Genomic DNA, 57671 nt, shown 5'->3' with positions numbered 1-57671 from the left:
CCGGAACTGCCGTCCGGCGGGCGGCAGTCGGTGCTGTCGTCAGGAAAGGGTGGTCGCGTCCGTGCGGAGCCGGCCCCGAGCGTCCGTCCGACGCGGGCCGACCGCGGTGTGCCGGCGCGCGGGGTTCAGGCCCTGCGGCGCGCCGGGGCGGATTCCACCCACTGCGGCTCGCGCAATGGTGCCAGAACCTTTGCGTGGAGCACCAGCAGCCACGCCACCACGATCATGCCGACGATCGGGAGGCCGAACAGCAGCGCGATGAACAGGAGTCCGTGATCGCGGCTGAAGCCCTTGTCGTTGATGCACATGACCGTCACCGGGCCGAGGATGACGACCGGCACGACCACCCAGCAGAACAGATAGGTCCGGAGGATCTCGCTGCCGCGCAGTTCGGCCTGGCCGAGGAACGCGTACTCCGTGGTGCTGGAGGAGGCGCCGCGCCGTCCGTCGACGTGGACGGTCTCGCCCTCCTTGAGGTAGTACCGGCCGAGCGGCCAGATCGGCAGCATCACCATGGTGAACCAGCGGGTGGCGAAACACGCCCCGTCGGCGTCCACGCGGGTCTTGCCCAGCATGGTCCGGCCGAACCCGTTGAACGTGCCCAGGCGCGGCGCCGTGCGCAGCGGCGTGACCTTGTCCGGCATCTTTCCTCCCACCCCGTTGCCTCTTCGGTCACCCCAGGATGCCAGCGGTTTCCGCTCAAGATCCAGGCAGATGGCGGAGGTTGACACATTGATGGACGAGGTGTGGCGGGGGTGTGTCCGCGCCGGCGGACATCCGGCCGGGACCGGACGCCCGTCGGCGCGACGGGGCTCAGCGGGCGCCGAGGAGGTGCTCCATGGCGAGCTGGTCGAGGTGTTCGAACGCCATGCCGCGTTCGGCGGCGGCGGTGACGTCGAAGTCCTCGAACGCGGTGCGGTCGGCGAGCAGGGCGGCGAGGCCGTCCGCGGCGGTGGGCTGCGCGAGCCGGTCGAGGCGGGCGGCGCGCAGGGCGGCCTGGACCTCCGGGTCGGCGCGGAACGCGCGGGCGCGCTCCTTCAGCAGCAGGTAGTTGCGCATGCAGCCGGCCGCGGACGTCCACACGCCGTCGAAGTCCTCGGTGCGCGGCGGCTTGAAGTCGAAGTGGCGCGGGCCCTGGTAGCCGGCCGACTCCAGCAGGTCGACCAGCCAGAACGCCTGGCGCAGGTCGCCCGCGCCGAACCGGAAGTCCTGGTCGTACTTGATGCCGGACTGGCCGTTCAGGTCGATGTGGAACAGCTTGCCCGCCCACAGCGCCTGCGCGATGCCGTGCGGGAAGTTGAGGCCCGCCATCTGCTCGTGGCCGACCTCCGGGTTGACGCCGACCAGTTCGGGCCGCTCCAGCCGCTCGATGAACGCCAGCGCGTGGCCGATGGTGGGCAGCAGGATGTCGCCGCGCGGCTCGTTCGGCTTCGGCTCGATCGCGAAGCGCAGGTCGTAGCCCTGCTCGACGACGTACTCGCCGAGCAGGTCGAACGCCTCCTTCAGCCGGTCCAGCGCGGTGCGGACGTCCTTGGACGCGCCGTGCTCCGCGCCCTCGCGGCCGCCCCAGGCGACGTACACGGTGGCGCCCAGTTCGACGGCCAGGTCGATGTTGCGGACGGTCTTGCGCAGCGCGTAGCGGCGCACGTCGCGGTCGTTGGCGGTGAACGCGCCGTCCTTGAACACCGGGTGGGTGAACAGGTTGGTGGTGGCCATCGGCACCCGCAGGCCGGTGGACTCCAGGGCGGCCGCGAACCGCTTGACGATCGCCTCGCGTTCGGCGTCCGAGGAGCCGAACGGAATCAGGTCGTCGTCGTGGAACGTCACGCCGTACGCGCCCAGCGCCGCCAGCCGCTCCACCGTCTCGACCGGGTCCAGCGCCGGGCGGGTGGCGTCGCCGAACGGGTCGCGGCCCTGCCAGCCGACCGTCCACAGGCCGAAGGTGAACTTGTCGGCGGGGGTGGGGGAGAGTCGGCTCATCGCGTACTCCAAACGCTGGGGATCGACCGAGGGCCATCGACCGGGAACGACGTGAGTCTATTCGTCAGGCCGGAAGACAAATTAATATGGGTCGGCCCGCGAGGGAAGCCCCCGCGCAGGACCCGCCGCCCGCCGGACCCGCCAGGACCCCGGTCGGACCCGTCGGGACCTGCCCGGATCCGCCCGGATCCGCCCGGAAATGACAGGAGGACGCGCCCATGGCACACCCGCAGGTGGTGATCGGCGTCGACAGCTCGACCCAGTCCACCAAGGCCCTCGCCGTCGACGCCGGGACCGGACGCGTCCTCGGCGAAGGCCGCGCCCCGCACCGGGTCGACTCCCGGCACGGTCAGCAGAGCGACCCCGAACAGTGGTGGGACGCCCTCAACACCGCCGTCGCCGCCACCGGTTGGGCCGACCGCGCCCAGGCACTGGCGATCGGCGGACAGCAGCACGGGCTGGTCGCCCTGGACGCCGCCGGGCACCCCGTCCGGCCCGCACTGCTCTGGAACGACGTCCGCTCCGCACCCCAAGCCGCCGAACTCGTAAGGGAGTTCGGCGCCGACTGGTGGGCCGCCGAACTCGGCAGCGTCCCCGGCGCGTCCTTCACCGCCACCAAATGGGCCTGGCTGCGCACCCACGAACCCGCGAACGCCGACCGCACCGCCGCCGTCCGGCTCCCGCACGACTACCTCACCGAACGCCTCACCGGACACGCCGTCACCGACCGCGGCGACGCGTCCGGCACCGGCTGGTGGACCCCCGACGGCCCGCACCCCGCCGTCCTCGCCCGGATCGGCCTCGACGCGGCCCTGCTCCCCGCCGTCGCCCCCACCGGCACCGCCGCCGGCCCGGCCCGCCCCGGCGGACCGCTGCGCCCCGGCACCCCGATCGCCACCGGCACCGGCGACAACATGGCCGCCGCCCTCGGACTCGGCCTCACCGCCGGCACCCCCGTGCTCAGCCTCGGCACCTCCGGCACCGTCTACACCGTCGCCCGCACCCGCCCCGCCGACCCCACCGGCACCGTCGCCGGCTTCGCCGACGCCCTCGACAACTGGCTGCCCCTCGCCTGCACCCTCAACTGCACGCTCGCCGTGGACCGGATCGCCGCCCTGCTCGGCCGCGACCGGGAAGCCGTCGAACCCGGCGGCACCGCCGTCCTGCTGCCCTACCTCGACGGCGAACGCACCCCCGCCCTCCCGCACGCCAGCGGCCTGCTGCACGGCCTGCGCCACGACACCACCGCAGGCCAACTCCTCCAGGCCGCCTACGACGGCGCCGCGCACTCGCTGCTCGCCGCCCTCGACGACGTCCTCGCCGTCGACGCCCCGACCCGCCCGGACCCCGCACAGCCACTGCTGCTGATCGGCGGCGGCGCCCGAGGCCGCGCCTGGCAGGACACGGTGCGCCGGCTGTCCGGCCGCCCCGTCCAACTGCCCGCCGCCCGCGAGCCGGTGGCCCTCGGCGCCGCCGCCCAGGCCGCCGCGCTGCTCACCGGCGAGCCCGCCGACGCCGTCGCCCGCCGCTGGGGCACCGCCGACGGGCCGGTGCTGCCCGCGCTCGAACGCGACGACGCGGCGCTCGAACGGATCGCGACTACCATTTCGCAGGCGGCGGCCCTGCAAGGCGGCGGCGCGCAGCAGTGACGGCGGCCCGGGCGGCAGCGGAGCGGAGACGAGAGAACGTGGCAGCGGACGGGCAGCAGCCGGCCGACGGCGAACGCGCGCCGCGGCGCGGCCCCGCCTCCCAACAGGACATGCGACGGCAGAACCTCGCGCTGGTGATGCGCACCGTCGCCGCCGAGCACCCGCTGTCGCGCGCCGACGTGGCCGGCCGCACCGGACTGACCCGCACTGCGGTGTCCAGCCTGGTCGACGAACTCATCGGCGGCGGACTGCTGGTGGAGGGCGAACTCGAACGCAGCGGCCGGGTCGGCCGCCCCGGCCGGGCACTGATGCTGAACGACAGCGGTCCGGCCGGACTCGGCCTGGAGGTCGGCGTCGAGCACCTCGGCGCCTGCGTCCTCGACCTGCGCGGCGACGTCCGGGTCGAACTCCACCGACCCGCCCCGAACACCGCCCGGTCCGCCGAGCAGACCCTCGCCGAACTGGCCGAACTCGCCGCGCAGGCCGAGGCGGAGGCCGTCGCCCTCGGCCTGCGGGTGGTCGGCCGGGTGCTCGCCGTGCCGGGCAGCGTCCGCGTCCCGCCCGACGGCTCCGGCCACTACCTCGAACACGCCCCGAACCTCGACTGGCACCACCTCGACCTCGCCACCGAATGGCCCGGCCCGGGCACCGCCCCCGCCGTCGAGAACGAGGCCAACCTCGGTGCGCTGGCCGAACTCTGGCAGGGCGTCGGCTCCGGCACCTTCGTCCACATCTCGGCCGGCGAGGGCATCGGCGGCGCACTCGTCCTCGACGGGCGCCTGTTCCGGGGTGTCCAGGGCTTCGCCGGCGAACTCGGCCACCTCACCGTCCGCCCCGATGGCCGCCCCTGCTCCTGCGGCGCCCGCGGCTGCCTCGAACCGTACGCGGGCCTCGCCGCCGTCCTGCGCGCAGCCGACCTGACGATCCCGCACACTGCGGACGCCGTAGCGGAGTTGGCGAGCGCCGCAACGGCCGGGAACCCCGCCGCGCTGCGCGCCCTCCGGCATGCGGGAACCGCCCTCGGCACCGCCCTCGCCGCCGCCGTCAACCTGATCGACCCCACCACCCTGGTCCTCGGCGGCGCGTACGCCGACCTGGCGCACTGGCTGCTGCCCGCCATGCGCACCGAACTCGCCGCCCTGATCCGCGTCCGCCCCTGGCCCGAAGACGCCCTCCGCGCCTCCCCCCTGGCCCGCCGAGGCCCCGTCCGCGGAGCCGCCCTGACCACCGTCCACCGCCTCCGCACCGACCCGGCGTCCCTCTGGCAGCCCGAGACCACCTGACCCCAACCCCCGGGCCGATCGGTCCTCCAACAGCCGCACCGCAGCGGCCCCGCCACAGCCCATCGGGGCCGGCACCGGGAAAGCCCGCGAACTCCGGGTCCTGCACCCCTCCCGTCAACGGGAGTTGCAGGAACCGGAGTTCGCGGGCTGCGCGGCCAGGAGCAGCCGAATCGGCTACATCTGGGGGGAGTTGACGTTCGGGTCGGTGGTGAGGTCGTAGGTGTGCCACTGCGGGTCGCCCGGGGCCTTGAAGGTGGAGACGAGGTGCCCGTTGGCGTTGGTGAGCACGTCGACGCCGCCGTTGGGCTCGATCAGTGTTGCCGGAGTTCCGGTGAATTGCGGGGAGTTGACGTTCGGGTCGGTGGTGAGGTCGTAGGTGTGCCACTGCGGGTCGCCCGGGGCCTTGAAGGTGGAGACGAGGTGCCCGTTGGTGGTGCGGGTGAGGACGTCGACGCCGCCGTTGGGTTCGATCAGTGTTGCCGGAGTTCCGGTGAATTGCGGGGAGTTGACGTTCGGGTCGGTGGTGAGGTCGTAGGTGTGCCACTGCGGGTCGTTCGGGGCCTTGAAGGTGGAGACGAGGTGCCCGTTGGCGTTGGTGAGGACGTCGACGCCGCCGTTGGGCTCGATCAACGTCGCCGGAGTCCCGGTGAACTGGGGGGAGTTGACGTTCGGGTCGGTCGACAGGTCGTAGGTGTGCCACTGCGGGTCGCCCGGGGCCTTGAAAGTGGAGACGAGGTGCCCGTTGGCCGCGTGGGTGAAGATGTCCACACCGCCGTTGGGCTCGATCAGGGGTGTCGGGTGGTAGCCGTTCGACACCTGGAAGCCGGTGCCCGCAGAAGCGGCGGAGGCGGCCGAGCCGTTGGAGGCGACCGCGGTGACGGTGTGGTTCCCGTCGGCGACCTGAGTGCTGTCCCAGGTGAGCGAGAAGTTGGGGCCGGCGGTGGAGGTGCCCACGGCGGTGCCGTCGACGCTGTACGTGACCGAGGTGGCGCCGGGCGCCGATGCCGTGAACGTGGTGGTGCCGTAGAGAACCCCGCTGGACGTGGCCGCCGCAGGGGCCCCGGGGGCGTTGGGGGCGGACGCGGCGAGGTTCTTGTAGCGCAGGCCGACGTAGCCGGAGGTGGGCCAGCCTTCGATTGTCGAGCTGTGGATGTTCGCCGAGGTCGGGCCGTGGGTGGGGTGGCTCGGGTTGGACTCGGCGTAGTAAGTGAAGTCGCCGGTGGCCTTGTTGGTCCAGCCGGCGAACAGGAAGATGTGCTGGCCCGGGTAGGCGACGGCGTCGCCGGGCTGGAGGCCGGTGAGATCGCCGACCGAACCGGTGGGGGTGTCGTAGAGCGGATTGCCCTTGCCGTCGGCGGTGGTGAAGTAGGGGCCGCCGGTCGTCACGATCAGGCTCTGGTCCAGGTGCCAGGCCATCGACACGAAGCCGGAGCAGTCCTCGCGGTAGGTGCCGTTGGCATCCGTCTTGAACGCGCCCTGGTTGTACGGCACGGCTTCGTTGACCCAGGACTGGGCGCGGGAGAGGATCTCGGCGGCCGAGATCGGGCCGTTGACGGTGGACGACGCGAAGGCCGGGGGCGCAAAGCGGGTACCGAGCCCCGTCAGGGCCACGCTGCCGAGGGCAGCCGCGGTGAGGCCGGCCAGGCTTCGGACGGTGGCGCGCTTGGACAGGAACGAGAGTGGCACGACTGTGCTCCGAATCGTCGTAAGTGGGCGCGCCGGAGTCGGTGGCGCGAGGAACGAGGCGGGGGTGCGGCGCGGCAGGCGCGTGGTCGGTCCTGCTCTGTCGCAGGCTCTGACGCAGACTCTGATGCGGTCCCTGACGTGGGATCCGACGAAGGTTCTGACGAAGGTTCTGACGCATGTGGAAGGAGAGATCAAAACCGGTCGCACGCCCCGCGGTTGGCGTCTCGCTCGGCTGCCGGTCCGGGGGCTCGCCCTGGCCGGCGATGAACAGCTTCGCCGCTGTTCGGGGTCGCACGAAAGGGCTCTCGGGTGTCAGGAAGCGGCCTCGACAGCATCAGGACGCGGCGGCCATTGCGTGCCAATGGCCGCCATTCCGGACGCGTCCTGTGCCGCGTGTGCAGGCCACCGGGAGGGGCCGTGGCCAGCGGAGACGATCCGTCAGGAGGCCGTTCCTACCCGCTCCGGACTGGGGCTCTCCGCCGGCGGCACCGCCCTGGTGCGACGGAGGTCGGGCAGCAGCGACACCAGCCCCAGTAGGGCCAGCCCGACGCCCAGCCAGAGCGGGGCCCGCAGCCCGAAGCTGTCGATGGCCAGCCCGCCGACCGCTGAACCGATGATCACCCCGAGGGTGATGAAGGACGCGTGGACGGTGTTGACCAGCGGCCCGGGATTGCCGGCGCGCTGGATGCGGACGGTCATCGCCGGGTTCATGGTCACCCCCACCAGCCCGACGCCCAGCATCGCGACCACCGCGGGGACGGGGAGGTGGGCGAACAGTGCGAAGCCGGTCAGGAAGGCGGCGTTGAGCACCAGTCCGGCCAGCAGAACGCCGGTGGTGTGCCGGTCGGCGAGGCGGCCCACGACGGAATTGCCGACCACGGTGGCCGCGCCGTACGCGACCAGCAGCAGGGGAACGGTCCCCGGGGAGAACCCCGTGACCCGGGTGAGGATCGGGCTGAGGTAGCTGAACGCGGCGAAGGTCGCGCCGATGATGAGGGTGCTGGTCGGCAGCGCCAGCCACAGCCGGCGGTTCCGGAACACCGCCACCTCCTGCCGGAAGCCGCCGTTGCCGTCGCCGCCGTCGGCGCGCCCGAGCGCGGGAACGCCCGCCGTGGTGGCGAGAGCAGCAAGGACGGTCAGCACGCCGACGGCCCAGAACGCGGCGCGCCAGCCGAACTGTCCGCCGATCAGGGTGGACAGCGGCAGGCCCAGCAGGGTACCCAGCATCAAACCGTTCAGGACGACGGCGACGGCACGTCCGCGCACCTCCGGGCGGCTCAGCTGGACGGCAACCGAGATGGCGATCCCGAAGAACGCCTGCGAGGCGACGCCGGTGACCACGCGCGCGACCATCATGACCGGGTAGGAGGGCGCGACAGCCGCGAGCACATTGCCCACCAGGAACACGGCGAACAACAGCAGGAGTGCCGGCTTCGGGCGTATCCGCACCAAGGCGACGGTCATCAGCGGACCGCCCACCGACATCGCCACCGCGAACGCGGTGATCAGATAGCCGACTTGAGGGATGGTCACGCCGAGACCGGCTGCCATCTCGGGCATCAGGCCGCCGACCGCGAACTCGCTGGTCACCATGGCGAAGATGCCGATCGCCAGGACGTAGATGGCTCGGGGCACGGAAACTCCTTTTTGCATCGAACGGTGCAGAATGCGGGCAGGGAAGTGCGCGCAGGCGCGAGAAAGCGTCCGGCGTGAGGGCGGAGGTCAGATCAGGTCGGGCCTCGGGCCGGATCGATCGGGTCGGATCGGGTCGTGCCGGCTCGGGCGGTCGGGTCAGGTCAGGGCGTCCACGGCCGTGGCGGCGATGGCCGCGACGGTGGCGTCGTCCGCGCCGCCCTGGGCGGACACCCGGATTCCGGCGATCACGGCATTGACGAACCTGGCGAGCTCGGCGGCCGGGCGGGCGGAGCCGATGTCGCCGTTGCGCTGCCCGCTCGCGATGACGGCGCTCAGGTCGGCGAGCCGCCGCTCGTTGTCCCGGTCGAGCAGCAGGGCGATCTCCGGGTCGCGCGCGGCGAGTTCCATCGTGGTGTTGACGACCAGGCAGCCGAGGCCGTGGCCGTCGCGCCGGTTGTCCGCCTCCGACCGGAGGATTTTCGCGAACACCGCGCGGATCCGCTCGATCGCCGGCAGTTCGGGATCGTCGAGGATCCGCAGCTGCTCGGCGGTGGTGGTGTCCATGTACCGGATCAGCGCGCGCTTGAACAGCTCGCGCTTGTTGGTGAAGGCGTTGTACACGCTGCTGCGGTCCAGGCCGAGCGCCTCGCACAGATCCCGGGTCGAGGTCGACTCGTAGCCGTTCGCCCAGAACGTGCGCATCGCCGTGTCCAGGACCTGGTTCTCGTCGAACGATCGCGGTCTCGCCATACGAGTACGCTAACCGTTCTGCACCGGCCGGTGCAATACGGGGCGGCGCAGCGGGCATGCGGCGGAGGCGGGGACGGAGGCGGAGGCAGAGGAGGAGACGGGAGATGGCGGCGGAGGCGGAGGCCGAGGGGCGGCGATCCCGGTCCATCGAGCCCCGGGCTCTCCAGGCTTCGCCGTCCGGCCGGGCGCACCGGCCGAACGTCTTCGTGCTGCGCCCGACCCGGTCCGGACGTGCCTAAAGGAACTCGACGAAGAACGGGCCGCCGTTGGTGGGGTAGCTCTTCGTTGTGTGGGGCTCCATCGAGTCGAAGAGGTCGTGGCAGCCCGGCGTGCGGTACAGGAAGGCGGGCGTGTCCGTCTCGTTGTCGATGAATGCGGCGCCGTCGAACAGGGGCAGGCAGCGGCCGTTGGGCGGGTCGTCGATCTCGAAGTTGTCCCCGTCCTGCGAGACGTAGGTGAACGACCCGGTGGCGGCATGGGCGCTGGTGGAGACGCCGGCGAACAGGAGGAAGGCCATCGCGACGGTCGTCGTCGCCCGGCCCGCGCGGGTGAGTGCGCGCATCGGGAACTTCTCCTCTCCCGCATCGGGTCCCCGGGGTTTCGGGGGCGCAGGGCCGAAGCGGTCACCCCATGCTGGCGGTGGCCGGGGGTAGGGGATCGTCGGAAACCGGGTGGGTCGGCAAGAACCGCCTGAACAGCCGTGGCCGGTCGCCCCGGCGGCCCATCGAGCTCGGAGGGCATCGGCCGGCGGCGGAATGCCGACCGGGGCCGGCGGGGCGGCGGGTCCGATGGTGGATCCGCTGATGCTCCGTCGGCCCCGGCCGGGGCGTGAACTCCGCTGCGAGCGGCGGGACTCAGCTGTGGGTGCCCTTGCGGCGGCGCATCGCCAGCGCGCTGCCCGCGCCGATCAGCCCGAGGCCGACCAGGGTGGTGCCGAGGACGTCCGTGCCGGTGAAGGCGAGGCTGTCACCCTGCGGGGCGGTCGCGGCGGGCGCCGCTCCGTCCGAGGCACCGACGGGCGGAGCGGGCGTGGCCGAGGCCGCGTCGGACGGTGCGCCGCTGTCGCTCGGCGACTCGGCCGGGGACTCCGAGGGACGGTCCGAGGGGTTGTCGGTCGGCGACTCGGAGGGGCTGTCGGACGGGGCGGCCGAGGGGGAGGGGCTGTCGGACGGGGCGGCGGACTCGGCCGGGGACTCCGACGGCGCGTTGCTGGACGAAGGCGAAGGCGAAGGCGACGGGAGCGGCGACTCGGCAGGGCTCTCGCTCGGGCCGGTCGACGGCGCGGGGCTCTCGTTCGGACCGGTGGCGGGGCTCTCGCTCGGGGCGGCGGACTCGGACGGCTGCGCGGACGGCTGTGCGGACGGCGAGTCGCTCGCGGACGGCTCCGGCGAGGGGGAGTTGCTCGGGGACGGCGACTCGGCGGGGCCTTCGCTCGCACCGGCCGACGGCGAGGCGCTCTCGCTCGGGCTCGCCGACGCGGACGGGCTCGGGTTCGCCGACGCCGACGCCGACGCCGACGCCGAGGGGCTGGGGCCGGTGGACGGCGACGGGCTCGGGGAGCCCGAGGGAGTGGGGACGCTCTCGGTCGCGGGGCAGGTGTCGCCGAGGTTGAAGTTGACCTTGTTGACGTCGCCGCGGACCTCGGCGACCGCCGAGGTGAGCTTGGCGCCCTTGGGCGATCCGACGTAGGCGTGCTTGGTGCTCGGCGGGCCGAAGTCGGTGACGACCTGGCGGCCGCCCGGCTCGAAGGTGACGGTGAGGGTGACGAAGTCGGTGCTGTTGCCGGAGAGGACGAAGTGCCAGCCGTCCTGGCTCTTCGGAATGGTGTTGCAGGTGCCGTGGCCGCTGAACCCGACTGCGGTGATCGGCAGATCCTTGGCCTGGTGCAGGTTCACGGTGGAGGTGGAGCCGGTGGCCGCGAACGCCGTGTAGACGGCGGGGGCGGAGACCAGGCCGACGGTGGCCGTCACGGCGGCGGCGCGGAAGCCTCTGGGGCGACGCATGGGCAACTCACTCACTGGCGCATGGAATCGAATTCACGCCACGGAAGGCCCGGGGCCGCACCAATTTCTCCACACCACTCACACAAGTCAACTCGCGTACCGGGCAGAGTGGTTGGATTTGCGGCAGGTTGTCGGGATTCGCCGCCGTGCAACGATTTGGCCAAATCGACGGAAGGTGGCGCGACGCTGACTCCCCGTCAGCGTACGGAGCGGTCCCACCGGTGGCCGGGCGTGGTGCAGGGCGGGTGCCCGGCCACCGGAGGCGGTGGGGTGCGCGTCCGCGCCGAGGGGTGCGAAAGTTTCGGGGTGGGGGCGAATGTTCCGGCGGGCTGCGGACGACGGTAGGGGAGCCGGGCGGGCGGCGTCAACGGGTCGGTGGGCGGGCGGCGTCAACGGGTGGGCGGGCGCGGGGAGTCGACCGGCGGCGGCGCGGTGGAGGCGCGGACCACCAGGCTGGTGGCGAGGTCGACGCGGGTGGCGGCGGGGTGTTCGCCGCGGCCGAGTTCGACGGCCAGCCGGGCGGCGGTCTCGGCCATCTCGACCAGCGGCTGCCGGACGGTGGTCAACGGCGGGCCGACCCAGCGGGCCAGTGGCAGGTCGTCGAAGCCGATCACGGACAGGTCCTGCGGTACCCGCAGGCCGAGTTCACGGGCGGCCTCGTAGACGCCGAGCGCCTGCAGGTCGTTGCCGGCGAAGATCGCGGTGGGCCGGTCGGCGCGGGTCAGCAGGGTGCGGGCGGCGGCGTACCCGGCCTCGTGGTGGAAGTCGCCCTCGTGGATCAGGTCCGGGTCGACCGGCAGCCGGGCGGTCTCCAGCGCGGTGCGGTAGCCGTCCACCCGGGCGCGGCTGCACATCATGCCGGACGGCCCGGAGATCATCGCGATCCGCCGGTGCCCGAGGTCGAGCAGGTGGCGGGTGGCGGCGAGGCCGCCCTGCCAGTTGCCGGTGCCGACGGCGGGCACCCCGTCGGCGGGGTCGCCGGCCGGGTCGAGGACGACGAACGGGATGTCGCGGCTGGTGAGTTGGTCGCGCTGGGCGGCGTCCAGGTCGGACAGCACGAGCACCACTCCGGCGGGTCGACGGGCGAGGACGCCGTCCACCCAGGTCTGGCCGGGGGTGAGCCGGCCGGCGGACTCGGAGAGCACGACGCTCAGCCCCTCGTCCCGGGCGACGGTCTCCACGCCGCGGATCACCTCCACCGCCCAGGCGCTGTCGAGTTGGTGGAAGACCAGGTCGAGCAGCCGGGACGGCGGCGCGGTGGTGCGGCGGCGCTGGTAGCCGGTGCGGCGCAGGATCTCCTCGACCTTGGCGCGGGTGGCGGGGGCGACGTCGGCCCGTCCGTTCAGGACTTTCGAAACTGTCGGCGCCGAAACGCCGGCCGCCCGGGCGATCTCCGACAGGGTCGGCGCGGGGTCGGGTTCGAGTTCAGCGGCGCTCATGGCACGGATAGTAGCGCTCCTGCCCGACCGGGAGGGGCGGTGCACGAACGGCGGTCCGGTTCGGTCGGAGGCCTTGACGCGCCTGCCGGGCCGCCGTAGCTTCCTCGCAATATTCGAACGTTGGACGAAACATTCGGGACGTTCGAGCGCTCCGGCCCGTGCTGCCGCGTACGGGTGTTTCTCGCAGCTCAGCAGTGCCGCACCTGCGCCGACCCCGCGATGTCCGGGGCCGCCCACCTTGCCGTCGCCGAAACTTTCGAGCCGCTCCCTGCCCCAGGAGGCCCGCACCATGTTCGTTCGCAGACGTCTGCCCGTCGCCGCGCTGGCCGCCGCCACCGCGCTCGCCCTGCTCACCGCCTGCGGCAGCGGCGGCTCGGGCAGCGGCGGCGGCGCGCTGACCTGGTGGCACAACGGCACCCAGGACCCGCTGAAGACCGTCTGGGACCATGCGGCCGCCAACTACCAGCAGGCCCACGCCGGTTCGAAGTTCGACGTGGTGCCGATCCAGAACGAGCAGTTCCCCACCAAGGTCCCGCTGGCGCTCCAGTCGAACAACCCGCCGGACATCTACTTCAACCAGGGCGGCGGCCTGCTCGCCACCCAGGCGCAGTCCGGCCGGGTCGCCGACCTGACCTCGCTCACCGCCGACTGGATCAAGGACATCGGCCCCGCCGCCCAGGGCTGGGCCGCCGACGGCAAGCAGCTCGGCGTCCCGTACGACTCGCACGTGGTCGGCTTCTGGTACCGCAAGGACCTGTTCGCCCACGCCGGAATCACCCAACCGCCCGCCACCGTCGACGAGTTGAAGGCCGACATCGGCAAGCTGAAGGCCGCCGGCAGCACCCCGATCGCGCTCGGCGGCAAGGACCGCTGGCCGGACGCCTTCTACTACGACTACTTCGCCGTCCGCGAGTGCGCCGTCGACACCCTCAAGTCCTCGGTGAAAGCAGCCAAGTTCACCGACCCGTGCTTCACCAGGGCCGGACAGGACGTGCTCGACCTGATCGCCCTGAAGCCGTTCCAGGAGGGCTTCAACGGCACCCCCGCCCAGCAGGGCAGCGGCAGTTCGGCCGGCCTGGTCGCCGCCGGGCAGGCCGCGATGGAACTCCAGGGCGACTGGAACCCCAGCGTCATGCAGGGCCTGGCCGCCGACCCGTCCTACAAGGACCAGTTGGGCTGGTTCCCGTTCCCGGCGGTCACCGGCGCGGCCGGCGACCCGAGCGTGGCACTGGGCGGCGGCGACGGCTTCTCGTGCACCGTCAAACGCGCCGCCGACTGCGCACAGGTGCTCAAGTACCTGACCGGCGCCGAGGTGCAGACCGAACTGGTCACCTCGGGTGCGGCGACCATCCCGGTCAACCCGGCGGCCGTCGCCGCCATCAAGGACCCCGTGGTCAAGCAGATCTTCGACTACAACGCCAAGGCGAGCTACATCCAGGTGTACTTCGACGTCGCGCTGCCCACCGCCGTCGGACAGGCCCTCAACGACGCGGCCGCGGACCTGTTCGCGGGCAAGGGCGACGCCGGCTCGGTGGCCCGCGCGGTGAACGCGGCGGGGTGAGGATGAGCACCGTCGAGGAGCGGGCCGCCGCCCCGGCCCGCTCCGCCACCCCGACCCGCCGCCGCCCCGCCCGGCGGCGCACCAGCGGCCGCACCCGGGCCGAACTCGCCCTGCTGCTCGGCCCCGCACTCGCCCTGTTCGCGCTGTTCGTGCTGGTGTCGATCGCCGCGGCCGTCTACTACAGCTTCTTCGACTGGAACGGCTTCGGCCCGCCCAGCAAGGTCGTCGGCCTCGCCAACTACCGCAAGGCACTGGCCGATCCGGTGTTCCAGGGGGCCATCGGGCACAACGTGGTGTTCGCGCTGCTGTCGGTGGCGGTCCAACTGCCGCTCACCGTCGCCCTCGCGCTTCTGCTGAACGGCCGCCTGCGCGGCCGGGCCCTGCTGCGGCTGATCGCCTTCACCCCGTACGTGCTCTCCGAGGCGATCACCGCCGTCGCCTGGCTGGTGATGCTCCAACCCGGCGGCGCCGTCGACCAGGGGCTCCGCTCGCTCGGCCTCGGAACGCTGGTCCACCAGTGGCTGGCCGACCCCGACCTGGTGCTGTACACCCTGTTCGCGGTCTCCACCTGGAAGTACCTCGGCTTCGGCATCATCCTGTTCCTCGCCGGACTCCAAGGTGTGCCCACCGAGTTGCGGGAGGCCGCCGCCCTGGACGGCGCCACCGCCTGGCAGACCACCCGCAAGGTGGTGCTGCCGCTGCTCGGCCCGACCGTCCGGATCTGGATCTTCCTCTCGGTGATCGGCTCGCTCCAACTCTTCGAACTGGTCTGGATCATGACGCTCGGCGGCCCCGCCGGCTCCTCCGCCACCATGGCCACCTACGTCATCGACCGCGGCTTCCGCCGCTACCAGTTCGGCTACGGCAGTGCCGTCGCGGTGGTGCTGTTCGCCGTCTGCTTCGCCTTCGCGCTCGCCTACCAGCACTTCGCGCTGCGCCGCGACACCGACGGCGCGCTCACCGGAAGGGTGGACTGACACATGCCCGACCGAACCAGGCAAAAGCCGCTCACCGCACGGCAGTTGGCGATTCCCGGCAGATACCTGGCGGCTCTGCTGGTGGCCGGGGTGACGCTCGTCCCGATCGCCTTCGTGGTGCTCGGCGGCTTCCGGACCAACGCGCAGCTGAACGCCGACCCGACCGGACTGCCGAGCCCCTGGGTGCTCGACAACTACCGCTCCGTGCTGGGCTCTTCGATGTTCTGGCAGCTGATGGGCAACAGCGCCCTGATCGCCGTCACCGCCACCGTGCTCACCTGCGGGCTCGGCGCGGCCGCCGGGTACGCGCTGGCCCGCTACCGGTTCCGCGGCCGGGAGGGCGTCTACACGCTGTTCACCGCCGGCCTGCTGTTCCCGCTCGGCGTGGCCTCGCTGCCGGTCTACCTGCTGCTGCGCCAACTCCACCTGCTGGAGAGCTGGTTCGGGGTGGCGCTGGCCGAGGCCGCGTTCGGACTGCCGGTGACGGTGGTCATCCTGCGGCCGTTCATGGCCGCGATCCCCGGGGAGCTGGAGGACGCCGCCGCCGTGGACGGCTGCGGCCGGCTCGGCTTCCTGTGGCGGATCATGCTGCCGCTGGCCCGACCCGCCCTGGTCACCGTCGCCGTGCTCGCCTTCCTCGGCTCCTGGAACGCCTACCAGCTGCCGATGCTGGTCTTCAACGAGCAGTCGCACTTCACCCTGCCGCTCGGCGTCGCATCCTTCCAGTCCCAGTACTCGCAGGACACCGCCGGAATCCTGGCCTACACCGCCCTGTCGATGCTGCCCGCGCTCGGCTTCTTCGTGTTCGCCGAACGCCGCATCGTCGGCGGCATGGCCGGGGCCGTCAAGGGCTGAGGAACCGAATCGCGCCGTCAACCACCAAGCACGGGAAGGAACCCGCCGTCCGATGACGACCCACCCCGCACCGGCCGCCACCGATCCGCACCTGGCCGGACCCTGGCGCGACCCCGCGCAGGCCCCGGACGCCCGGGTCGAGGACCTGATGGCCCGGATGACCCTGGACGAGAAGGCCGCCCAGCTGTACGGCGTGTGGGTGGGCGCCGACACGGGCGGCGACGGCGTCGCCCCGCACCAGAACGAGATGTGCGACCCGGTCGACCTGAAAGCGCTTTCCGTCCGCGGTCTCGGCCAACTCACCCGCCCGTTCGGCACCGCCCCCGTCGACCCCGCCGTCGGCGCCCTCGCGCTCGCCCGCGCCCAGCAACAGCTCACCGGCGCCGGACGGTTCGGCATCCCCGCCGTCGCCCACGAGGAGTGCCTGGCCGGCTTCACCGCCTGGGGCGCCACCGCCTACCCCGTGCCGCTCGCCTGGGGCGCCACCTTCGACCCCGCGCTGATCGCCGAGATGGCCCACCGGATCGGCCACGACCTGCGCTCCGTCGGCATCCACCAGGGACTCGCCCCCGTCCTCGACGTGGCCCGCGACCTGCGCTGGGGACGCGTCGAGGAGACCATCGGCGAAGACCCCTACCTGGTCTCCACCATCGGCGCCGCCTACGTCCGCGGACTGCGCTCCGCCGGCGTCGTCGCCACCCTCAAACACTTCGTCGGCTACTCCGCCTCCGCCGGCGCCCGCAACCTCGCCCCCGTCCGGGCCGGGGCCCGCGAACTCGGCGACGTCCTGCTGCCCCCGTTCGAAATGGCCCTGCACGAGGGCGGCGCCGACTCCGTCATGCACTCCTACACCGAGATCGACGGCCTGCCGGTCGCCGCCGACCCCGCCCTGCTCACCGAACTGCTCCGCGACACCTGGCAGTTCACCGGCACCGTGGTCGCCGACTACTTCGCCGTCGGCTTCCTGGAGACCCTGCACCGGGTCGCCGCCGACCGCGCCGACTCCGCCCGGCTGGCCCTCACCGCCGGCGTCGACGTCGAACTCCCCACCGTCCGCGCCTACGGCGACACCCTGATCGAAGCCGTCCGCGACGGCCGCATCCCCGAACAGCTGGTCGACCGGGCGCTGCGCCGCGTCCTGCTGCAGAAGTGCCGGCTCGGCCTGCTCGACCCCGAGTGGCGCCCGCTGCCGTCCGCGCTGCCCGCCGGCTGCGACACCGACACCGCACCCGAGGACGTCCGCGGCAGCATCGACCTCGACCCGCCCGGCAACCGGGCACTCGCCCGCCGGATCGCCGAACAGTCCGTCGTGCTGCTCGCCAACCCCGCCGGCGTCCTGCCGATCGCCCCCGGCACCCGGCGGATCGCCGTGGTCGGACCGCGCGCCCACGACCCGTTCGCCATGCTCGGCTGCTACTCCTTCCCCAGCCACGTCGGCACCGCCCACCCCGAGGTGCCGATCGGCATCGACATCCCCACCGTCCTCGACGCCCTGCGCGCCCAACTCCCGGACACCGAACTCGACCTCGCGCCCGGCTGCGAGGTCGACGGCACCGGTGCCGAGGGCTTCGCCGACGCCGTCCGGGCCGCCGCCGGGGCCGACCTCTGCCTCGCCGTCCTCGGCGACCGCGCCGGACTGTTCGGACGCGGCACCTCCGGCGAAGGCTGCGACGCGCCCGACCTCCGGCTCCCCGGCGTGCAGGGCGAACTGCTCGACGCCCTGCTCGCCACCGGCACCCCCGTGGTGCTGGTCCTGCTCACCGGCCGCCCCTACGCGCTCGGCCGCTGGCACGGACGCTGCGCCGCCGCCGTGCAGGCGTTCTTCCCCGGCGAGGAGGGCGGACCGGCGCTCGCCGCCGTCCTCACCGGCGCGGTCGACCCGTCCGGCCGACTGCCCGTCAGCATCCCGCGCGAGCCCGGCGGCCAGCCCTGGACGTACCTGCAACCGCCGCTCGGCCTGGCCAACGACGTCAGCAGCATCGACCCGACACCGCTCCACCCGTTCGGCCACGGCCTGTCCTACACCACCTTCGCGTGGACGCCCGGACCGGACCCGGAGCCCCGACTCGCCACCGACGCAGGCACGGACGTCCTCCTCACCGTCCGCAACAGCGGCGAGCGGGCCGGCATCGAGACCGTCCAGCTCTACTTGCACGACCCGGTCGCCCGCACCACCCGCCCCGACGCGCGGCTGATCGGCTACGCGCGCGTCCCGCTCGCGCCCGGCGAGAGCCGGCAGGTCCGGTTCGGCTTCCACGCCGACCTGGCCTCCTGCACCGGCCCCGACGGCCGCCGGATCGTCGAGGCGGGCGAGCTCCGGCTCCGGCTGGCCGCCTCCAGCGCGGACGTGCGCCACACCGTCCGGCTCGAACTCACCGGCCCCGAAAGGGTACTGGACCACCGGCGGCGGATGAGCTGCCCCGTTGCCGTCGAATGACCGCCGAACCGGCACACTTGACCCCATGAGTGCACCCACCCACGCCGTCGACGCCGACCCGCTCACCTGCCAGGACGTCCGGCCGCCGCTCACCGACGCCCGGCGGGCCGAGCTGCTCGACTCGCTGAACGACGCCGTCCGGCACCCCGAACTGTTCGGCGGCCCGGCGGCCGTGGTCGACCTGCTCGACACCCTGGCCGCCGCCGACCCCGACGGCGAGGGCGACACCGCGTGGATCCCCGACACCAACTCCCGCACCGTCACCACCCTGCTGCGCGGCTGCTTCGGCGAGGCCGACCCGCCGCTGGTCGCCTCCCAGTACGGCGAGGACGCCCACCGGCGGGGCTGGCTGCGACTCGACCGGGCCCTGGGCGCGGAGGAGCTCGACCAGCTGCTCGACCGGGTCCTCGACTGGTCCGAGGACCGGCGCCAACTGCCGGAGGTGATCGCCGAGTTCGGCGATCCGTCGGTGGTATACGGAGACCCCGCGCCGGACGCCCCGAAAACCTTCTCCTACACCGGCGAGCACCGGGACGCCCCGATCGCCGCGTTCCACTTCGGGGCGCACGGCGTGCTGTACGCGGTGCGGATCGGCGAGAGCCCGATCGGCGACTGGGCGCTCACCCCGGCCGGCCGGAAGCTCTTCGCGGTCTAGAGCCGGTCCGGGGCCGGTCCGGGGTCGGTCCGGGGTCGGTCCGGGGTCGGTTCAGGGAAGCCGCTGGCGGTGGGTCGGCGACCAGGTGGCGATGCGGACCCGGTTGCGGGTGCCCAGTTTGCGCGGTCCGGCCGTATTCGGCGGGCGAGTTGGAGCGCGGTGCGGCCGTCGGCGGCGTCGGCGACGACCTGCATGTCGAGACTCCCCAGGTCGATTGTCGAGGCCGTCGCCTCCTCCGTGCGGCCGGAGGAGGCGATTCCCGCCTGGAGGGTGCTGCGGGCGATGGACGAGGCGCCGCCGTTCCCGACGGGGTAGGGCGGGCTGGGGTCGTCGGTCCGGTCAGCCGGCGTGGATGGCGTTCTCGACCAGTCGCGCCACGTTGGCCTGGCCCTTGGCGTTGGGGTGCACGAAGGCGAACTGGAGCGGAACGATGCTGCTGACCACGCCGTCCACCCAGTGGTCGGAGTCGCAGACGCTGTGGCCGGCGCTGGAGGCGTACTGGTCGACGTAGGTGGCGCCGTGGGCGGCGGACACCTGCTGGATGACCTTGTTGAGCGGCTCCAGGACGGCGGTGCGGGCCCAGTCGAGGTCGCCGGCGGTGATGGTGTGGAGCTGCTGGATGTCGCCGAACCGGCAACTGGCGGTGTCGTTGGGGACGATGTGCGGGTACCCGACGGTGATCACCTTGGCGGTCGGCGCCTTGGAGTGCAGGGCGGTCAGCATCTGGTCGTACTGCTGACGCACGGTGTCCAGCCGGACGGACATGCTCGGCGTGAATTCGTCCTTGCAGGGCGTGCCGGTGTTCTTGCTGCGGTCGCCGAGTTCCACGCACCGCTGGATGATCTCGGCGAAGCCCATCGTGTTGCCGCCGATCCCGATGGTCACCAGGTCCGTCTTCGGGCCGACGGCGTCGAGCTGGGGCGGGACGGGCGCGAACGGGGCGTTCGGGTCGATGGCGTCGGGCGGCATCGGGCGGCCGAGCGGGGTCTGCTGCTCGCGGTAGACGTTGTCGATGGTCGCGGCGCCGCAGCTGACGTTGCGCAGGTCGACCCGGGCGCCGAGGTCGCGGCGGGCGATCTCCGGGTACGACTGGGTGGTGCGGGCGCAGCCGTCCGGCGGGGTCTCGAAGACGTCTCCGGTCGCCTGGATCACCCCGGCGGTGTACGAGTCGCCGAGGGCGACCCACCGGAGCGCGCCGGCCCGGTCTCGGGCGTCGGCCGTGGAAGGGACGGCGAGGCCGGCGGCGAGGACCACGGCGGTGGCGGCAACGGCCAAGCGGGACAGGGTGCGTGACACGGTCTCTCCTCGAAGGGCGGACGGGAGGCCGCGGGTGTCGCCCCCCGGGAGGAGATCGTCCGGGTACGGGGCGGACTTGATGGCGCACACGGGTGAATGGCCGTCAGGGGCGGGTGGTTTCGGTCGGCCGCGGCCGCCCGGGTCGGCGGTTCAGATACAGGCGCTGCATTAACAAGGGAGAACTTCGGGGCGAACAGCGGCAGCTCAGGAGGCATTCCACTTCCGGAGGTTGTCTGTGCACACATAGCGTTCGCAGCGTGACGATGTGCGTCCGGTTCGTGAGGGATACGGACCGGACGGGCCATGCGGTGCTGCGGCCGAGGACGGCCTCGGGCCGGCGGAGACCCGGGGGGTAGCGGGCGGTGCGCGGGGAGGGTCTGTTCACGGAGCGGGCGTCGAACGGACGGTTCCAGTGGCAGTTGAAGGCGATGAACGGGCGGGTGGTGGCGGTGTCCGCCTCCGTCTACGACTCCGCCGGGGAAGCGGAGCGGGCGTTCGTCGAACTGGTCGCGCTGGGACCGGCGTTGGTGGCGCGGATCACCCATGTGCGGGGCGGCCCGGGCTGGACCTGGGTGGTGCCCGGAGCACGGGGCAATCCGCTGGTCAAGTCCAGTCGGGCGTACGAGCGTTACGCGACCTGCCAGAACGCGTTCCGGCGGTTCATGGCGCTGCTGGCGCGGATGTCGGAGACCGCTCCCGTGCCCGGCGGTGCGCCCGGGGCCGGTCGGTGAGCGGGCCGGAGCCGGGGCGCGGCCCGCGCCTGGTGCCGGTCCGCGGTGCGGACGGGCGGGACGGCTGGTCGCTGGTGGCCGCCAACGGTCGGCGGCTGGCCACCGCCGCCCGGGGGTATCGTTCGGAGCCCGAACTCGCCGCGGGCATAGCCGAGTTGCTCGCGGAGCGGGCCGCGCTGCGGTTCGTGCTGAGCCAGCGCGAGGACCGGCAGTGGACCTGGACGGCGCACCTGCCGGTCCGCAGTACCCGGGCCGGGGCGGGCGGCGGCGAGGCGGTGGCCCGCAGCGCCCGCGGCTATCTGCGGCGCGACCAGTGCCGGCAGAGCGTGACCGGCTTCCTGCGGGCCGTCGACCACGTCCAGCGGATGCGGCGAACGGCCCGAAGTCCCTGGTGAGTCGGCGGTGCCGGCCGGAGTCCCCGCCCGCCCGATGGGTTCGTGGACGTCCGGCCGGTGTCGGTGGTGCGGGGGTGAAGCGGAGATGGCCGAGGTGTCCCCGTGAGCACACCTGGAGAAGAACGTGTCCATGCCGATCAGATGGCATGACGGTTCGTCAGAATCGGCTCTGACCAGCGGGATTGCGGCGAAGCCGGGCGTCCGGTCGGCGCGGCGGGTGGGGCGGGAGAGGCTTCCGGACGGCGGTCCGCGGCAGCCAGGATCACTCCCGCCGGGAAGCCGCGGAGCTGCCCGGTGCCGGACCCTGCGAGGTCCGGTCCAGCGAGGCACGATCCCCCTCGGAGGAAGAGGACCATGCGTCACACCGCTGCCAAGGCGCTCGCGGCCGTTGCGATCACCGCCGCCCTGACCACTGTCGCCGCCGTTCCCGCCATGGCGGACCCGGCCGTGCTCCCCGCCGCGCAGGACATCGTCGGCGCGGGCTCGGACACCACGCAGGCGCTGTTCACCCAGTTCTCCACGGACTACAACGCGACCATCCCGGCCAGCAACACCACCACGCCGCGGCTGTACAGCTGGGACGCCACCGGCTCCGCCAAGATTCCGCCGAAGGCGGGCGTCACCACCCCGATCGACCGCCCGAACGGCTCCGGCGCCGCCATCGCCGCGCTGCCCACCACCCCCTCGCTGGACTTCGCCCGCTCCTCCCGCGCGGCCCAGGCCACCGACGACCCGAGCCTCGACTTCATCGCCTTCGCCAAGGACGCGGTCACCTGGTCCGCCCCGGCCGGCGGCCACGCCCCGGCGAACCTGGCCACCGCCGACCTGGTCGCCATCTACACCTGCCAGAAGACCGACTGGTCGCTGTTCGGCGGCCAGGCCGGCACCATCAAGCCCTACCTGCCGCAGACCGGTTCGGGCACCCGCTCGTTCTTCCTGCAGGCCATCGGCAACGTCACCCCGGGCGCCTGCGTCACCAGCGGCCCGGAGGAGAACGAGGGCACCGACAGCGCCTTCACCAACCCCGACAGCGTCTTCCCGTACTCGGTCGGCCACTACGTGGGCCAGCTGAACGGCCACACCACCGCCACCGACGCCCCCGGCACCCTGACGCTGCGCAACGTCAACGGCGCCGCCCCGCTGACCCCGGGCAACACCCTGAGCTCGACCTTCGCCGGCGGCAGCTACGGCCGCGTGCTGTTCAACGTGGTCCGCGACGCCGACTACACCGCCACCACCACCCAGGGCACCGCGCTGCGCGCCATCTTCAGCAACGGCGGCTGGATCTGCTCCACCGCCGGCCGCGCCGACATCACCAGCTACGGCTTCCTGAACCTGCCGACCACCGGCTGCGGCGTGATCGTCCACTGACGTCCCGTCAGTACCGCTTCACCCGAACCATCTCGCACCACGCCGCCGCCCGTCCCGCAGCCAACCGGGACGGGCGGCGGCCCATGACGGCACACCCGCCGTGCACGACGCACCTCGCACGGCGAAGCGCCTGCGCCTCGCACCGCGATGCACCTGCGCCTCGCACCGCGAAGCACCTGCACGTCGTACCGCCCGCACCGCGAAACACCTGCGCCCCGCACCTCAGCCAGAAGGAGCCACGATGTCCCGCTCGTACGCCCGGATCGCCGCCGCTGCCGCCGGTCTCGCCCTCGTCGCCACCGCCGCCACCGCGACCACCGCCTCGGCCGCGCCCGCCGCCGGCAGCGCGGTGATCCGCGAGAGCAACGCGTTCTTCCAGCAGGCCGCCCAGGCCGGCATCGTGGCCGTGCCGCTGCCCACCGCCACCGCCGGCTACGACGCCGCCAGCGGCCTGTCGGCGAGCTTCCCCGTCACCGGCGGCTCCGGCAGCGTCGCCGAGTTCTGGGGCAGCGTCCAGTTCGGCGGCGGCCTGCTGTTCGTGGACGCCCGCACCGGCAGCGCGGTCGCGTTCCACCAGCTGTCGTTCGCCTCCGACACCTACCAGGTCGTCGGCGTCCCGGACGGCTCCACCACCCCCGTCGCGCTGTTCGCCCCGGCGGGCGAGACCGTCGTCACCCGGACGGGCACCACCCAGAACCTGTCCGCCTCCTCGCTGACCGTCGACCCGGCCGGCGCGCAGTACCTGGACAGCAAGCTGCGCACCTCGTTCTTCACCGCGGGCCAGAGCGTCGGCACCCTCGCGGTGACCTACACCCCGGCCTCCTGACCACACGTCACAGCCGCACCACGCGCCACACCCGCACCGCCCGACCCGCCCGGTCGGGCGGTGCGCGCGTTTCCGGACACTGATGACACGTCAAATTCCTTGATTCGAGCACTAATTGGGGCCTCGTACACCTGGTGGACAGCACCCGGTCAGACGTCACTGGCCGAATATCGTCGGAGCCGCCGAACACCGCCGCTCCGCTCCCTGTCATCCGTGCGTGCCTGCTCCGGTGCGCCCGTCGCCGGAGGTGTTGTGCCCATGAGAGCCCGCCCGTCAGGGCCGAGAATCGGATCACGACCGCTGAGGGCCTGGCTCGCGGCCGTCCTGACGTGGACGCTGGGCGCCGCGGCCGTGCTGCTGCCGCTCGGCGGGACCGGCGTCCAGCAGGCGCAGGCCGCCACCGGCACCACCGTGGTCGGTCCGGCCCGCTGGGACCCGTACACCTGGACCAGCGGCCCGAACGGATCCGTCACCGTGTCGCCGACCAGCGGCCTCGGCAACCAGGTGCTGCACGTCAGCTGGACCGGTTTCACGCCGACCGTCGACGCCGACTTCCAGTCGGTGCCGGTGGTGCTCAACCCGCACGGCAACTCGGGCTTCGACAAGGTCGCCCGCTACCCGGTGCGGATCTACCAGTGCCGCGGCGAGGACCCGAAGGTCACCGACTGCTACGGCTCCAGCCTGTACAACGCCGACCCGGCCAAGGGCTTCCTGCAGGGCTTCCCCGCGCCGGGCACCACCACGCCCGAGTTCCCGTCCAACATGGCGATCGCCGCGACCCGCCCGGACGGCAGCGGCGAGGCCGACATCGAGGTGTGGACCGCGCAGCAGAGCCAGACCCTGGGCTGCGACCCCACGCACAAGTGCTCGCTGGTGATCGAGGCGAACTACGGCGGCGACTCCCTCGGCGCCTACCAGGACCCGGCCGGCGAGATCAACTGCGACGACCACTCGGCGGACTCCGACGGCCTGTTCAACACCGCCAGCGACAACGTGGTGGCGTTCGAGAACACCGGCGGCAAGCGCTACGCCAGCGGTGAGGCCTGCGCCTGGAAGAACCACGTCGTGGTGCCGCTGGACTTCGGACCCACCCCGGCGGCCTGCGCCGCCAAGAACGCCGACTTCTCCGCGATCGGCCTGGAGATGGCCGACCGCGCCGTCCAGCAGTGGCGGACCGGCCTGTGCCAGGACAGCAGCCCGATGTCGCTGCAGTACACCTCCGGCGGCGGCGAGCCGCAGGCCCGGTCGTCGTTCCTGCGCCACGCCGGCGGCGACATCGCGCTCACCGCGATCCCCGACCGCAACCCGGCGACCCGCCCGTACGTGTACGCGCCGCTGGCCACCAGCGCGATCTCGGTGGTCTACCTGGTCGACGACGGCACCACCCGCCGGCAGATCCGCACCCTGCGGCTCAACCAGCGCCTGCTGGCCAAGATGCTGACCCAGAGCTACCGCCTCGACGCCGGCGACAGCACCGACAGCGTCAAGGGCAACCCGATCTGCGTCTTCACCGACCCGGAGTTCCTGAAGCTCAACCCGACCGGCGCCAACGGCCCGAACTGGCCCAGCTGCCTGGCCGGCGGCACCTTCGCCGCCACCGCCCCGATCGTGGTCGGCGGCACCACCGACCTGGTCACCCGGCTGACCACCTGGATCGCCGCCGACCCCGACGCCGCCGAGTTCCTCCAGGGCGCCGCCGACCCGTGGGGCACCCACCTCAACACCAAGTACCTGCGCTCCAGTTACCCCGGCTTCCCGGTCGACGCGTTCCAGCCGCAGGACTTCTCCGGTCCGAAGAACTGGAAGCAGTACGAGTGGAACCCGGTGCTCGGCGGGCTCGGCCAGGTCCTGCGGATGACCATGGACGACCGGCCGTCCTGCCTGAGCACCGACGAGATCAACGGCCAGCACGCCAAGTGCCGCAACCAGGACAACGGCCAGCGCGCCCTGTTCGCCGTCATGGACGCCGGGCAGGCCCAGGCGATGAGCCTGCCCGAGGCCGAACTCCCCAACCCGGCAGGAGGGTTCACCACCCCGACGATCGGCTCCATGCAGGCCGCCGCAGCCGACATGCCGGTCGACGCCGTCACCGGAACGCAGCAACTCCCGTACGGCGACGCCAACTCCGCGTACGCCAAGGACAGCAAGGCCTACCCGCTGACCATGGTCCAGTACGCCATGCTGCCCACCCAGGGCGTCTCCGCGGACAAGGCCGCCGCGATCGCCCGCTTCGTGAGCACCGTCACCGACCCCGGGAAGGGCCAGATCTACGGCCGCCAGCCCGGTCAACTCGCCATCGGATTCGCCGGACTGACGAACGACCAGGTCGGCGCGGCGAAGGCGGCGGCGGGCCACGTCGCGGCCCAGGACGGCGCCCTGCCCGGCAACCAGACCGCCCCCGGCGGCGGAAACTCCGCCAACGGCGGCGGCGACGGCCAGGGCGGAAGCTCCGGCTCCGGCTCCGGATCGGGCGGCAACTCCGGTACCGGCAGCGGCTCCTACGGCTCCGCCGGCACCCCCGCCGAGGCCGCCGCGCCGGGCGCCGCCGACCCGGGCGGCGCCGCCAAGGCCTCCACCAGCGCCTCGCCCCGGCTCGGCACCACCGCCGCCGCCGGACGGTCCGCCGCCGACCGGGCCGGGCTGGCCCGGCTGCTGCTGCCCGTCGTCCTCGCCACCGGCGCGGTGCTGCTGGTCGGCGGACCCACCGTGCTGTTCCTGAACGGCACCTCCGGCGGCGCCGACGTCAGCCGCCGGATCGGCCGGAGCCTCGCCCGCCTGTTCGGCCGTTAGGCCCCGCCCCGCCCGCCGGGCGGGCGCCCCGCGCGCCCGCCCGGCCCCAGCCAGACCCCACGAACCCTCACCGCGCGGAGAGTTGACACCATGACCGCCGCCGTCCAGCCGACGGAAACCCGCGTTCCACCGCCCGACGCCGACCGCCCCCGCCCGATCAGCGCCCCCGCCTCGCCCGCCGACCGGGCCTTCCGCGGGCTGCTGCGCACCGCAGGCCTGTCCGTGTTCGCCCTGATGGGCCTGATCGCGTTCTTCCTGCTGCTGCGCGGCAGCGAGGCACTGAAGGCCGTCGGCTGGTCGTTCCTCACCGAGGAGCGCTGGCGTACCGCCGCGCACTCCTTCGGCATCGCCGCGGTGCTGCCCGACGGCATCCTGATCGCCGTGATCGCGCTGTGCATCGCGGTGCCGGTCGCACTCGCCGCCGCGCTCTTCATCTCCGAGTACGCGCCCGTCCGGCTCCGGCCCTTCCTGGTCTCGCTGGTCGACCTGATGGCGGCCATCCCCAGCATCGTCTACGGCCTGTGGGGCCTGTTCTTCCTCCAGCCGCGGATCGTCGGCCTCTGCCGCTGGCTGGCCGTCCACCTCGGCGGCGCGCTGCCGTTCCTGGAGGTGCGCACCGGCGAGGTCGCCACCTCCTACACCTCGTCCACGTTCATCGCCGGCACCGTGGTCTCCCTGATGATCATCCCGATCGTCACCTCGCTCAGCCGCGAGGTGTTCTCGCAGGCCCCCGCGGGCGAACGCGAAGGCGCGTACGCGCTCGGCTCCACCCGCTGGGGCATGGTCCGCACCGTCGTCCTGCCGTTCGGACGCGGCGGCGTGATCGGCGCCGTGATGCTCGGCTTCGGCCGCGCGATGGGCGAGACCATCGCCGTCGCCCTGATCATCTCGCCGGTGTTCCGGCTCTCCTGGCACGTCCTGGAGAACGGCGGCAACTCGATCTCCTCACTGATCGCGCTGCGCTTCAGCGAGTCCGACAGCCTCTCGCTGTCCGCCCTGATGGCCGCCGGACTGGTGCTCTTCGCCATCACCCTGCTGGTCAACGTGGCCGCCGGGTTCATCATCAGCCGGTCCCGGTCCGGCGCCACCACCTCGGACTGACCGGAGGCCACCGATGACCACCACCACCCTGCCCGACACCGCCGTCGACGCCCCACCCGCCCCCGAGCAGCAGCGGATCCGGCTCGGCGGCGTCACCCGCGAGGAAGTCCTCACGATGGCCGCCGCCGGCGTCGGCTCGCTCGCCCTCGACTGGTTGCTGTACGAGCGCATCCTGCCGTTCAGCGGCGTGCTCGGCTTCCTGCTCTGCTGGTACCTGCTGTTCCTCGCCCTCTACGCCGTCGCCGGACGCCTCCAGTGGGACACCCTGACGGTGCGCGAACGCCTGGCCACCGCACTCGCCTGGAGCTCCGGCCTGCTGGTGACCGGTGTCATCCTCGACCAGCTCTTCTACAGCTTCGCCCGCGGCGTGGCCGCCGCCCGGCACCTGAACTTCTTCACCGAGACCATGCGCACCACCGCGCCGCTCGACCCGATCACCTCCGGCGGCTGCCTGCACGCCATCGTCGGCTCGCTCGAACAGCTCGGCCTGGCCACCCTGTTCTCCGTGCCGCTCGGCATCCTCACCGCCGTCTTCCTGGTCGAGGCCGGATCCACCAGGCGCGGCGCCCGCCTGGTCAAGCCCGTCCGGGTGCTGATCGAGGCGATGACCGCCCTGCCGTCCATCGTCGCCGGGCTCTTCGTCCTCGGCGTCGTCATCCTCACCCTCGGCGCCTCGAAGAGCGGCTTCGCGGCCTCCCTCGCGCTCACCGTGATGATGATGCCGATCGTCACCCGCGCCGCCGAGGTCGTCGTCCGGCTCGTCCCCGGCACCCTCAAGGAGGCGTCCTACGCGCTCGGCGCCAGCCAGTGGCGCACCGTGTGGCACGTCGTCCTGCCCACCGCCCGGCCCGGACTCACCACCGCCGTCGTGCTCGGCATGGCCCGCGGCGTCGGCGAGACCTCACCCGTGCTGCTCACCGCCGGCTTCACCACCCGGCTCAACCTCAACCCCCTGCACGGCAACCAGGTCAGCCTGCCGCTGTACATCTGGAACTACGTCAAGCAGCCCTACCCCGACATGGTGGCCCGGGCGTTCGCCGCCGCGCTGACCCTGATGGCCGTCGTGGTGATCCTGTTCGTCACCGCCCGCATTCTCGGCCGCCACCGCACCCCCGGCGCCCGGCGCACCCGCCGCCCGCTGCGCCGCACCGGCGGCGCCGTCGCCGCGGCCCCCGTGAACCTCGGACCGGCCGGAACGGCGGCGAACTGATGGAACGTCAACTCCCTGCCACGAAGAGGAAGAACCGTCCTGTGCGACTCCGTCATCTGACGTCGGCGCTGCTCGCCGCCGCGCTCGCCCTGCCCGTCGCGCTGCTCGGCGCGACACCCGCGCACGCCGCCACCTCGCTCAGCGCGGACGGCTCCAGCTGGGCCGGGCCGGCCATCGACCAGTGGCGGCGCGACGTCCAACCGATGGGCATCGAGATCGACTTCAGCGCGGTCGGCTCGGCCGCCGGCCGCGTCCAGTGGTCGATCGGCCAGGACGACTTCACCGCCTCCGACGTGCCGTTCCGCTCCAAGGCCGACACCGGCGTCGGCGGCGGCCGGGGCAACGCCGGCGTGGGCCAGGCGGAGAACCCGGTGTACGGCTACTCGTACGTGCCGATCACCGCCGGCGGCACCGCGCTGATGTACCACCTGGAGATCGGCGGCAAGAAGATCACCGACCTGCGGCTGTCCCCGGACACCATCGTCGGCATCTTCACCAACAAGATCACCTCCTGGGACGACCCGAAGATCACCGCGGACTACGGCCGCGCCCTGCCGAAGATCCCGATCACGCCCGTGGTCCGCTCCGACGGCTCCGGCGCCAGCGCGCAGTTCACCCGCTGGATGGAGCACACCCACAAGAACGAGTGGGAGGCCTACTGCACCCAGGTCAACGGCGTCACCTGCGGCGACTACACCGAGTTCTTCCCCGCGGCGGGCCGGATGACCGCGCAGAACGGCTCCGACGTGGTGGCCAGCTACATCCAGTCGCCGACCGGCATCGGCGCGATCGGCTACGACGAGTACGCGTTCGCCAAGCGCAGCAACTGGCCCGTCGTCAAGGTGCTCAACCCGGCCGGGTACTACACCCTGCCCGGCGCGTCGAATGTCGCCGTCGCGCTGACCGCGGCGAAGATCCGCGGCGTGGACGACAACACCTCCACCAGCGACCCCGACTACCTGCAGCAGAACCTCGACGGGGTCTACACCAACAACGACCCGCGCTCCTACCCGATCTCCTCCTACAGCTACCTGATCGTGCCGCGGGCCGGCGCCGCGCTGCCGGTGGCGAAGCGGTTCAACGACGACAAGGGCAACGCGCTCAGCCGCTACCTCGCCTACGTGCTGTGCGCCGGGCAGGCCGAGGCCGACGACCTCGGCTACTCGCCGATCCCGCGCAACCTGGTCCGCGGCGGACTGCTCCAGACCCAGCACATCCCCGGCAACGCCAGCCCCGTCGACCCGAACACCCTCTCCAACTGCCCCAACCCGACCTTCAATTCGGCCGGCGAGCTGACGGTCCTGAAGAACGCCCCGCAGCCCAGCCCGTGCGACAAGCAGGGCAGCCCGCTGGACTGCACCGTGCAGAACGGCCAGGCCGTGAAGACCGGCAACGGCGGCAACTCCGGTGGCAGCAAGGGCGGTTCGGGGAACACCTCGGGCGGCGGCAGCGGCGCGGCCGGCGGCAGCGGCGGGACGGGCGCGGCCGGGGCGGGCGGCGACGCCGGACCGCAGGCGGTCGACCCGCAGACCGGCGAGGTCCTCCTCGACTCCGGATCGGGCGGCGGCAGTTCGGGCGGCAACGCACCCGGCACCGTGGTTGCGCTCGGCGGCCGCCCGCAGGACTGGATGCTGTCCACCCTGACCGCGATCGAACTGCTCGGCGTGGTCACCGTTCCGCCGCTGCTGGCCGCCTGGTGGCGTCGCCGCAACACCACGGCGGGGCCCCGATGAACGACCGTACGCATTCCCCGGCCGGCGTCCGCGTGGCGCTGCGCCGCCCGACCGCAGGCGTTGTCGGCGCCGCACCCGAGGAGTCGCCGCAACACCGCGGCGGGGCCCCGATGAGCGACCGTACGCATTCCCCGGCCGGCGTCCGCGTGGCGCTGCGCCGCCCGACCGCAGGCGTTGTCGGCACCGCACCCGAGGAGACCGGATGACCGCGACCGCCCTGGAGCGGCCCACCCCGGCACCGGCCGGGGCCGCCCCCGTCGTCCCCGCCCCTCCCGCCGGCGCCGGCGGCGGCGGTGACCCGGCCGGGCGCAAACTGGCCGCCGTCGCCTGGTCGGTGACGCTCGCCGCCGTGCTGCTGCTCGGCTTCGCCGGCTACCTGTTCGCCCTCTCCGGGCTCCAGGAGGCACGCCACCAGTCCACCGCGTACGCCACCCTGCGCGACCAGCTCGGCAAGGCCACCGCACCCACCGGCCCGACCGCCGACGGCGCGCCGCTCGCCGTGCTCGACATCCCGGCGCTCGGCCTGCACCAGGCCGTGGTGGTCGAGGGCACCAGCGGCCGCGACCTGATGCGCGGCCCCGGCCACCGCCGTGACACCGTCCTGCCCGGACAGCCCGGCGTCGCCGTGCTGTTCGGCCGCTCCACCGCGTTCGGCGCGCCGTTCGCCGGACTGGCCGGCCTGCGCGAGGGCGACGGCATCGACATCACCACCGGCCAGGGCAGCTTCCACTACACCGTCAACGCCTCCGGCGACGGCGACCACCCGATCACCGACACCGCGCCCAACCGGCTGGTGCTGGTCACCGGGGACTCCGACTGGATCCCCACCAGCACCGTGCTGATCGGCGCCCGGCTCGACGGCGAACCGGAGTCGCTCGGTGCCCGCCGCCCCGCCGCCGCGCCCACCGACAAGGCCCTGGCCGCCGACAAGGGCGCCCTGCCCGCGCTCCAACTCTGGTCACTGGCCCTGCTGTTGGCCGTCGTCGGAGCGGGCCTGGCGGCACGCCACTGGCGGCGCAGCGCGAGCTACCTGTGCTTCGCGCCGGTGGTCGCCGCGCTGCTCTGGTCGGTGTACGAGAACGCCGCCGCCCTGCTGCCCAACGTCTACTGACTCGCTTCGTACCGCCGCTTGCCGGAGAGGACCCGCCCGACGATGACCGAGACCGCACAACCCCCTTACTCCGCCGCCCAGTTCGGCAAGGACCCGGCCGACCCGCCGACCATTCCGCTGCCGCCGGTGACCGCCGACGGGCCGTCAGGGGCGCTGTCCGGCCTGGAGACCCGCGACCTGACCGCCTGGTTCGGCCCGCGCAAGGTGCTGGAACGCGTCTCGCTGCAGATGAGAGCCGGCGAGATCACCGCGCTGATCGGCCCGTCCGGCTGCGGCAAGTCCACCTACCTGCGCATCCTCAACCGGATGCACGAGATGGTGCGCGGCGCGGCGCTGGCCGGCGAGGTGCTGCTCGACGGCGAGGACGTGTACGCGACCGGCCGCCGGCCCGCCGAGGTGCGGCGCCGGATCGGCATGGTGTTCCAGCGGCCCAACCCGTTCCCCGCGATGTCGCTGTACGACAACGTGATCAGCGGCCTGAAGCTGGCCGGCATCAAGGCCGGCCGCGACGAACGCGACCACCTGGTGGAGTCCAGCCTGCGCCAGGCCGGCCTGTGGAACGAGGTCAGCAACCGGCTCGGCACCCCCGGCGGTGCGCTCTCCGGCGGCCAGCAGCAGCGCCTGTGCATCGCCCGCTCGCTCGCGGTCTCGCCGGAGATCCTGCTGATGGACGAGCCCTGCTCGGCGCTCGACCCGACCTCCACCCGCCGCATCGAGGAGACCATCGCCGAACTGCGCCACCGCCTGACCATCGTCATCGTCACCCACAACATGCAGCAGGCGCAGCGGGTTTCGCAGTCCTGCGCGTTCTTCCTGGCCTCCCACGACACGCCCGGCCGGATCGTCGAGGCGGGCCCCACCGAGCGCCTGTTCACCGACCCGGCCGACCCGCGCACCGCGGACTACGTCAACGGCCGCTTCGGCTGAGCCCGCCGGGCGGAGACGGGTCCGGCCCGGGCGGACGCGGGCCCGGTCCGGGCGGCGGTGTGTCACGTCCGGCTCGTGACGGTGCGTCATGCCGACGTCGTGACGGTGTGTCACGCCCGGGTCGGACCACGGGAAGCGCCTAGCGTGGTCGGGTGCGAGTGGGGCGGGCGGTCTCCGGTGCGCCCGCCCGTGCCGCCACGCCGTCATGCCGTCACACCACGAGGAGAGCGCCGACCATGTCCGCCAGCCTGACCGAGCTCACCGGGGACTACGTCCTCGACCCCACGCACACCCGGATCGGCTTCGTCGCCCGCCACGCCATGGTCACCAAGGTGCGCGGCGCCTTCCACCAGTTCGAGGGCACCGCGCACCTGGACGGCGCCGACCCGTCGCGCTCCACCGGCCAGGTCGTCATCAAGGCCGAGAGCATCGACACCGGCGTCGAGCAGCGCGACCAGCACCTGCGCACCAACGACTTCCTGGACGCGCCGAACTTCCCCGACATCACCTTCCGTGCCACCGCCGTCGAGAAGCGCTCCGACAGCGACTACCGCGTCACCGGCGACCTCACCATCAAGGACACCACCCGCCCGGTCACCATCGACTTCGAGTACACCGGCAACGCCGTCGACCCGTACGGCAACCTGCGGGTCGGCCTGGAGGGCTCCGTGACCATCAGCCGCAAGGACTACGGCGTCACCTGGAACGCCGCGCTGGAGGGCGGCGGCGTGCTGGTCGGCGACAAGGTGGTGCTGGAGTTCGACGTCTCCGCCATCAAGCAGGGCTGACGCACCGACTGGCCCGATTGGCTGATTGGCTGACCGGCCCGACTGACCGCTCCGACCGGCATGACTGATCGTCCGGCCCGACCGTCCGGCCCGACCGTCCGGCCCGACCGTCCGGCTCGACCGTCCACGCCGACCGTCCGGGCGCCCGGTCGGGCCGTGTGCGTTTCGCCGCCATCCGGCCTCCCCGACGTTCGGGCGTCCGGCTCGGGCCGTACCATGTGGGCCCGCCCGTCCGCGCTTCGGACGCATGTAACACCCCACCCGGGGAAGGCGGTTGCGGACATCGGAACGAGGAGACCCGCCTGATGCGCACGTGCGTCGAACGCCAGCTGCCCGTCCACGTGTTCGGCCCGACCGGGGGGCGGCGCATCATGCTCCTCGGCTACCACCCGCGAGACCCGTACGCCGTCCGGCTCACCTTCCCCGACGGCACCCCCGACGGGACCGTGACCTGGCTGATCGCCCGCGACCTCCTCGCCACCGGCCTGACCGGCCCCGCCGGCAACGGCGCCGTCCGGATCCGCCCCTGGCCCAACGGCCGTCTCCGGCTCGCCTTCCGGGGCGCCGACGGCACCCGCGCCACCGTCCTCGCTCCCACCGCCCCGCTCGCCGAGTTCCTCACCGCCACCCACACCCTCGTCCCCCCGGGCGCCGAACCCGCCCACCAACCCGCCCCGGACGACGCCGCCACGCTCTTCCCGGCCCCGGCCCCGGACCCGCAGAAGCCGTTGACGCCCGACCACCCCTGACGGCGGCCGCCGGTGATCAGGCGATCAGGTGACCAGCGGTCGGACTCGCCGTTCCAGCCGGTCGCCCAGAGCTGCTCCGGACTCGGCCGTGCGGCCCGCTCCGCCCGAACCAGCGCCTCGTGGCGTTCCCGCAGTTCTGTGACGTCCTCGCCCCACGCCTCCAGCGCCCGAAGCGCGCTCTCCCGCTGGCGGGCCGTGGCACTGGTCGCGAGGTCGGCCCGGACCCGGTCCGCGAGCAGCGGGCGCAGCTGGGCGGGTCGAGGCCGGATCAGCAGCACCGGCGCGGCGGCCTCCAGAGCCGCGAGCCGAACCTGCCGATCGGGATCGTCCAGCAGCGCCGCGACCTCCGCGAACGCCGACGAGAGCGCGTCGGACGCGGCGCCGACCGCCGGATCGGTGCTCGCACCCCAGCTCACCGCCTCCGCCACGTCCGCCAGCCAACACAGCAACTGGGCCCGCACACTGCACTCCTGGCCGAAGAACACCCCGCGGACCTCCGCCCGCGGATCCGCCAGGAGCGCCGCGACGACAGACACGGCCGCCCCGGTCGACCTGTACACCGTGTTCTGATGCAGGACCAGCGACCACAGATCGCCCACCGCCCGCTCCCGCACGGCGAAATCCTCCGCCAGCAGCCGCGCCACGATCACCTCGGTACGCGGCGCCCCGGCTCGTCGGGACAGCAGTGCTCCAACCGCGCCCAGTCGACCCGCTCCGAAACGGCCCGCGCGCGCACCGGCATGGACGGCGGAACCGGCACGTCAGCCATACCGCGAGTATGCCCTGCCACCTCACGCCCGCCCGACCCCCGACCGCACACACCACCCCCGGCCGAGCCCTTCCCCGAGGCGGGGACACGACCGATGCCCGGCCATCGAGACGCATCGTGTCCAAGCCATGACGCAGTGTGAATCCAGCCACTTTGCCGGCATCTCCCACCGGCCGGAACGTCCGTGGTCATTCTGGAACGTTCGTCACCGACCGAGGGGAGAATGGTGGACGTTCAACGGCTGCATGCGCGGAATCCGGAGGTCATCGGGCAGACTGCCGCGCTGCTCGGATTCCTGCGCGAAGTGGTGCAGAGCGGGGCGCAGCGGGCCCGGGACACCCGGTCCTGGGAACAGCTGTGGCTGAGCGACCTGCCCGCCGCGATCGCGCGGCCGACCGACCAGCCGGACCGGGCGCTGCTGGTGCTCGACCACGTTCCGCAGAGCGCACCGCCCGACGTGCCGGCCGAACTGCGCGGCTGGCTCGACGAACAGGACTGCGAGGATCCCGACGGCGGCGATCCGCCGCTCGCCGAGCGAGGCCCCGAACGCACCGGCGCCGCCGTTGAGCTCAGGCAGGACACCGGTGCGACGGTGGAGCGTGCCGAGGCCGACCAGGTGCTGCGCGCGTACGGCAACTGGCTGAGCCGCTGGCGCCGGTGGGCAGAACGCGAGCGGGCCGACCGGCCGCTGCGCGCGCTGTACGAGACCGTCTACCGCTGGCACCAGCGCCTGGTCCAGCAGGACGACCAGATGGAACTGGTCCTCGGCACCGGCCTGTTGACCTGGAGCGAACCGCGCGGCACTGCCCTGCACCGGCACGTGTTCACCCGTCGCGCCGTCACCCACGTCGACAAGCGCACCGCCCGGATCACCGTCCACCTCACCACGGACGGCGAAATGCGCCTGGAGGACCAGGACTTCCTCGACAGCGAGGACGGTCTGGTTCAGGAGCGCTCGACCGCGCTCGCCGAGGAACTCTCCGCCAGCCCCGTGCACCCGCTCGGCGAGGCCGCCCTGGAATGCCTCACCCGGTGGCAGGAACTCGTCCTGCCCCGGCCGGTGTCCTTCAACGCCGGCTGGCGGCCCCCGGCCGCACCCGACGCGAGCATGCGGCTGACCTTCGCGCCCGCGCTGATGCTGCGTCCGCTCGACCGCAACGCGGTCCTGCGCTGCTACGAGCGGATCGCCCAGTCCGTCGTGTCGGAGCGTCAAGCTCCGCTCGGGCTCGCCCAGTTGGTGATGAGCCTGTCCCCGCAGGAACGGGCGGGTTGGAGCGGCGCCCCCACCCGAGGCCTGTTCGAGGAAGAGCCGCTGTTCCCGCTCAAGACCAACGCCCAGCAGCGTGCCGTCCTGGACCGCCTGCAACGCGACACCGGGGTCGTGGTCCAGGGCCCGCCCGGCACCGGCAAGACCCACACCATCGCCAACCTGCTCAGTGCCCTGCTCGCCCAGGGCCAGCGGGTCCTGGTCACCAGCGCCCGCGACCACGCCCTGACCGTGCTGCGCGACAAACTGCCGCCCGCCGTCCGCGACCTGTGCGTGCTGCTGCTGTCCGGTGCCCGGCAGGACGGCGCCAGTGAACTCGAACGGACCGTCAACGCACTCAGCGACCAGGCAGCCTCCGGCGATCCGGCCCAACTGCGCGACGAAATCCGCCGGCTGACCCGGAGCCGGCAGGAGCTGCAGAGTCGGCAGAAACTCCTCACCGAGAAGATCATCGCGCTGCGGGAGGCCGAGCTCTACCAGCACCCCGAGGTCGCACCCGGCTACTTCGGCACTCTCGCCGCGATCGTCCAGCGCGTCCAGGACGCCGCGCCCGGGCTGTCCTGGATCGGCAGCCTCTCCGACCACGCGCCCGCCCGGCCGCCGCTGACCCCCGTCGAAGCCGAAGAGCTGCTGGTGCTGCTCCGGGAAGGCGCCGGCGACCGGTCCGCCGGTCCGCTGCCGGCCGCACCCGGCTTGCTGCCCACTCCCGGTCAGGTCGCCACTGCGATCGCCGACGCCCAGCCTGCCGTCGCCGGCCTCTCGGCCGAGGCCGCCGCCCTGCGCACCCGACTCTCCACCCTCGACACCCCCACCACCGACCACCTGGTCGCCCTGCTCGGTGCCGGACGCGGTCTGCTGCACCGCCTCGGTGTGCCCTGGGACGCCCGCCAGTGGGGCGAGGCCGACTGGACGGCGCGCGCTCTGTCCGACCGGCTCGCCCGCCGTCGCCACGCTCTGTGGGGGCGGGTCGCCGAGGCCGAGCCCGCCCTCGTCGGCACGGCTGCCGCGCTGGCCGCCGTCGGCGTTCGAACCGTCACCCTGCCGTCCGGGCTCAGCGCCGAACAGGCCAACCGGATCGCCGACGCCGTCCCCGAACTGCGCAGACACCTCGCCGGACCACGGACCCTGCGCGGACTGTTCGCCCCCAGGGCGCTTCGCGAGGCCGAGGAGCTCCTGGCCGGCTGCCGGATCGACGGCCGGGTGCCCGCCGACACGACCGACCTCGACGCCGTCCTCGCCCACCTGCGTGCGCACCTGACCCTGGCCACTGTCGGCCTTCGCTGGGCCCAGGCCGGCGCACCGCTCGACGACGGCCCGCTGGAGGTGCGCCTCGCCGACCTCCAGGAACGCTACCGACACCTTGCCGCGATCACCGACTTCGGAGGGCTGCGCGAACGCATCGACGAGCTGCTCGTCGGTCGTACGGTCTTCCTCGACCTGACGAACCCGCAGGCCTGGCAGGACTTCACCTCCGCGGTCACCGCGATGTCCGGCAGGCAGCGAGCCGAGGAGGCCGCCGAACGGCTGACCGGATGGGAACGATCGCTGCGCGCGCCCGCCGACGGATCACCCCCCACCCCCGAATCACTGGCCATGGCGCAGGCCGTCGCCGACCGCGACCTCGACCGCTACACCAAGGAACTCGACGCCTACGCCGCCGCCCACGCCCGGCAGCAGCGCAGCCGGCGCTGCACCCAACTGCTCGACGCGCTTGCCGCCGCGTCCCCCGCCCTGGCCGGCCGGCTCGCCGACGACTGCCACGACCCGGACTGGCCGCAGCGCCTCGCCCGCCTCGACGAGGCCTGGGCCTGGGCCGGAGCCCGCCGGTTCGTCGAGGACGAGCGCGCCCCCGGCCGGGAACAGCGTCTTGACGCCGAACTCACCGAACATGAAGCAAAGTTGGAGCAGCTGACCGGCGACCTGGCTGCCGCCAAGGGCCGCCTGCACTGCCTGGAGCGGATGACCAACGAACAGCGGTCCGCCCTCCAGGCCTACCGCTCCCACATGGCGTCCTACGGAAAGGGCACCGGCAAGAGCGCCGCCCACTTCGGAGCCGCCGCACGCAGCGCCATGCAGGTCGCGCAGGGCGCCGTCCCCGCCTGGGTGATGCCGATCTCCCGGGTCGCCGAAATGATCGAGCCCCACCAGGACGCGTTCGACGTGGTGATCGTCGACGAGGCCAGCCAGGCCGGCATGGACGCCCTGTTCCTGCTCTGGCTGGCGCCCCGGATCATCGTGGTCGGCGACGACAAGCAGTGCACCCCGCCGGTCAACGGGCTCGGCCGTACCCAGCAGATCCAGGACCGCCTGAGCGCCCACCTCCCGGACGTGCCGCGGCACTTGAGGCAGCTGTACATGCCGCACTCGAACCTCTACCAACTGCTGTCCACGTTCTTCCCGTCCACCATCCGGCTCCAGGAGCACTTCCGCTGCATGCCGGAGATCATCGGCTGGTCCTCCGCCACCTTCTACACCCCGCCCGGGCTGATCCCGCTGCGCCAGTACGGCGGCGACCGGCTCGATCCACTGCTGACCCACTACGTCGCCGACGGTGTCGCCGAGGGGCGCGACCACCGGATCCGCAACCGCAAGGAGGCCGAGGCGATCGTCGACTGCCTGGCCGAACTCACGGCCGACCCCGCCTACGAGGGCCGAACCATGGGCGTCATCGTGCTGCAGGGCGGCTTCGGCGGCCAGGTGAAACTGCTGGAACAGCTGATCCAGCAACGGATCCAGGCACCCGTCCGGGAGAAGCACGACATCCGGGTCGGCACCGCCGCGATGTTCCAGGGCGACGAACGCCACGTCATTCTGCTGTCCATGGTGGTCGACAAGGTCCGCAAGATCGCCGGCGGCCAGCGCAACGAACAGCAGGCCTACAACGTCGCCGCCAGCCGGGCCCAGGACCAGATGCGGCTGTTCTATTCCGTCCCGCCGGACCAGCTGAAGCCCGGCGACCTGCGGCTGAACCTGCTCTCCTACATGCAGAACCCGCCGGCCGCGCTCGCCGAGCTGGACGACATCGGGACCGTGCTGCCCGACGTGCCGTGCAAGCCCTTCGACTCACTGTTCGAGCAGCAGGTCTACCTGCGGATCAAGGAACGCGGCTACCACGTCGTCCCGCAGTACCCGGCCGGCAACAAGCGGATCGACCTGGTCGTCGTCGGGGCCCGCGGCCGTCTCGGCGTCGAGTGCGACGGCGACCGCTACCACTCCACCCTCGAACAGCTCCGCCACGACCAGCAACGGGACCGCGAACTCCAGCGCGTCGGCTGGAAGTTCTGGCGGATCCCGGAGAGCGAGTTCCGCTTCGACCCCGAACAGGCGCTGACCGGACTCTGGCAGGAGCTCGACCGCCAGGGCATCAGGCCCGCCAACTACCGCCAGCCCCGCGCCGTCGACGCCCCCGAAACCCCCTGGTCGCCCCTGCTGCTGCCCGAACCGGGCGACGAGCAGGCCGACGAGGAGAACGAAACCACCGACCGCACCGACACCTCCGTCACCGACACCTCAGTCACTTCCGTCACCGACACCGACACCGAAGGAAACCGATGAGCACCGCACGAGTCCTGCCCGACAGCCCACTGCTCGACGAGAAGACCATCGCCGAACTCTCCCGGGTGGTCACCGGCGAGGACGACCTCTACTACCGCAAGGGCTACGAGATCGCCGGATTCCTGCGCCGCGCCGGTTGGCAGGACGTCCCCGAGTACGACGGCCAGTTCCGCCGCGAATGGGCCCTCGAACTGCTCATGGGCCGCCGCGACCAGCCCGCCGAGATCGAGAAGGTCCTGCTCCGGCTGGCCGACGCCCGCGAATACCTGGACGAACCGGAACTCCTCGCCGACGTGGTCACCGCCGTCAACTCCTTCCTGGTGCATGAGGGTTACCGCCTGGAGGGCATCGGCGGCGGCCCCCGCCTGCTGCCCTGCGACCCGGCCCTCGCCCACCCCTCCGAATACGGCGCCTCCGAACTCAAAGCCGCGATGACCGACATCGTCGCCGACCCGAAGATGGCCCTGCTGCTCCAACGCCGCCTCGACGAGGCGCGCACCTGCTACGTCAACGGTGCGCACATCGCAGCGCTCGTCATGCTCGGCAGCCTGCTGGAAGGCGTCCTGCTCCAGGTCGTACGGGAACGCGACCGGTCCCTGCTGGGCAACAGCTCCGACCGCAACGTTCGGTTCGAGACACTCATCGACGTGTGCCACAAGGCCGGCTGGCTCGACGCGGACGCGCAGAAGTTCAGCCACGTGCTGCGCCGCTACCGCAACTTCGTCCACCCCGCGGCCGAGGCCGACGAGCCGAGCCGGCCCGACCGGGACACCCTCGGCATCGGCTGGAAGGTCGTCAACGCCGCGCTGAACGACCTCGCGGCATCGGTGCCCGGCCGGTAAGCCGCGGCCCGATGAATACGGGTGGCCACCGCAGGGCGCGGGGCCACCCGTCTCTCCCCGCGGAGCCGACCGGCCCCGTCACCTGTCGAGTGCGGTGACTATGGGCGCGGCCGCCGCGAAGCAGACCACGGTACCGGCGAGGATGACACCGGTCACGGCCAGGGCCGTCACCGGGGCGGACCATTTCTTCTTGGCGATCGTGGCGTTGGGAGGTGACCCGGAAGCCCGCCCGGAGCAGTCGGGGCATGCGCTGGCCGTGGGGTGCGTGGGCAGGAGCCGGGCCGTGGTGTACGAATGGGGCGTGACGGGGCGTCAGGGTGCGGCCCGGGTCAGGTGACAGGGATGACGGAGATGGGAGGGCTGCTGCGGATGGGTGCGGACGGCGACAGGTATGACGTGGTGGTGCTCGGGGGCGGGCCGACCGGGGAGAACCTGGCGGATCGGGTGCGGGCCGGTGGGCTGACGGTCGCGATCGTCGAGAAGGAGCTGGTGGGCGGCGAGTGCTCGTACTGGGCGTGCATGCCGAGCAAGGCGCTGCTGCGGCCGGTGGCCGCGCTCGCGGATGCGCGGCGGCTGGCCGGGGCGCGGGAGGCGGCCGGCGGGGAGCTGGACGCGGGCGCGGTGCTGAAGCGGCGGGACGAGTTCGCGTCGCACTGGAAGGACGACGGGCAGGTGGCCTGGCTGGACTCCGCCGGGATCGACCTGGTGCGCGGGCACGGGCGGCTCGACGGCGAACGGCGCGTCACCGTCCAGACCCCCGACGGCGGTTCCCGGACGCTCACCGCGCGGCACGCCGTCGCCGTCTGCACCGGGACGGCGGCCGCGCTGCCGAAGCTCCCCGGGCTGGCCGAGGCGAAGGTGTGGACCAGCCGGGAGGCCACCTCCGCGAGCAGCGTGCCCGGTCGGCTCGCGGTGGTCGGCGGCGGCGTCGTCGCGGTCGAAATGGCCACCGCCTGGCGGGCGTTGGGCAGTGAGGTGACGCTGCTGGTGCGCGGCCACCGGCTGCTCGACCGGACCGAGGACTTCGCCGGGCAGCTGGTCGCCGACGGGCTGCGCGCGGCCGGGGTCGACGTCCGGCTCGGCGTCTCCACCACCGCCGTTCAGCGGGGGGACGACGGAACGCTCACGCTGGAGCTGTCCGACGGCACCGAACTGACCGCCGACGAGGCGCTGTTCGCCACCGGGCGAGTCCCCGGCACCGCCGATCTCGGGCTGGACACCGTCGGCCTGAAGCCCGGCAGTTGGATCACCGTCGACGACACCGGCGTGGCCACCGACGTCCCCGGCGGCTGGCTGTACGCGGCCGGTGACGTCAACCACCGGGCGCTGCTCACCCACCAGGGCAAGTACCAGGGCCGGATCTTCGGCCAGGCGATCGCCGACCGCGCCGCCGGCCGCCCCCTCGACCTCGCGCCGTGGGGCCGCAGTGTCGCCACCGCCGACCGCGCCGCCGTCCCGCAGGTCGTCTTCACCGACCCCGAGGTCGCCGCCGTCGGCCTGAGCCAGCGTCAGGCCGAGGACGCGGGCCTGCGGGTGCGCGCCGTCGACTACGAGATCGGCAACGTGGCCGGCGCCTCGCTGTACGCCGACGGCTACCGGGGCCGCGCCCGCGCCGTCGTCGACCTCGACCGGGAGACCCTGGTCGGCGTCACCTTCGTCGGCCCCGGGGTCTCCGAACTGCTGCACTCGGCGACCGTCGCCGTGGCCGGGGAGGTGCCGATCTCCCGGCTCTGGCACGCCGTTCCGTCCTACCCGACGATCAGCGAGGTGTGGCTGCGTCTGCTGGAGACGTACCGGGGCTGACGAGTCGGCGGAGGCGGGTCAGCGGAGGCGGGGCACGACGAGGCGGGCCAGCTCCTGTTCGGCGGCGGCCTCCTTCGGGGCGTTGGCGGGCCCCGCGTCGCTCCGGTCGGCGGTCGCCTCGATGGCGTAGTGCACGGCGCCGACCGTGAACACCAGCTCCGGCATCCGGCCGTCCTCCTTGTAGCTGACGAGGACGGCGCTGTCGCCGATGCCCGCCACCGGCTCGACCTTCAGATCGGGGCCGGCCGTGGTCCTCGCGAACGCGTCGTCCGCCACCTGCCGGATTGCCACGTACGAGCGGCGCGCGCCCCAGACGCAGCCCCACTTCTCCTCCTTGGACGGCCCCTCCGCGAGCAGCTCCGCCGTGCCGCCCATCGCCTTGCTGACCTGCTCGTCGGTGAGGACGGAGCAGGGGTCGGCCGGCGGGCCGCCGGCGGTGACGGTGCCGGGGGTGCCGCCGGCGGTGACGGTGCCGGGGGTTCCGGGGGTGCCGGCGGCGTCGTCGGCGGAGGTCGCGGGGGAGTGCGAGGACGAGCAGGCGGTGGCCGCCAGTCCGGTCAGAAGCAGGCCCGCTGCCAGCAGACCCGGTCGACCGTAGAAGTGCACCATCGTCCCTCCCGAAGAACCCGACGCGGACCGGTCGACGAACCACGGTAGCCGCGCCCGGCGACACCGTCCGCCGGGAGGCGGGATTTCGTCCCATTGCGGCGTGATGGCGCCGCGTCACAATCGGCGGCCACCCCGTTGATCGCGCCGCCCCGGGTGTGTGAGCGTGGCGGGAACGGGACGGGCGGCCACTCCGGGGCCGCCGCCGCGCAAGGAGGAACACCGGTGCCCACCCCCGACCGGCCACTGCGTTCGCTGGGCTTCCTGACCATCGGACTGTTCGACGAGAACCGCCCCGCCGAGGGCCACGAGGCGACCCTGCGGCTGATCGAGCTCGGCGAGCAACTCGGCTACGACAGTGCCTGGTTGCGCCACCGGCACCTCCAGTACGGGATCTCCTCGCCGCTCACCGTGCTCGCCGCCGCCACCCAGCGCACCCGCCGGATCGCTCTCGGCACCGCCGTCACCCCGCTCGGCTGGGAGAACCCGCTGCGGTACGCCGAGGACCTGGCCACCGTCGACGTGCTGTCCGGCGGCCGGCTCAACCCGGGCGTGAGCATCGGCGTCCCCGCGCACTACGAGGACGTGAAGGACGCGCTGTACCCCGACTCCGCCGACCGGGAGGACTTCGGCTACGGCCGGGTCGAGCGGCTGCTGGGCCTGCTGCGCGGCCAACCGGCAAGCGCTTTCCAGGGCACCGAGGGCATCGAGTCGTACTCGCCGCGCGTGCAGCCGCACGTCCCCGGGCTGGCCGGCCGGGTCTGGTACGGCGGCGGCAGCCTGCGCTCGGCCCGCTGGGCCGGACAGCAGGGACTCCACCTGCTCACCAGCAGCGTCGTGCGGGCCGAGGAGGGCGAGGAGACCTTCGTCGCCAACCAGCTCGCCCAGATCCGCGCCTTCCGGGCCGACCACCCCGACGGCGAGCAGGCCCGGGTCTCGCAGGGCCTGGTGGTGATCCCCACCGACAGCGCCACGCCCGCCCAACGCGCCAAGTACCGGGCGTACGCGGCCTCCCGGCACGCCCGCACCCTCGCCCCGCAGGGCCCGGGCCGGGTGCTGTTCGCCCCCGACCTGGTCGGCGGCTCCGAACAGCTCGCCGAACTGCTGTACGCGCACGCGGCGTTCCGCGAGGTGGACGAGGTGGCGTTCTCGCTGCCGTTCACCTTCGAACCCGAGGACTACACGCAGATCCTCACCGACCTGGCCACCCGACTCGGCCCGCTGCTCGGCTGGAAGCCTGCTGCCAACTGACCTCCCACGCCCGGGCGTTCAAGACGGCCGCCGCTGCGCGCCGACCCGCCTGCACCTCGGCCCTGGCGGCCTGGCCACCCGGACCGAGGCCACCCGGACCGAGGCCACCCCCGCACGACAGCGCAACTCGCCTGCCGCGCAGGCGCGGAAGCAGTGACGTGAGCCCGGCGCCGTCGTCCGCGGCTCGGCGTCGAACCGGGGCCGAAGGTCGACCTCGGTGCGGCCGGCCTGTCGGCGGGCCCCGTCCGATGAGGCCGAAGCGGTTCAGCGGCCAGGCCGAGGAGAACGAGCCACCGAGCCGGATCTGGTACGCCGACCTCGGCTGGTCCCGCTCTCCCCGGAGCCCCGTCGCCGCGGACTACTGAAGGGCCTGGTCGATCCGCACCGTGCAGGCGGTGCCGTTGAGGGTGAAGGCGGACGGTGCGGTGTTCGCGGTGGTCCAGCTTCCGTTGAACCCGAAGGATACTGAACTGCCGGGCAGAATAGCCGAGTTGTAGCCAGCATCGGTGACGGTGACCTTCGCGCCGGACTGGGTGACATTGCCGTTCCAGAGCGAGCTGACCTGCTGCCCGCTGGGGAACGTCCACACCACCGACCAGCCGTTGACCGCCGTCGAACTCCGGTTCACCAGCGTCACATTGGCCCCGAAGCCGCCGCCCCACTGGCTGGCCACCGCGTAGTCCACCTCGCAAGCCGCGGACGGGGAAGGCGAGTTGGACGCCGAAGGGGAAGCGGAAGGGGAAGCCGAAGGGGACGCGGAAGGGCTGGGGGAGGGCGAGGGGCCGGGGGAGGACGAGGAGGGCGAGGGCGAGGGCGAGGTGGTGCCCGTCAGGTCGCCGTACAGGATGCCGCGGCCGTTGGTGCTCACGTACACCCGGCCGTAGACGCGCGGGTCGCCGGTGATCGCCGCTCCGGTCCAACCCCACTGGTGGGCGGCGTCGTTGATGCGCACCCAGCTCGCGCCCGCGTCGTCGGAGCGGAAGATGCCGCGGACTCCGCCGATCTTCGCGGAGGCGTACAGCGCCGGGTAGCTGCGCCCCGGGGCGGCCTTGCCGAAGCCGATGGTGTCGGCCTGGTCGACGCCCGACACCTTGGCGAAGGTCGCGCCGGAGTCGGTGGAGTGCCACAGGCCGTAGCCGGCGCCGGGGGTGCCGCCGGCCAGCCAGATGTCGCCCTTGGCGCCGGGGACGGCCTTGAAGCGCACCGATTCCGTGGGCAGGCCGGCGGCCTTCGCGGTGAAGGTTGCGCCGGCGTCCGTGGAGACGTAGAAGGTGCCGCCGGACCAGCCGTAGAAGGTCTTCGGATCGACCCGGTCGGCCTGCACGGCCGCCCCCGCAGGGAGGCCCGCGGCCGGCGTCCACGAGCCGCCGAAGCCGGTGGAGCGCACCACGCCCGCGCCCTTCGGGCTCCACACCGTCGCGGAGCCGTCCGCCGCCAGCGCCACCTGCCCGCCGCCCGTCACGCCCGAGGGCTCGGCCGGGGCGGCGAACCAGTTGGCGCCGCCGTCCGTCGACCAGCCGAGGTGCTTGCCCGTCGAACCCGAGGCGAGGTCGCCGACCCGCACCATGGTGGCCGGCGCCGACTCCGCGAAGTCGATCGACGTGCCGGAGGCGAAGTCCGGCTGGGTGAACATCCGCGCCGGGACCTTCGTCAGGTCGTCGTGCCGGAAGCCGCCGAGGTCGCCGAGCGCGCTCAGCAGCGGCGCGCCCGTCGGCGGCGAGACCAGGTCGTTGACCGCGGTCTCCTCAAGTCCCGTCACCACCGGGGCGATCGAGACCTTCTGGCCGTTGTCGAAGGACGTCAGGTTTGAGGAGCCGTACAGCGTCGCCCCGGTGCCGTACATCATCCGGTCCGAGTCGAACGGGTCGATCTCCAGCGACTCCGTCATCCACCCGAGCTTCGGCGTCTCCTCCGGCGGCGACGGATTCGCGTTGAACGTCAGCCACGGCACCGAGGAGACGTCGATGCTGTACCGGTCGGTGCGGTTCGGGTAACTCCCGTACGACCAGAAGGGTTTCCAGGTCGCGCCGGAGTCGGTGGACCGCCAGACCTGGGTGTCCGGCCACCACGAGCTGTAGCCCGTCACCATCAGCACGTTCGGGTGCTGCCGGTCGACGGTCAGCCCCGAGTAGCCGAAGTAGTTGTTGGCGGTGTCCGAGGACGGCACCGGGCTGACATTGGACCAAGTACCGGTCGCCGTCGTGTACTTCCACACGTCGCCGTGCCCGCCGTCGTACGGGCCGCCGGTGTCGCTGTACGCCACGAACAGGTTGCCGCCGGACGCGTCCAGCACCGCCTTGTGCGGGACGAAGCCGGTCGGCTGCCCGCCGATCCTGGTCCAACTGGAGCCGCCGTCGTCCGAGCGGTACACGCTGTTCTGCTTGTCCGCGACACCGACGAACATCGTCCGCGTCACGCCGTTCACCGTTCCGCTGCCCTGGTCGAACACCTCCCACAGGATGCCCAGCGGATCGCTCTGGTAGCCCGAACTGTCCGACGGGTCCGGCGCGTACGTGCCGGTCACCGGGAAAGCGCTTGCCCGCGACCAGGTGACACCGTAATCGGCGCTGCGCCACAGCCCGTTGCCGCTCGGCGCGCCGAACCACAGCACCGCGTCGTTGTTCGGGTCGATGGCCAGCCGCTCGCCCATTCCGCGACCCGGCATGTTGCCGCCGACCTTGAACGGCAGCGTACTGCGCTGCCAGCTCGCCCCCTGGTCGGTGGAGCGCAGGATCGCGCCGTTCGCCGGATCCCAGCTGTTGGTGTAGCTGCCCGCCGCCACATACACCCGCTTCGGATCCTTGGCATCGGTGGCCAGACTGGCCACACCCGTCAGGTTCCAGTCGTCCCAGCCGATCGAGTCGAGCAGCGGAACCCACTGCTTGGTGGCCGGGTCCTGCCGGTACGCCCCGCCGACATCGGTACGTGCGTAGACCAGCCCACGCTGCGCCTGGTTGAAGACGATGCCCGGCACGAACCCGCCGCCGCCGATCCGGACGTTGTTCCAGCTGTAGGCGGGCGCCGCAGACTCGGTCGCCTCGGCCGGCAGTTGAGGCAGCGCCAGGAGGGCAGTACCGGCGACCAGGACAGCCGCCGCAGCCACGGTCAGCAGCGGTCGGCGGACGCGGGCAGCGGGCCGGGCGGCGGCCGGGCGCGCAAGAGGAACGGGAGGCATCGGCACTCTCCTGGCTTGCGGATGGGGCCACCAGCTAGCAGGCGCGCAGGGCCGGCCGACAACGGGACGGGACGGACACGGCAGAAACGCGCTGGTCGGTGCCGCGACCGGCCTGAAAGGTACACGACCGGGAGACGTCGTCCAGATGGTGACACCTCGTCAGGAATGGTCACGTACGGCCGCAGTACGGTTCGGGGGAGGGAAGTTGGCCCAGCCGGGTGCCACGCGCAGCGGTTGCAGCTGCCGCCAGGTCTCTGTCGTGTCGTCCGCCGGGGGTGGGCTCGGGAGGTCCGACGGTGATCGCAGAGTGGGCCCGGGGCTGCCGCACGGCCGAGGCGGGGTGCCGTCAGCAGGACTGGCGGACCACCAGGTGGGTGGGGAGGACGACGGAGCGGGTCGGGGACGGGTCGCGGAGGAGTTCGACGGCGTGGGCGCCGAGGTCCTCGACGGGCTGACGGACGGTGGTGAGGCCGGGGCGGGCGCTGGCGGCGGCGGGGGAGTCGTCGAAGCCGACCACGGCGACGTCGTCCGGGACGCGCCGGCCGAGGCGGTGCAGGGCGCGGAGGGCGCCGATGGCCATGGCATCGGAGGCGGCGAACACGGCGTCGACGTCCGGGAATTGGTCGAGCAGGCGGACCATCGCGTGTTCGCCGGAGCGGGAGCCGAAGTCACCGTAGGCGACGGCCGTGCGGGCCGGGTCGCCGTGGTCGAGCAGGGCACGGCGGTAGCCGGCCAGGCGGTCCGCGCCGGCGGCGGTGTCCGGCGGGCCCGCGATGGTGGCGATCCGGCGGCGGCCGGCCCGGTGCAGCAGGCGGACGGCGGCGCGGGCCCCGCTCAGGTTGTCGGCGTCCACGTGGGCCAGGCGCTGCGACTGCGGGGGCCGCCCGAGCGAGACCACGGGCACGCCCGCGGCCTGGAGCAGCCCCGGCAGCGCGGGGTCGCCCCACCGTCCGACCAGCAGCACCCCGTCCACGTGCCCGCCGCACAGGTACCGCACCAGCGACGGCCTGGCCGGCCCCGGGCCCGCCGTGAGGACCACCAACTCCCGGTCGGGGACGACGCGTTGCGCCCCCGCGAGGAGCCGGACCGGGAACTGGTCGGCGTGGAAGCGCAGCACGTCCGCGAACGCGACCACGGCGATCGCACCGGTGTCGCGGGAGGTCGCGGCGGACGCCCGGCGGCGGACGTAGCGCAGCTCGCGGACGGCGGACTCGACGCGGGCGGCGATCTGCGGCGAGACCGGCGCGGACCGGTTCAGCACCCGGGACGCGGTGGCGCTGGACACGCCCGCGTGCGCCGCGACCTGGGCGAGCGTCGGACCGGGCCCGGCCGGACGGTCGGCATCGGGCTGGTCGGGGATCGGGAACGGGACGGCACCGCCCGGCTGGGGGCTGGTGCCGCTCGGGTGGGGGAGCGGGTGAACGGGCAACGCGGCCGCCCTTCCTGGCGCGGAGTGGGGGATGCCGTGGCCACCCGCCCGGGGCCACCGGTGTCCGCACCGTAGGTGCTGGTCGGTGCACCGTCAAGAGTCCGCGCAGAACGGAGCCTGCGAGCGGCCGCCGACTGCGGGCCGATCGGAGCGACAGGGGAAGCCCGAACGGATGACGGAACGCGGCACCCGGGACGGCAGCCCGCAGCATGCGGCGCCGCGCTCGTACGCTGACCCGGCTCGCAGCACCCGCACCGCTGGTCCCGAGGGAGACGCATGAAGCTCCGCGCGATCGTCATCGCCGCCGCGGCCCTGGCCGCGCTCTTCGGACCAGACACCGGACCGGCCGACGCGGCGGGTGCGCCGACCGCCGTGAGTTCGCCGATCACGGTGGGTGCGCCGGCTGTCGTGAGCGCGCCGACCGCCGTGACTACGTCGGCCGCCGCGAGTCCGCCGATCACCGTGAGTCCGCCGACCGCGCTGCGGCCCGGGCCGGATTCGCTCTCCTCGCCGTCCCCGTCGACCGATGCGCCCGACACCGTGCGGGTGGACACCGGCCTGCTGCACGGCAGTTCGAACGAGACCGCCCGGCACTTCCTCGGCGTTCCCTACGCGAAGCCGCCGGTCGGGGAGCTGCGTTGGGCCCCGCCGCAGCCCGCGGCGCCGTGGGACGGGGTCCGGGAGGCCGTCCAGCCGGGCAGCCGGTGCCCGCAGACGTCCGCCGGTCCGGGGCAGCCCGCGTCGTCGGACGAGGACTGCCTGTACGTCAACGTCACCACGCCGCGCCGGGTGGCGCCGGGAGCGCGGCTGCCCGTCATGGTGTGGTGGCACGGCGGCGGCTACGTCAACGGCGCGGGCAGTGACTACGACGCCGACCGGCTCGCGTCCCAGGGCGACGTGGTCGTGGTGACGCTCAACTCCCGGCTGGGAATCTTCGGCTACTTCGGTCTGCCCGGTCTGCCGGGCTCGGGCGACTTCGGGCTGGAGGACCAGCTCGCCGGGGCACGGTGGGCGAAGCGGAACGCCGCGGCGTTCGGCGGGGACCCGGACAACATCACCGTCTTCGGCGAGTCGTCGGGCGGCATGTCGACCTGCGCGGCGCTGACCTCGCCGCAGGCCGAGGGCCTGATCGACCGGGCGATCATCTCGTCCGGCTCGTGTCTGCTGGACTGGCCGGCCGGGGCCCTGTACGTGGGCACGCCGGCGGCGACGCCGTACACCTCGCTGGAACAGGACCTGGCGGACGGGATCGCGGCCGCCCACGGCGCGGGCTGCCGGACCGACGAGCTGTCCTGCATGCGGGCCAAGCCGGCCGCCGACCTGGTGCCGCTCAACCAGTCCTTCTCCGACCATCTGGCCTTCGGCACGCCGCTGCTGCCGTTGGACCCGGCGGTGGCCGTCCGGGAGGGACGCTTCCTGTCGGTCCCGGTGATCTCCGGCGGCAACCGGGACGAGGCCCGCTCGTTCGTGGGCGCCGCGGTGGAGACGGACCCGACGCTGGTCACCGCCGAGACGTACCCGAGCCTGCTGTTCGCCGCCTTCGGCGTGCAGGCGGACCGGGTGGCGGCCAGGTACCCGCTGTCCCGGTACGGCGGATCGGCGCCGCTGGCGTTCGCCACCGTCATCACCGACGCGTCGTGGGCGTGTCGGACGGCGTCCGCCGACCGCGCGATGGCCGCGCACACCACCGTGTACCCCTACGAGTTCGCCGACCCGAACGCCCCCGACGTGAACGGGATCCACCTGCCCGACCTGCCACAGGGCGCGGCGCACGCCACCGACCTGCCGTCGCTGTTCGACCTCGGCGGCCTGAACTTCCTGCAGACCGACGCCCAGCGGGCGATGGCGGCCACGATGATCCAGTACTGGACCGCCTTCGCCCGCACCGGCGACCCCAACCACCCCGGTGCGCCGCGCTGGTCGGCCGCGACGATCCGGGGCGGCGACCAGCTGCGGTTCGTTCCGGGTCGGATCCTCGAGGCCGACGTGGCCGCCGATCACCAGTGCGCGTTCTGGGAGACGGTCCGGTAGCCGCTCAAGAGTGCGCGGGCGGCCGCTCAAGAGCGTGCGCAGGGCTGGACGTGTCGACGTGGCGGAGTCCGCGTGTCGCGCCCGGCCGGGGGGTTCCCCGGTCGGGCCCGGCGGGGTTCAGGCGCCCTGTTGGATGGGGCCGATCAGCCAGTTTCCCGGCGCGTTCTCGTCGGTGCTCAGGTAGAACTCGGTGATGGCCATCCGGAACTCGTCGTGGCTGATCACCCCGTTGCCGTCCCGGTCGAGCCGCCAGAACGCGTCCTCCGAGTGCACGGGCGGGATTCCCAGGGCGTCGTACATGCGCACGTACTCGTCCTTGCTCAGCACGCCGTCGTGGTTGGTGTCCAGCGCGCGCATCAGGGCGTCCGCGATGGCCAGCACCGCCTGCTCGAAGTGCTCCGGAGCGGTGACGTTGGCCACCATGACGTCGAAGAACTCCGTGCGGTCGATCTGCCCGTCCCCGTTGGCGTCGCCATGGGCCAGCAGCACGCGCCACCACTCCTCGAAGGCCTTGCGCATCGCTGCGGCGTTCTCCCGGTCGTCCTCGGCGGCCAGCGCGCCGAAGAGCTCCCCCATCGCCTGGAAGTCGTCGTGCGTGAGCACGCCGTCGCCGCCCTGGTCGAACCAGTCGAAGAGCATGGTGAACTTCTGGTTCTTCACATCGCCCGGCATCCCGGTGTCCTCTCTCCGTCGGACGGCGGGGCCGCGTCGCGCGGCCCCGCCGGAACTCTCCGAGAACGCTAGGTCGATGACGAACCGTCAGGCAATCGCCGAAGGCGGGAATCACACCGTCGACGGAACGGTGCGGCGGCCGGCGATCAGTCCTCGTAGTAGTTGTTGATGATCACGTCGGGCTCGTCGTCGGAGAAGGCCTCGTTCAGCAGCGCGCCGCCGACCAGGCCCGCCGCGCCGGCGCCGATCAGGGCGCCGGTGCCGAAGCGGCGGCCCTGGGGCTGCTCGGGCTGGTGGCCGCCCTGCTGCGGGTAGCCGGGCTGCTGGGCATAGCCGGGCTGGGCGGCGGGGTAGCCCGGCTGCGGGTAGCCGGCCGCGGCGGGGGCGGTGTAGTACGGCGGCGGCGTGGTCTGGACGCGCTGGGCGCAGGCGCCGCAGGACTGGATCTGACGCGGGACGCCCCACTGCGGGGACCACAGGACGGGCGTGCTGCCGGGGCCGTGGGCGGGGTCGAAGAAGCAGGTCACCGGGGAACCTCCGAGGGGCTCGGGCAGGACGGCGGGCACCGCCAGGGTGGGCGTGGGAACGGCCGCGGGCGCGGCGGCGGGCATCGGCGGCACCGCCGGAGCGGCCGGTGCGGCGAGTGCTGCGGGCGTGGCCGGTGCTGCGGGCATGGCGGGTGCAGCCGATGCGGCCGGTGCCGCGGGCGGCGGGGCGAGGACCGCGACGCCGAAGTCGGTGGCGATGCCGGCCAGCCCGGAGGAGTAGCCCTGGCCGATGGCGCGGAACTTCCAGCCGCCGCCGTGCCGGTAGAGCTCGCCGAAGACCACGGCGGTCTCGGTGGTCAGCTCCGGGCCCAGCTCGTAGCGGGCGACCTCGCCGCCGCCCGCCGCGTCCGCCACCCGGACGTACGCGCCGCGCACCGAGCCGAACGCCTGGCGGCGCTCGTCGGCCTGGTAGATCGCCACCGTGAAGACGATCCGCTGCACCCGCTGCTCGACGGCGGCCAGGTCGACCCGCAGGCGCTCGCGGTCGGTGCCGTCGCCCGGGTCGCCGAGGTGGGTGACCGCCCCGTCGGGGCTGGTGAGATTGTTGAAGAAGACGAAATGCTGGTCGGAAACCGCTTTCCCGTCGGCGTCGCACAGCAGCGCGTTGGCGTCCAGGTCGTACTCGCCGGCGGCCTGCCACCCGAGGCCGACCAGGACACTCGTCGGGCCCTTGCCGTCCCGGAGCACGGGAACGTTTGCGCCCTTGGCCAAGGCCGTTGACATGCAGGTCCTCCACTCGAACCGAAGATCGTTCCGTGCCGACAACGCCCCGCCTGAACTGGGGGTTCCCGGTTCCACGGACGGGTGGTGACGTAGTGTCGGTCCGGTCGGGTGGCGGGCCTCACCCGTCCGGGCCGGTGCGGTCGTCGGGCGGTGGGCCGGGCCGGAACAGTGACAGGGAATGCCGAGCGGAGAGGGGCGAGGGTTGTACGGGCGAGCCGAGCAGGCCGACTGGGGCGAGGCGCTGCGCCGTACCGTCCGCCGACTGCGCGAGGAGCACCCGTCCCGTTCGCGGCAGCGCCCGCCCGGTCCGCCGCCGATCGTCCCGGACGCCGCGCTGGACCCGGACCTGGCCCGGCCGCCGGACCAGGACCTGCACCGTCTGCTGGACGCCGTCCCCCAGGCCGCGGTGCTCGCCGAACCCGTCCGGGACGGCGACGGCGCCGTGCTGGACCTCGCCGTGGTGATCGTCAACGAGGCCGCCGTCCGGCACCCGCACCACCCGACGAAGGTGTTCGAGCAGGGCGTCGCGGGGCACGGCGTGTCGCTGCGGGAGACGTACCCGGGGCTGTGGACCGAGCCGGTCGCGGCGGCCGTCGAGGACGTTCTGCGCACCGGGCACGCCGCGCGCGGGCTCCCGGTGCGGTGGGACGGCGCCGGCCCGGACGGCAGCGCCCGGCACCGCCGCGACCGGCTCACCGTGCACCGGCTCGGCCGCCGCCTGCTGCTGCTGTGGACCGACGACCGGACCGAGGAGGCCGCGCGGGCCGCGCAGCGGATCGCCCGGGTCGGCTGGGCCGAGTGGACCCTGCGCGACGGGCGGCTCGACATCTCGCCGGGCCTGGCCGTCCTGCTCGGCCGCACCGCGGACACCGAGACGCTGACCATCGACCAGATGCTCGCCCGGGTCACCGAGACCGCCCGCCCCGCGCTGTACCGCGCCCTGGACCGGCTGCTCACCACCGGCGCCGACATCGACGTGCTCACCGAGCTGTACGGCATCGGCCGGCCCCGCAAGGTCAGGCTGGTGGCCGAGGTGGTCCGCGACGAGGACGGCCCGGTCGAGGGCATGCGGGCCGTCCTGCAGGACGTCACCGAACTGTCCGAGAGCCAGCGCCGGCTGCGCGAACAGCAGGAGGAGACCGAGCGTCAGGCCCGCCGCGCCGACGCCGAACACACCGTCGTCCAGCGCCTCCAGGACGCGCTGCAGCCGCGCTCGGCGACCGTGACCGGCGTCGGCGTCACCTCCGCCGTCGCCTACCGCCCGGCCGAGGGGCGGGTCGGCGGCGACTGGTTCAAGGTTCGCCAACTCCCCGACGGGCGCGTCCTGTTGGCGGTGGGTGACGCGCGGGGCCACGGGCTGGACGCGGTCGCGCTGATGTCCATGCTGCGGCACGCGCTGGCCGGGCTGGCGTTCACCGGCGCCCTGGTGGAGTCGCTCGGCGGCTGGCTCAACCGGATCGCCTGCGACGACAGCGACGAGTCCACCGCCACCGCGATCGTCTCCCGCTACTACCCCGACCGGCACCTGCTGCGCTGGATCTGCGCCGGCCACCCGCCGCCGGTGCTGCTGCGCGACGGCCGCGCCACCCTGCTGCCCGCCGAAGTCGGCCCGCCCTTCGGCGTGTTGCCGAGGGTCGCCTACCGGGCCACCGAGACGCTGGTCCGGCCCGGCGACACCGTGCTGCTCTACACGGACGGCCTGATCGAACGCCGCGACCAGGACATCGACCTGCGCCTCGACGCCCTCCGCGCCGCCGTCGAGACGCACGCCGCGGAGCCCACCCTCCAGGACCTGGTGGACGCCGTGGTCCGCGACATGTCCGGCCCGCTGTCGGAGGACGACGCGACGCTGCTGGCGTTCCGCTTCGATCGCTGACGCAGCGTCAATTCAATTGTGTGGAGGGTCAGTCGAGGAGGTAGGCGGCGGCCAGTCGGGGCAGTCGGAGGTGCATCTCCGCGTCGTCGTCGAAGTCGAACGGCTCGCCCATGCCCGCGTCCCGCTCGACCGGGCCGACCGGGGCGATGCCCTGCTCGGCGCGGTGGCGCAGGTAGGCCGGGTGGAAGGCGTTCCGGTCGCCGGTGCGGCGCTCGAAGGCGTACGACGCCGCGTAGTTGACGGCCTCGTTGAAGAACACCTCCTCGGCGTCGAACCGGTTCTCGCCCGCCGCCGCGGGGTGCTCGGCGATCACGTCCGGCTCCGCGAGGACCTTCTCGTACCAGGCGCGGCCCTCGGAGATCACGCCGGCCCGGAAGTCCATGAACGCGTCGTCCGAGCAGCCGCCGCCGATCAGGTACGCCGCCGCCCAGACGTCCCACCGGTACAGGGCGTGGTGCAGGCGGTCGAAGCAGGCCTGGTAGCGCAGCAGTTCCGGCTCCGGCCGCTCGGCCAGCACGTCCACCAGCGCCCGCTCGAAGGGGACGGCGGGCGTGGTCGCGGCCCGGGCGGAGTCGATCAGCTGCCAGAACTCGTCGTTGTCCATGGCGGCCAGCCTGCCCGCCGGGTACGACAACACGTGCGGCCGCCCCGTCGTGACCCGGAGGCGGTGGGTGACGACGGGGCGGCCTGACGACCCGGCCCGGGGGAGGGGCCGGGGGTTCGAGGGGGTGTCAGTCGTGCGGGACGACCGCCACCGGGGCCTGCGCGTGGTGGATCACCGCGTGCGCGACCGAGCCGAGCTTCGGCCCGATGTTGAGGGCGCGGGTGCGGCGGCCCACCACCACCAGGTCCGACTGCGCGGACGCCTCCACCAGCGCGGCCGCGCCGCCACCGGTCCGGACGTCCTCCAGCACCAGCGTCCGCGGGTACTTCTCCCGCCACGGCGCGACCGCCTCGGCGACCATGCCGACGGCCAGCGCACCGAGCTCCTGGCGCTCGCTCTCCACCGGGATCCAGCCCGCGTAACCGTAGGTCGGCGGCAGCTCCCAGCCGTGCACCACCCGCACCCGGGCGCCGCGCAGCTGCGCCTCCTCGAACGCGAACTCCAGGACGGCGTCCGCCGGTTCGAGCGCATCGAAGCCGACCGTCACCTCCGGCTCGTCCGACTCCGGGGTCGGGCCGCCCTCGCGGACCAGCACCACCGGCGTCTTCGACCGGCCGGCCACACCCAGACTCACCGAGCCGACCAGCAGCCCGCGGAACCCGCCGAGGCCCCGGGTGCCGATCACCAGCAACTGCCCCTGCTCGGCGACGGCCGTCAGACCGTCGATCGCCGCGTCCGGCACCAGCTCCGAGGAGACCGCCACCCCCGGGTACGCCGCAGCCAGCTCCTGGGCGATGTCGCCCATCATGGTCTGCGCGCCCATCTCCACCTCGTCCATCTTGACCAGGTCGTTGACCTTGCGGCCCAGGTACGGCCAGGCGTGCAGCAGCCGCAGCGGCGCACCCCGGCGGGCAGCCTCCTGGGCGGCCCAGTGGGCGGCGGCCCGGCTGCGGACGGACGCGTCTACGGCGGCGAGAACGGGACGAGTCATGGCAGTGCCTTCCCTGTTCGGGGTTCCCCGCGGGCCTCTTGGTCCGCCTCGGGGTCGCTGACCACTCTTCCCCCGCCCCCGAGGGCCTGCCAGGGTCGCGGGGCCCGCACGGGTGGGACGTTGGTCCCTTCGGCGGACCGGGGCGCTGCGCGGGTGCGGAGCGGGTGCCGCTCGGGGCCCTGCGCGGGTGTGGCTCGGGGCCCTGCGCGGGTGTCGCAGTGGGTCCAAACGGGCCCAAGGCCTCTGCCGGAGCCGACCCCGGGCGCGCACCATGGAGGTACCACCACCATCAGGGAGGTGACCGGAGTGACCAACGAACACGTGCCTGCCGACGCTGCCGCACCGAACGCGCTCGCCCGCCGCTTCGCCGCCCGCCTCGCCGACCTCGGACTGACCGAAGCCCAGGTCGCGACCAGGGCCGGCATGTCGATCGCCTACCTGCGCCGGGTGCTGGAACTCGGCTGCGACTTCGACCCGCCGGCGCTGCTGCGCCTGGCGGCGGTCCTCGGCCTGGACTACCAGGAACTGGTCGCCGGCGGCCCCGCCGAACGCGTGCACACCGTCGACGCCGGACCGGACCCGGGCAGCCCCCCGCTGGTCGGACCCCCGGTCCTCGGCGAACTCACCACCGCCGAATGCTGGAACCGCCTCGGCGGCAACGGTCTCGGCCGGCTGGCCCGGACCGGCCCCGACGGCCCGGTGGTGCGCCCGGTCGGCTACGTGGTGCACGACCGCACCATCCTGTACCGCACCAACCCGGACGGGGCGCTCGCCCCCGACGCGAGCCGCGAGGCCGCCTTCGAGGTCGACCGCGCCGACCCCGACCTCCGCGAGGGCTGGAGCGTCCTGATCATCGGCCCCCTCGAATACGTCACCGACCCCGCCCTGCTCGCCGAGCTCCCCGAGCCCCCCGCCGCCGGCCGCTGGGTCCGCCTGACACCGAGGACGGTCACCGGGCGGACGATCCGGGCTGCGACCGCCGGCTGAAGCGGCGGGACGAACCGGCTCCGGCTCCTCAGCCTGCCGACTCGTCGGACGGCCGCAGCCACAGGTAGGTGTCGCGCTCCGTGGTGACCATGGACATGTCGCCGCCGCCCGCGACGCGCGGACCGCACTCCAGACGGTGTTCGGCACCCGCGGCCACGGTGACGACGAGTTCCGGACTCCGGCACCAGTCGATCTTGACTCGGACCGTGTGCGGCCCGGGCGAGAGGCCCACCGAAACGGACTTGCCGGGACGGACTTTGGCGACGGCGGCGTCGTCGACCAGGATCGTGTAGGCCCGCAACCTGTCCCGCGGGGACGTTGCGTCACGGCTGACCCGCACGCTCCCGGGCGCGGAGGCCTGTTCGCTCATGACGTCCCGTCCGGCCTCCTGACGTACCGTCGGGCGTTGGTGCGGGATCGGCACGGTGTCGGGCCGGTCCTGCTGCGGCGTTGTGGCAGGGGTGATCCGCGGGTGATCGTCCACGGCATCCCGCTCGGCCTCCTGAGGTTCCGTCGGGCGTCGACGGCGGGTGGACATCACGCCGGGCCAGTCCCGCAGATGCGGCGGGATCAGGAAGCGCGGCCGGTTGAAGCAGATGATCGC

General features: G+C 73.1%; 43 protein-coding genes (1 of these 43 running past the window's edge). 26 read left to right on the top strand and 17 right to left on the bottom strand.

Going from position 1 to position 57671, the window contains the following annotated elements:
• Positions 1-125 precede the first annotated feature (125 nt).
• A complete protein-coding gene (locus tag ACIQF6_RS20625; RefSeq protein ID WP_400896949.1) occupies positions 126-644 on the bottom strand; it encodes a hypothetical protein in 519 nt (172 codons plus the stop codon).
• 169 nt (positions 645-813) lie between these two features.
• Positions 814-1980: a xylose isomerase gene (gene xylA, locus ACIQF6_RS20620; protein ID WP_400896947.1), complete on the bottom strand. Its 1167-nt coding sequence runs from the start codon at positions 1978-1980 to the stop codon at positions 814-816.
• Positions 1981-2198: 218 nt separating this feature from the next.
• Between xylA and xylB the strand changes: the two genes are divergently transcribed.
• Positions 2199-3629 (top strand): xylulokinase, encoded by a 1431-nt coding sequence (xylB, locus tag ACIQF6_RS20615; protein WP_400896945.1) that lies wholly within the window; start codon positions 2199-2201, stop codon positions 3627-3629.
• Between the two features lie 38 nt (positions 3630-3667).
• Positions 3668-4912: an ROK family protein gene (locus tag ACIQF6_RS20610; RefSeq protein ID WP_400896943.1), complete on the top strand. Its 1245-nt coding sequence runs from the start codon at positions 3668-3670 to the stop codon at positions 4910-4912.
• A gap of 174 nt (positions 4913-5086) precedes the next feature.
• Here the strand turns inward: ACIQF6_RS20610 and ACIQF6_RS20605 are convergent, their stop codons facing one another.
• The 6 genes from ACIQF6_RS20605 to ACIQF6_RS20580 form a co-directional block, all read right to left on the bottom strand.
• A complete protein-coding gene (locus tag ACIQF6_RS20605; RefSeq protein ID WP_400896941.1) occupies positions 5087-6598 on the bottom strand; it encodes an Ig-like domain-containing protein in 1512 nt (503 codons plus the stop codon).
• A gap of 438 nt (positions 6599-7036) precedes the next feature.
• Positions 7037-8233: an MFS transporter gene (locus ACIQF6_RS20600; protein WP_400896939.1), complete on the bottom strand. Its 1197-nt coding sequence runs from the start codon at positions 8231-8233 to the stop codon at positions 7037-7039.
• 156 nt (positions 8234-8389) lie between these two features.
• Complete coding sequence (locus ACIQF6_RS20595) at positions 8390-8983, bottom strand: TetR/AcrR family transcriptional regulator (protein WP_400896937.1); 594 nt, start codon at positions 8981-8983, stop codon at positions 8390-8392.
• Between the two features lie 235 nt (positions 8984-9218).
• Positions 9219-9545, bottom strand: coding sequence for a hypothetical protein (locus tag ACIQF6_RS20590; RefSeq protein WP_400896935.1), 327 nt, complete (start codon positions 9543-9545; stop codon positions 9219-9221).
• A gap of 292 nt (positions 9546-9837) precedes the next feature.
• Entirely contained in the window at positions 9838-10986 is a 1149-nt protein-coding gene (locus ACIQF6_RS20585; RefSeq protein ID WP_400896933.1) for a hypothetical protein, read from the bottom strand.
• Between the two features lie 389 nt (positions 10987-11375).
• Positions 11376-12425: a LacI family DNA-binding transcriptional regulator gene (locus ACIQF6_RS20580; protein WP_400896931.1), complete on the bottom strand. Its 1050-nt coding sequence runs from the start codon at positions 12423-12425 to the stop codon at positions 11376-11378.
• A gap of 289 nt (positions 12426-12714) precedes the next feature.
• On the opposite strand from ACIQF6_RS20580, the gene ACIQF6_RS20575 reads away from it, so the two are divergent.
• The 5 genes from ACIQF6_RS20575 to ACIQF6_RS20555 are packed head-to-tail and all read left to right on the top strand — an operon-like array spanning position 12715 to position 18910.
• Entirely contained in the window at positions 12715-13986 is a 1272-nt protein-coding gene (locus ACIQF6_RS20575) for an extracellular solute-binding protein (RefSeq protein ID WP_400896929.1), read from the top strand.
• Between the two features lie 2 nt (positions 13987-13988).
• Positions 13989-14963 (top strand): carbohydrate ABC transporter permease, encoded by a 975-nt coding sequence (locus ACIQF6_RS20570; protein ID WP_400896927.1) that lies wholly within the window; start codon positions 13989-13991, stop codon positions 14961-14963.
• Positions 14964-14966: 3 nt separating this feature from the next.
• Entirely contained in the window at positions 14967-15818 is an 852-nt protein-coding gene (locus ACIQF6_RS20565; protein ID WP_400896925.1) for a carbohydrate ABC transporter permease, read from the top strand.
• 52 nt (positions 15819-15870) lie between these two features.
• Entirely contained in the window at positions 15871-18255 is a 2385-nt protein-coding gene (locus ACIQF6_RS20560) for a glycoside hydrolase family 3 N-terminal domain-containing protein (protein ID WP_400896923.1), read from the top strand.
• 25 nt (positions 18256-18280) lie between these two features.
• A complete protein-coding gene (locus ACIQF6_RS20555; protein WP_400896921.1) occupies positions 18281-18910 on the top strand; it encodes a hypothetical protein in 630 nt (209 codons plus the stop codon).
• 339 nt (positions 18911-19249) lie between these two features.
• On the opposite strand, the gene ACIQF6_RS20550 is transcribed toward ACIQF6_RS20555, so the two are convergent.
• The gene (locus tag ACIQF6_RS20550) at positions 19250-20206 is read right to left on the bottom strand and encodes an SGNH/GDSL hydrolase family protein (RefSeq protein WP_400896919.1); all 957 of its coding nucleotides are present in this window, start codon (positions 20204-20206) and stop codon (positions 19250-19252) included.
• Positions 20207-20568: 362 nt separating this feature from the next.
• On the opposite strand from ACIQF6_RS20550, the gene ACIQF6_RS20545 reads away from it, so the two are divergent.
• From ACIQF6_RS20545 to ACIQF6_RS20475, 15 genes are all read left to right on the top strand, one after another.
• Positions 20569-20937 (top strand): DUF1508 domain-containing protein, encoded by a 369-nt coding sequence (locus tag ACIQF6_RS20545; protein WP_400896917.1) that lies wholly within the window; start codon positions 20569-20571, stop codon positions 20935-20937.
• Positions 20934-21332, top strand: a complete 399-nt coding sequence (locus ACIQF6_RS20540) for a hypothetical protein (RefSeq protein ID WP_400896915.1) — start codon at positions 20934-20936, stop codon at positions 21330-21332. Before ACIQF6_RS20545 ends, ACIQF6_RS20540 begins: the two co-directional genes overlap by 4 nt.
• A gap of 354 nt (positions 21333-21686) precedes the next feature.
• A complete protein-coding gene (locus tag ACIQF6_RS20535; protein ID WP_400896913.1) occupies positions 21687-22703 on the top strand; it encodes a substrate-binding domain-containing protein in 1017 nt (338 codons plus the stop codon).
• 241 nt (positions 22704-22944) lie between these two features.
• Entirely contained in the window at positions 22945-23529 is a 585-nt protein-coding gene (locus ACIQF6_RS20530; RefSeq protein WP_400896911.1) for a hypothetical protein, read from the top strand.
• Between the two features lie 258 nt (positions 23530-23787).
• Positions 23788-26319 (top strand): hypothetical protein, encoded by a 2532-nt coding sequence (locus tag ACIQF6_RS20525; protein ID WP_400896909.1) that lies wholly within the window; start codon positions 23788-23790, stop codon positions 26317-26319.
• A gap of 90 nt (positions 26320-26409) precedes the next feature.
• On the top strand, positions 26410-27420 hold the full coding sequence (gene pstC / locus ACIQF6_RS20520; protein ID WP_400896907.1) for a phosphate ABC transporter permease subunit PstC: 1011 nt from the start codon (positions 26410-26412) through the stop codon (positions 27418-27420).
• 13 nt (positions 27421-27433) lie between these two features.
• Positions 27434-28630 carry a phosphate ABC transporter permease PstA gene (gene pstA, locus ACIQF6_RS20515; RefSeq protein WP_400896905.1) on the top strand — a complete coding sequence of 399 codons (1197 nt, stop codon included), beginning with the start codon at positions 27434-27436 and terminating at the stop codon, positions 28628-28630.
• Positions 28631-28671: 41 nt separating this feature from the next.
• Positions 28672-30363, top strand: a complete 1692-nt coding sequence (locus ACIQF6_RS20510) for a substrate-binding domain-containing protein (protein ID WP_400896903.1) — start codon at positions 28672-28674, stop codon at positions 30361-30363.
• 202 nt (positions 30364-30565) lie between these two features.
• Positions 30566-31474: a sortase gene (locus ACIQF6_RS20505; RefSeq protein WP_400896901.1), complete on the top strand. Its 909-nt coding sequence runs from the start codon at positions 30566-30568 to the stop codon at positions 31472-31474.
• A gap of 42 nt (positions 31475-31516) precedes the next feature.
• Complete coding sequence (locus tag ACIQF6_RS20500; RefSeq protein WP_400896899.1) at positions 31517-32401, top strand: phosphate ABC transporter ATP-binding protein; 885 nt, start codon at positions 31517-31519, stop codon at positions 32399-32401.
• Between the two features lie 236 nt (positions 32402-32637).
• The gene (locus ACIQF6_RS20495; RefSeq protein ID WP_400896897.1) at positions 32638-33189 is read left to right on the top strand and encodes a YceI family protein; all 552 of its coding nucleotides are present in this window, start codon (positions 32638-32640) and stop codon (positions 33187-33189) included.
• Positions 33190-33494: 305 nt separating this feature from the next.
• On the top strand, positions 33495-33938 hold the full coding sequence (locus tag ACIQF6_RS20490) for an SsgA family sporulation/cell division regulator (protein ID WP_400896895.1): 444 nt from the start codon (positions 33495-33497) through the stop codon (positions 33936-33938).
• Between the two features lie 992 nt (positions 33939-34930).
• A complete protein-coding gene (locus tag ACIQF6_RS20485) occupies positions 34931-39529 on the top strand; it encodes an AAA domain-containing protein (RefSeq protein ID WP_400896893.1) in 4599 nt (1532 codons plus the stop codon).
• Positions 39526-40371, top strand: a complete 846-nt coding sequence (locus tag ACIQF6_RS20480; RefSeq protein WP_400896891.1) for a hypothetical protein — start codon at positions 39526-39528, stop codon at positions 40369-40371. Before ACIQF6_RS20485 ends, ACIQF6_RS20480 begins: the two co-directional genes overlap by 4 nt.
• A gap of 342 nt (positions 40372-40713) precedes the next feature.
• Positions 40714-42174, top strand: coding sequence for a dihydrolipoyl dehydrogenase family protein (locus ACIQF6_RS20475; protein WP_400896889.1), 1461 nt, complete (start codon positions 40714-40716; stop codon positions 42172-42174).
• Positions 42175-42192: 18 nt separating this feature from the next.
• On the opposite strand, the gene ACIQF6_RS20470 is transcribed toward ACIQF6_RS20475, so the two are convergent.
• Positions 42193-42783, bottom strand: a complete 591-nt coding sequence (locus ACIQF6_RS20470; RefSeq protein ID WP_400896887.1) for a hypothetical protein — start codon at positions 42781-42783, stop codon at positions 42193-42195.
• A 222-nt stretch (positions 42784-43005) separates the two neighbouring features.
• Between ACIQF6_RS20470 and ACIQF6_RS20465 the strand changes: the two genes are divergently transcribed.
• Positions 43006-44031, top strand: coding sequence for an LLM class flavin-dependent oxidoreductase (locus ACIQF6_RS20465; protein WP_400896885.1), 1026 nt, complete (start codon positions 43006-43008; stop codon positions 44029-44031).
• A 358-nt stretch (positions 44032-44389) separates the two neighbouring features.
• On the opposite strand, the gene ACIQF6_RS20460 is transcribed toward ACIQF6_RS20465, so the two are convergent.
• Positions 44390-47206, bottom strand: coding sequence for a cellulose binding domain-containing protein (locus ACIQF6_RS20460; protein ID WP_400896883.1), 2817 nt, complete (start codon positions 47204-47206; stop codon positions 44390-44392).
• Positions 47207-47552: 346 nt separating this feature from the next.
• The gene (locus ACIQF6_RS20455) at positions 47553-48635 is read right to left on the bottom strand and encodes a LacI family DNA-binding transcriptional regulator (protein WP_400896881.1); all 1083 of its coding nucleotides are present in this window, start codon (positions 48633-48635) and stop codon (positions 47553-47555) included.
• A 276-nt stretch (positions 48636-48911) separates the two neighbouring features.
• Between ACIQF6_RS20455 and ACIQF6_RS20450 the strand changes: the two genes are divergently transcribed.
• Positions 48912-50666 (top strand): carboxylesterase/lipase family protein, encoded by a 1755-nt coding sequence (locus tag ACIQF6_RS20450; protein WP_400896879.1) that lies wholly within the window; start codon positions 48912-48914, stop codon positions 50664-50666.
• Between the two features lie 117 nt (positions 50667-50783).
• On the opposite strand, the gene ACIQF6_RS20445 is transcribed toward ACIQF6_RS20450, so the two are convergent.
• Positions 50784-51338: an EF-hand domain-containing protein gene (locus ACIQF6_RS20445; RefSeq protein ID WP_400896877.1), complete on the bottom strand. Its 555-nt coding sequence runs from the start codon at positions 51336-51338 to the stop codon at positions 50784-50786.
• Between the two features lie 146 nt (positions 51339-51484).
• Positions 51485-52609: a TerD family protein gene (locus tag ACIQF6_RS20440; RefSeq protein ID WP_400896875.1), complete on the bottom strand. Its 1125-nt coding sequence runs from the start codon at positions 52607-52609 to the stop codon at positions 51485-51487.
• 202 nt (positions 52610-52811) lie between these two features.
• Here ACIQF6_RS20440 and ACIQF6_RS20435 point away from each other — a divergent pair, with 202 nt between their 5' ends.
• Positions 52812-54485, top strand: a complete 1674-nt coding sequence (locus ACIQF6_RS20435) for a PP2C family protein-serine/threonine phosphatase (protein WP_400896873.1) — start codon at positions 52812-52814, stop codon at positions 54483-54485.
• 28 nt (positions 54486-54513) lie between these two features.
• On the opposite strand, the gene ACIQF6_RS20430 is transcribed toward ACIQF6_RS20435, so the two are convergent.
• Together ACIQF6_RS20430 and ACIQF6_RS20425 are read right to left on the bottom strand one after the other, a co-directional pair.
• Entirely contained in the window at positions 54514-55089 is a 576-nt protein-coding gene (locus tag ACIQF6_RS20430) for a DUF4240 domain-containing protein (RefSeq protein ID WP_400896871.1), read from the bottom strand.
• 127 nt (positions 55090-55216) lie between these two features.
• Complete coding sequence (locus ACIQF6_RS20425) at positions 55217-56080, bottom strand: universal stress protein (protein ID WP_400896869.1); 864 nt, start codon at positions 56078-56080, stop codon at positions 55217-55219.
• Between the two features lie 306 nt (positions 56081-56386).
• Here ACIQF6_RS20425 and ACIQF6_RS20420 point away from each other — a divergent pair, with 306 nt between their 5' ends.
• Positions 56387-57067 (top strand): helix-turn-helix domain-containing protein, encoded by a 681-nt coding sequence (locus ACIQF6_RS20420; protein WP_400896867.1) that lies wholly within the window; start codon positions 56387-56389, stop codon positions 57065-57067.
• A gap of 28 nt (positions 57068-57095) precedes the next feature.
• Here ACIQF6_RS20420 and ACIQF6_RS20415 read toward each other — a convergent pair whose 3' ends face one another.
• Positions 57096-57671, bottom strand: partial view of a hypothetical protein gene (locus ACIQF6_RS20415; RefSeq protein WP_400896865.1) — the 3' portion only. The gene runs 135 nt beyond the window's last position; the window shows 576 of its 711 coding nt (coding positions 136-711); its start codon lies beyond the right edge, outside the window; the stop codon is at positions 57096-57098.

This window comes from Kitasatospora sp. NPDC092948, assembly GCF_044754805.1.
In the GTDB taxonomy this organism is placed as follows: Bacteria; Actinomycetota; Actinomycetes; order Streptomycetales; family Streptomycetaceae; genus Kitasatospora.
Note: the sequence above shows the minus strand (reverse complement) of the source record. Positions and strands in the feature narration are given on the sequence as shown.

Coding starts and splice junctions, on each gene's coding strand:
- ACIQF6_RS20625 (WP_400896949.1), bottom strand. CDS start 644: ATGCCGGACAAGGTCACGCCGCTGCGCACGGCGCCGCGCCTGGGCACG.
- ACIQF6_RS20480 (WP_400896891.1), top strand. CDS start 39,526: ATGAGCACCGCACGAGTCCTGCCCGACAGCCCACTGCTCGACGAGAAG.
- ACIQF6_RS20470 (WP_400896887.1), bottom strand. CDS start 42,783: ATGGTGCACTTCTACGGTCGACCGGGTCTGCTGGCAGCGGGCCTGCTT.
- ACIQF6_RS20460 (WP_400896883.1), bottom strand. CDS start 47,206: ATGCCTCCCGTTCCTCTTGCGCGCCCGGCCGCCGCCCGGCCCGCTGCC.
- ACIQF6_RS20565 (WP_400896925.1), top strand. CDS start 14,967: ATGCCCGACCGAACCAGGCAAAAGCCGCTCACCGCACGGCAGTTGGCG.
- pstA (WP_400896905.1), top strand. CDS start 27,434: ATGACCACCACCACCCTGCCCGACACCGCCGTCGACGCCCCACCCGCC.
- ACIQF6_RS20555 (WP_400896921.1), top strand. CDS start 18,281: ATGAGTGCACCCACCCACGCCGTCGACGCCGACCCGCTCACCTGCCAG.
- ACIQF6_RS20495 (WP_400896897.1), top strand. CDS start 32,638: ATGTCCGCCAGCCTGACCGAGCTCACCGGGGACTACGTCCTCGACCCC.
- ACIQF6_RS20425 (WP_400896869.1), bottom strand. CDS start 56,080: ATGACTCGTCCCGTTCTCGCCGCCGTAGACGCGTCCGTCCGCAGCCGG.
- ACIQF6_RS20530 (WP_400896911.1), top strand. CDS start 22,945: ATGTCCCGCTCGTACGCCCGGATCGCCGCCGCTGCCGCCGGTCTCGCC.
- ACIQF6_RS20580 (WP_400896931.1), bottom strand. CDS start 12,425: ATGAGCGCCGCTGAACTCGAACCCGACCCCGCGCCGACCCTGTCGGAG.
- ACIQF6_RS20505 (WP_400896901.1), top strand. CDS start 30,566: ATGACCGCGACCGCCCTGGAGCGGCCCACCCCGGCACCGGCCGGGGCC.
- ACIQF6_RS20440 (WP_400896875.1), bottom strand. CDS start 52,609: ATGTCAACGGCCTTGGCCAAGGGCGCAAACGTTCCCGTGCTCCGGGAC.
- xylA (WP_400896947.1), bottom strand. CDS start 1,980: ATGAGCCGACTCTCCCCCACCCCCGCCGACAAGTTCACCTTCGGCCTG.
- ACIQF6_RS20450 (WP_400896879.1), top strand. CDS start 48,912: ATGAAGCTCCGCGCGATCGTCATCGCCGCCGCGGCCCTGGCCGCGCTC.
- ACIQF6_RS20595 (WP_400896937.1), bottom strand. CDS start 8,983: ATGGCGAGACCGCGATCGTTCGACGAGAACCAGGTCCTGGACACGGCG.
- ACIQF6_RS20585 (WP_400896933.1), bottom strand. CDS start 10,986: ATGCGTCGCCCCAGAGGCTTCCGCGCCGCCGCCGTGACGGCCACCGTC.
- ACIQF6_RS20570 (WP_400896927.1), top strand. CDS start 13,989: ATGAGCACCGTCGAGGAGCGGGCCGCCGCCCCGGCCCGCTCCGCCACC.
- ACIQF6_RS20485 (WP_400896893.1), top strand. CDS start 34,931: ATGGTGGACGTTCAACGGCTGCATGCGCGGAATCCGGAGGTCATCGGG.
- ACIQF6_RS20590 (WP_400896935.1), bottom strand. CDS start 9,545: ATGCGCGCACTCACCCGCGCGGGCCGGGCGACGACGACCGTCGCGATG.
- ACIQF6_RS20525 (WP_400896909.1), top strand. CDS start 23,788: ATGAGAGCCCGCCCGTCAGGGCCGAGAATCGGATCACGACCGCTGAGG.
- ACIQF6_RS20430 (WP_400896871.1), bottom strand. CDS start 55,089: ATGGACAACGACGAGTTCTGGCAGCTGATCGACTCCGCCCGGGCCGCG.
- ACIQF6_RS20575 (WP_400896929.1), top strand. CDS start 12,715: ATGTTCGTTCGCAGACGTCTGCCCGTCGCCGCGCTGGCCGCCGCCACC.
- ACIQF6_RS20445 (WP_400896877.1), bottom strand. CDS start 51,338: ATGCCGGGCGATGTGAAGAACCAGAAGTTCACCATGCTCTTCGACTGG.
- ACIQF6_RS20560 (WP_400896923.1), top strand. CDS start 15,871: ATGACGACCCACCCCGCACCGGCCGCCACCGATCCGCACCTGGCCGGA.
- xylB (WP_400896945.1), top strand. CDS start 2,199: ATGGCACACCCGCAGGTGGTGATCGGCGTCGACAGCTCGACCCAGTCC.
- ACIQF6_RS20475 (WP_400896889.1), top strand. CDS start 40,714: ATGACGGAGATGGGAGGGCTGCTGCGGATGGGTGCGGACGGCGACAGG.
- ACIQF6_RS20535 (WP_400896913.1), top strand. CDS start 21,687: ATGCGTCACACCGCTGCCAAGGCGCTCGCGGCCGTTGCGATCACCGCC.
- ACIQF6_RS20490 (WP_400896895.1), top strand. CDS start 33,495: ATGCGCACGTGCGTCGAACGCCAGCTGCCCGTCCACGTGTTCGGCCCG.
- pstC (WP_400896907.1), top strand. CDS start 26,410: ATGACCGCCGCCGTCCAGCCGACGGAAACCCGCGTTCCACCGCCCGAC.
- ACIQF6_RS20500 (WP_400896899.1), top strand. CDS start 31,517: ATGACCGAGACCGCACAACCCCCTTACTCCGCCGCCCAGTTCGGCAAG.